This window comes from Streptomyces sp. NPDC026522, assembly GCF_055567555.1.
Window position 1 is genome coordinate 56,762 of sequence record NZ_JBVHQF010000002.1, and the last position, 55,828, is coordinate 112,589.

Annotated in this window: 55 protein-coding genes and 4 tRNA genes (1 of these 59 only partly in view); 50 read left to right on the plus strand and 9 right to left on the minus strand. The window is 69.1% G+C overall.

Annotation, left to right across the window (positions count from 1 at the left end; translation table 11 throughout):
* The 5 genes from ACZ4M3_RS04715 to ACZ4M3_RS04735 all read left to right on the plus strand — a co-directional run.
* Window positions 1-351: the end of an NADH-quinone oxidoreductase subunit 5 family protein gene (locus ACZ4M3_RS04715; RefSeq protein ID WP_467730239.1), read on the plus strand. 1,656 nt of this gene lie to the left of the window's left edge; only the last 351 of its 2,007 coding nucleotides appear in the window; its start codon lies off the left edge, out of view; its stop codon occupies window positions 349-351.
* 38 nt (window positions 352-389) lie between these two features.
* Window positions 390-1,943, plus strand: coding sequence for a complex I subunit 4 family protein (locus tag ACZ4M3_RS04720; RefSeq protein ID WP_467730797.1), 1,554 nt, complete (start codon window positions 390-392; stop codon window positions 1,941-1,943).
* A complete protein-coding gene (locus ACZ4M3_RS04725) occupies window positions 1,940-3,472 on the plus strand; it encodes an NADH-quinone oxidoreductase subunit N (RefSeq protein ID WP_467730241.1) in 1,533 nt (510 codons plus the stop codon). Before ACZ4M3_RS04720 ends, ACZ4M3_RS04725 begins: the two co-directional genes overlap by 4 nt.
* 217 nt (window positions 3,473-3,689) lie before the next feature.
* Window positions 3,690-4,553 (plus strand): zinc metalloprotease HtpX, encoded by an 864-nt coding sequence (htpX, locus tag ACZ4M3_RS04730; RefSeq protein ID WP_467730243.1) that lies wholly within the window; start codon window positions 3,690-3,692, stop codon window positions 4,551-4,553.
* Window positions 4,550-4,942, plus strand: a complete 393-nt coding sequence (locus tag ACZ4M3_RS04735) for a YccF domain-containing protein (protein ID WP_467730245.1) — start codon at window positions 4,550-4,552, stop codon at window positions 4,940-4,942. Before htpX ends, ACZ4M3_RS04735 begins: the two co-directional genes overlap by 4 nt.
* A gap of 231 nt (window positions 4,943-5,173) precedes the next feature.
* Here the strand turns inward: ACZ4M3_RS04735 and ACZ4M3_RS04740 are convergent, their stop codons facing one another.
* The 3 genes from ACZ4M3_RS04740 to ACZ4M3_RS04750 form a co-directional block, all read right to left on the minus strand.
* A complete protein-coding gene (locus ACZ4M3_RS04740) occupies window positions 5,174-6,478 on the minus strand; it encodes an APC family permease (RefSeq protein ID WP_467730246.1) in 1,305 nt (434 codons plus the stop codon).
* A gap of 18 nt (window positions 6,479-6,496) precedes the next feature.
* Window positions 6,497-7,930 (minus strand): SulP family inorganic anion transporter, encoded by a 1,434-nt coding sequence (locus tag ACZ4M3_RS04745; RefSeq protein ID WP_467730247.1) that lies wholly within the window; start codon window positions 7,928-7,930, stop codon window positions 6,497-6,499.
* A gap of 327 nt (window positions 7,931-8,257) precedes the next feature.
* Window positions 8,258-8,746 carry a YajQ family cyclic di-GMP-binding protein gene (locus ACZ4M3_RS04750; protein ID WP_329197449.1) on the minus strand — a complete coding sequence of 163 codons (489 nt, stop codon included), beginning with the start codon at window positions 8,744-8,746 and terminating at the stop codon, window positions 8,258-8,260.
* 200 nt (window positions 8,747-8,946) lie between these two features.
* Here ACZ4M3_RS04750 and ACZ4M3_RS04755 point away from each other — a divergent pair.
* Window positions 8,947-9,028: transfer RNA gene (locus ACZ4M3_RS04755), tRNA-Tyr, on the plus strand.
* A 102-nt stretch (window positions 9,029-9,130) separates the two neighbouring features.
* Here ACZ4M3_RS04755 and ACZ4M3_RS04760 read toward each other — a convergent pair.
* A complete protein-coding gene (locus ACZ4M3_RS04760; RefSeq protein WP_467730248.1) occupies window positions 9,131-9,640 on the minus strand; it encodes a hypothetical protein in 510 nt (169 codons plus the stop codon).
* Window positions 9,641-9,785: 145 nt separating this feature from the next.
* Between ACZ4M3_RS04760 and ACZ4M3_RS04765 the strand changes: the two genes are divergently transcribed.
* On the plus strand, window positions 9,786-10,184 hold the full coding sequence (locus ACZ4M3_RS04765; protein ID WP_467730249.1) for a DUF3574 domain-containing protein: 399 nt from the start codon (window positions 9,786-9,788) through the stop codon (window positions 10,182-10,184).
* Window positions 10,185-10,211: 27 nt separating this feature from the next.
* Here ACZ4M3_RS04765 and ACZ4M3_RS04770 read toward each other — a convergent pair whose 3' ends face one another.
* A complete protein-coding gene (locus ACZ4M3_RS04770; protein WP_467730250.1) occupies window positions 10,212-10,868 on the minus strand; it encodes an SDR family oxidoreductase in 657 nt (218 codons plus the stop codon).
* 75 nt (window positions 10,869-10,943) lie between these two features.
* Window positions 10,944-12,257 carry an amidohydrolase family protein gene (locus ACZ4M3_RS04775; protein ID WP_467730251.1) on the minus strand — a complete coding sequence of 438 codons (1,314 nt, stop codon included), beginning with the start codon at window positions 12,255-12,257 and terminating at the stop codon, window positions 10,944-10,946.
* A gap of 320 nt (window positions 12,258-12,577) precedes the next feature.
* Here ACZ4M3_RS04775 and ACZ4M3_RS04780 point away from each other — a divergent pair.
* From ACZ4M3_RS04780 to ACZ4M3_RS04825, 10 genes are all read left to right on the plus strand, one after another.
* Window positions 12,578-12,650: transfer RNA gene (locus ACZ4M3_RS04780), tRNA-Thr, on the plus strand.
* 48 nt (window positions 12,651-12,698) lie between these two features.
* Window positions 12,699-12,771 (plus strand) — tRNA-Met (locus ACZ4M3_RS04785).
* Between the two features lie 89 nt (window positions 12,772-12,860).
* Window positions 12,861-13,025: a 50S ribosomal protein L33 gene (gene rpmG, locus ACZ4M3_RS04790; protein WP_003956487.1), complete on the plus strand. Its 165-nt coding sequence runs from the start codon at window positions 12,861-12,863 to the stop codon at window positions 13,023-13,025.
* 225 nt (window positions 13,026-13,250) lie between these two features.
* Window positions 13,251-13,703, plus strand: a complete 453-nt coding sequence (locus tag ACZ4M3_RS04795) for an FAS1-like dehydratase domain-containing protein (RefSeq protein WP_467730252.1) — start codon at window positions 13,251-13,253, stop codon at window positions 13,701-13,703.
* A 1-nt stretch (window position 13,704) separates the two neighbouring features.
* A complete protein-coding gene (locus ACZ4M3_RS04800; RefSeq protein WP_467730253.1) occupies window positions 13,705-14,133 on the plus strand; it encodes a MaoC family dehydratase in 429 nt (142 codons plus the stop codon).
* Between the two features lie 790 nt (window positions 14,134-14,923).
* Window positions 14,924-15,301: a nuclear transport factor 2 family protein gene (locus ACZ4M3_RS04805; RefSeq protein WP_467730254.1), complete on the plus strand. Its 378-nt coding sequence runs from the start codon at window positions 14,924-14,926 to the stop codon at window positions 15,299-15,301.
* Between the two features lie 1,098 nt (window positions 15,302-16,399).
* A complete protein-coding gene (locus tag ACZ4M3_RS04810; protein ID WP_467730255.1) occupies window positions 16,400-17,008 on the plus strand; it encodes a TetR/AcrR family transcriptional regulator in 609 nt (202 codons plus the stop codon).
* Between the two features lie 228 nt (window positions 17,009-17,236).
* On the plus strand, window positions 17,237-18,634 hold the full coding sequence (locus ACZ4M3_RS04815; protein ID WP_467730798.1) for an MFS transporter: 1,398 nt from the start codon (window positions 17,237-17,239) through the stop codon (window positions 18,632-18,634).
* A gap of 26 nt (window positions 18,635-18,660) precedes the next feature.
* Complete coding sequence (locus tag ACZ4M3_RS04820) at window positions 18,661-19,761, plus strand: UDP-N-acetylmuramate dehydrogenase (protein ID WP_467730256.1); 1,101 nt, start codon at window positions 18,661-18,663, stop codon at window positions 19,759-19,761.
* A gap of 15 nt (window positions 19,762-19,776) precedes the next feature.
* Window positions 19,777-20,193: a hypothetical protein gene (locus ACZ4M3_RS04825; protein WP_467730257.1), complete on the plus strand. Its 417-nt coding sequence runs from the start codon at window positions 19,777-19,779 to the stop codon at window positions 20,191-20,193.
* Here ACZ4M3_RS04825 and ACZ4M3_RS04830 read toward each other — a convergent pair.
* Both ACZ4M3_RS04830 and ACZ4M3_RS04835 read right to left on the minus strand, forming a co-directional pair.
* Complete coding sequence (locus tag ACZ4M3_RS04830; protein WP_467730258.1) at window positions 20,183-21,202, minus strand: adenosine deaminase; 1,020 nt, start codon at window positions 21,200-21,202, stop codon at window positions 20,183-20,185. The genes ACZ4M3_RS04825 and ACZ4M3_RS04830 overlap by 11 nt on opposite strands.
* Window positions 21,203-21,472: 270 nt before the next feature.
* Window positions 21,473-22,699 (minus strand): pyridoxal phosphate-dependent aminotransferase, encoded by a 1,227-nt coding sequence (locus ACZ4M3_RS04835; protein ID WP_467730259.1) that lies wholly within the window; start codon window positions 22,697-22,699, stop codon window positions 21,473-21,475.
* Between the two features lie 202 nt (window positions 22,700-22,901).
* Between ACZ4M3_RS04835 and ACZ4M3_RS04840 the strand changes: the two genes are divergently transcribed.
* From ACZ4M3_RS04840 to ACZ4M3_RS04885, 10 genes are all read left to right on the plus strand, one after another.
* Window positions 22,902-22,974, plus strand: a tRNA-Trp gene (locus tag ACZ4M3_RS04840).
* Between the two features lie 105 nt (window positions 22,975-23,079).
* Entirely contained in the window at window positions 23,080-23,361 is a 282-nt protein-coding gene (gene secE / locus ACZ4M3_RS04845; RefSeq protein WP_030298162.1) for a preprotein translocase subunit SecE, read from the plus strand.
* Between the two features lie 84 nt (window positions 23,362-23,445).
* Window positions 23,446-24,414, plus strand: coding sequence for a transcription termination/antitermination protein NusG (gene nusG / locus ACZ4M3_RS04850; RefSeq protein WP_467730260.1), 969 nt, complete (start codon window positions 23,446-23,448; stop codon window positions 24,412-24,414).
* Between the two features lie 165 nt (window positions 24,415-24,579).
* Window positions 24,580-25,014, plus strand: a complete 435-nt coding sequence (gene rplK, locus ACZ4M3_RS04855; RefSeq protein ID WP_136213216.1) for a 50S ribosomal protein L11 — start codon at window positions 24,580-24,582, stop codon at window positions 25,012-25,014.
* An 88-nt stretch (window positions 25,015-25,102) separates the two neighbouring features.
* Window positions 25,103-25,831 (plus strand): 50S ribosomal protein L1, encoded by a 729-nt coding sequence (rplA, locus tag ACZ4M3_RS04860; protein WP_030154662.1) that lies wholly within the window; start codon window positions 25,103-25,105, stop codon window positions 25,829-25,831.
* 163 nt (window positions 25,832-25,994) lie between these two features.
* Entirely contained in the window at window positions 25,995-26,873 is an 879-nt protein-coding gene (locus tag ACZ4M3_RS04865) for an SCO4651 family lipoprotein (RefSeq protein WP_467730261.1), read from the plus strand.
* 274 nt (window positions 26,874-27,147) lie between these two features.
* On the plus strand, window positions 27,148-27,678 hold the full coding sequence (rplJ, locus tag ACZ4M3_RS04870) for a 50S ribosomal protein L10 (protein ID WP_030710304.1): 531 nt from the start codon (window positions 27,148-27,150) through the stop codon (window positions 27,676-27,678).
* 110 nt (window positions 27,679-27,788) lie between these two features.
* Window positions 27,789-28,172, plus strand: a complete 384-nt coding sequence (gene rplL, locus ACZ4M3_RS04875; RefSeq protein ID WP_361312448.1) for a 50S ribosomal protein L7/L12 — start codon at window positions 27,789-27,791, stop codon at window positions 28,170-28,172.
* Between the two features lie 608 nt (window positions 28,173-28,780).
* A complete protein-coding gene (rpoB, locus tag ACZ4M3_RS04880) occupies window positions 28,781-32,263 on the plus strand; it encodes a DNA-directed RNA polymerase subunit beta (RefSeq protein ID WP_329197481.1) in 3,483 nt (1,160 codons plus the stop codon).
* 97 nt (window positions 32,264-32,360) lie between these two features.
* Window positions 32,361-36,260 (plus strand): DNA-directed RNA polymerase subunit beta', encoded by a 3,900-nt coding sequence (locus ACZ4M3_RS04885; protein WP_136213219.1) that lies wholly within the window; start codon window positions 32,361-32,363, stop codon window positions 36,258-36,260.
* A gap of 101 nt (window positions 36,261-36,361) precedes the next feature.
* Here ACZ4M3_RS04885 and ACZ4M3_RS04890 read toward each other — a convergent pair whose 3' ends face one another.
* Window positions 36,362-38,815 carry a YfhO family protein gene (locus ACZ4M3_RS04890; RefSeq protein WP_467730799.1) on the minus strand — a complete coding sequence of 818 codons (2,454 nt, stop codon included), beginning with the start codon at window positions 38,813-38,815 and terminating at the stop codon, window positions 36,362-36,364.
* A gap of 444 nt (window positions 38,816-39,259) precedes the next feature.
* Here ACZ4M3_RS04890 and rpsL point away from each other — a divergent pair, with 444 nt between their 5' ends.
* The 23 genes from rpsL (at window position 39,260) to ACZ4M3_RS05005 (ending at window position 55,803) form a co-directional block, all read left to right on the plus strand.
* Window positions 39,260-39,631, plus strand: a complete 372-nt coding sequence (gene rpsL / locus ACZ4M3_RS04895) for a 30S ribosomal protein S12 (RefSeq protein ID WP_007265893.1) — start codon at window positions 39,260-39,262, stop codon at window positions 39,629-39,631.
* A gap of 2 nt (window positions 39,632-39,633) precedes the next feature.
* On the plus strand, window positions 39,634-40,104 hold the full coding sequence (gene rpsG / locus ACZ4M3_RS04900; RefSeq protein WP_007265894.1) for a 30S ribosomal protein S7: 471 nt from the start codon (window positions 39,634-39,636) through the stop codon (window positions 40,102-40,104).
* Between the two features lie 39 nt (window positions 40,105-40,143).
* Window positions 40,144-42,270 (plus strand): elongation factor G, encoded by a 2,127-nt coding sequence (gene fusA, locus ACZ4M3_RS04905; RefSeq protein ID WP_136213221.1) that lies wholly within the window; start codon window positions 40,144-40,146, stop codon window positions 42,268-42,270.
* 149 nt (window positions 42,271-42,419) lie between these two features.
* The gene (gene tuf, locus ACZ4M3_RS04910; protein ID WP_361312440.1) at window positions 42,420-43,613 is read left to right on the plus strand and encodes an elongation factor Tu; all 1,194 of its coding nucleotides are present in this window, start codon (window positions 42,420-42,422) and stop codon (window positions 43,611-43,613) included.
* 536 nt (window positions 43,614-44,149) lie between these two features.
* Window positions 44,150-44,839 (plus strand): glycosyltransferase family 2 protein, encoded by a 690-nt coding sequence (locus ACZ4M3_RS04915; RefSeq protein WP_467730262.1) that lies wholly within the window; start codon window positions 44,150-44,152, stop codon window positions 44,837-44,839.
* Complete coding sequence (locus ACZ4M3_RS04920) at window positions 44,836-45,264, plus strand: DUF2304 family protein (RefSeq protein WP_467730263.1); 429 nt, start codon at window positions 44,836-44,838, stop codon at window positions 45,262-45,264. The genes ACZ4M3_RS04915 and ACZ4M3_RS04920 overlap by 4 nt, the downstream gene beginning before the upstream one ends.
* Before the next feature lie 261 nt (window positions 45,265-45,525).
* Window positions 45,526-47,193, plus strand: coding sequence for a hypothetical protein (locus ACZ4M3_RS04925; protein ID WP_467730264.1), 1,668 nt, complete (start codon window positions 45,526-45,528; stop codon window positions 47,191-47,193).
* A 103-nt stretch (window positions 47,194-47,296) separates the two neighbouring features.
* On the plus strand, window positions 47,297-48,496 hold the full coding sequence (locus ACZ4M3_RS04930) for a hypothetical protein (protein ID WP_467730265.1): 1,200 nt from the start codon (window positions 47,297-47,299) through the stop codon (window positions 48,494-48,496).
* 461 nt (window positions 48,497-48,957) lie between these two features.
* Window positions 48,958-49,266: a 30S ribosomal protein S10 gene (rpsJ, locus tag ACZ4M3_RS04935; RefSeq protein WP_003948644.1), complete on the plus strand. Its 309-nt coding sequence runs from the start codon at window positions 48,958-48,960 to the stop codon at window positions 49,264-49,266.
* Window positions 49,267-49,280: 14 nt separating this feature from the next.
* Window positions 49,281-49,925 carry a 50S ribosomal protein L3 gene (rplC, locus tag ACZ4M3_RS04940; protein ID WP_007265899.1) on the plus strand — a complete coding sequence of 215 codons (645 nt, stop codon included), beginning with the start codon at window positions 49,281-49,283 and terminating at the stop codon, window positions 49,923-49,925.
* A 5-nt stretch (window positions 49,926-49,930) separates the two neighbouring features.
* A complete protein-coding gene (gene rplD / locus ACZ4M3_RS04945; protein ID WP_031152736.1) occupies window positions 49,931-50,581 on the plus strand; it encodes a 50S ribosomal protein L4 in 651 nt (216 codons plus the stop codon).
* Window positions 50,581-50,904 carry a 50S ribosomal protein L23 gene (gene rplW / locus ACZ4M3_RS04950; RefSeq protein ID WP_037792012.1) on the plus strand — a complete coding sequence of 108 codons (324 nt, stop codon included), beginning with the start codon at window positions 50,581-50,583 and terminating at the stop codon, window positions 50,902-50,904. Before rplD ends, rplW begins: the two co-directional genes overlap by 1 nt.
* Window positions 50,905-50,944: 40 nt before the next feature.
* Window positions 50,945-51,781 (plus strand): 50S ribosomal protein L2, encoded by an 837-nt coding sequence (rplB, locus tag ACZ4M3_RS04955; protein ID WP_136213227.1) that lies wholly within the window; start codon window positions 50,945-50,947, stop codon window positions 51,779-51,781.
* A 12-nt stretch (window positions 51,782-51,793) separates the two neighbouring features.
* Window positions 51,794-52,075 carry a 30S ribosomal protein S19 gene (gene rpsS, locus ACZ4M3_RS04960; protein WP_043230274.1) on the plus strand — a complete coding sequence of 94 codons (282 nt, stop codon included), beginning with the start codon at window positions 51,794-51,796 and terminating at the stop codon, window positions 52,073-52,075.
* 43 nt (window positions 52,076-52,118) lie between these two features.
* Window positions 52,119-52,466 (plus strand): 50S ribosomal protein L22, encoded by a 348-nt coding sequence (rplV, locus tag ACZ4M3_RS04965; RefSeq protein ID WP_136213228.1) that lies wholly within the window; start codon window positions 52,119-52,121, stop codon window positions 52,464-52,466.
* Entirely contained in the window at window positions 52,466-53,305 is an 840-nt protein-coding gene (rpsC, locus tag ACZ4M3_RS04970) for a 30S ribosomal protein S3 (RefSeq protein WP_007265905.1), read from the plus strand. The genes rplV and rpsC overlap by 1 nt, the downstream gene beginning before the upstream one ends.
* A gap of 5 nt (window positions 53,306-53,310) precedes the next feature.
* Window positions 53,311-53,730, plus strand: a complete 420-nt coding sequence (gene rplP, locus ACZ4M3_RS04975; protein WP_030026326.1) for a 50S ribosomal protein L16 — start codon at window positions 53,311-53,313, stop codon at window positions 53,728-53,730.
* Entirely contained in the window at window positions 53,730-53,954 is a 225-nt protein-coding gene (gene rpmC / locus ACZ4M3_RS04980; protein ID WP_008739703.1) for a 50S ribosomal protein L29, read from the plus strand. Before rplP ends, rpmC begins: the two co-directional genes overlap by 1 nt.
* Complete coding sequence (gene rpsQ, locus ACZ4M3_RS04985) at window positions 53,954-54,235, plus strand: 30S ribosomal protein S17 (RefSeq protein WP_053682619.1); 282 nt, start codon at window positions 53,954-53,956, stop codon at window positions 54,233-54,235. Before rpmC ends, rpsQ begins: the two co-directional genes overlap by 1 nt.
* A 131-nt stretch (window positions 54,236-54,366) precedes the next feature.
* The gene (gene rplN / locus ACZ4M3_RS04990; RefSeq protein ID WP_003956455.1) at window positions 54,367-54,735 is read left to right on the plus strand and encodes a 50S ribosomal protein L14; all 369 of its coding nucleotides are present in this window, start codon (window positions 54,367-54,369) and stop codon (window positions 54,733-54,735) included.
* 2 nt (window positions 54,736-54,737) lie between these two features.
* Entirely contained in the window at window positions 54,738-55,061 is a 324-nt protein-coding gene (gene rplX / locus ACZ4M3_RS04995; protein WP_136213229.1) for a 50S ribosomal protein L24, read from the plus strand.
* A complete protein-coding gene (gene rplE / locus ACZ4M3_RS05000) occupies window positions 55,061-55,612 on the plus strand; it encodes a 50S ribosomal protein L5 (RefSeq protein WP_030298216.1) in 552 nt (183 codons plus the stop codon). Before rplX ends, rplE begins: the two co-directional genes overlap by 1 nt.
* Window positions 55,613-55,617: 5 nt before the next feature.
* Window positions 55,618-55,803 (plus strand): type Z 30S ribosomal protein S14, encoded by a 186-nt coding sequence (locus ACZ4M3_RS05005; RefSeq protein ID WP_003956452.1) that lies wholly within the window; start codon window positions 55,618-55,620, stop codon window positions 55,801-55,803.
* Window positions 55,804-55,828 lie beyond the last annotated feature (25 nt).

Below are 55,828 nucleotides of genomic sequence, written 5' to 3' on the forward strand. Positions count from 1 at the left end.
GAGGTCACCCACGACCACCCCGTCGTGCCCGCCGGTCCCGCCCCCGACCCCGGCAAGGCCCTCCTCGGCCCGCTGCACCGCCACGCCGCCGACGGCTTCCACCTCGACGCCGTCTACGACCGGCTCTTCGTCCGACCCGTCCGCGGCGCCGCGAGCCTGGTCCGCTTCCTCGACCGCGAGGTGGTGGACACGTACGTCCGCGGCGCGGGCGCCGGCCCCCGGCTGCTCGGCGGCCTCGTACGCCGGGCCCAGAACGGCAACGTGCAGAGCTACCTGAGCGCCCTGCTCGCCGGCGCCGTGGTCCTGGCCATCGCCACCGCCGTCATCGCCAACGTCAACGCCGGATCGTGAGCCGTGAGCCAGCCGTGATTGATATCAGCCCGTCCGTGATGCAGTTCCTTCTGGCGTTCATCGTGGCCGCACCGCTCCTCGGCGCCGTCGCGGCCTTGCTGCCAGCCCCGCCCGGGCTCCGCGGAAAGAGCCCCGAACAGGCCGTGCTGCGCCACGGCGTGACCGTCACCGGCGTGATCCTCGCCGCGGCGATCGCCCTCGCCGTGGGCTTCGACCAGGACACCCCGTCCCGCTTCCAGGCGACGACGGACATCAGCTGGATCCAGGCGCTGAACATCCGGATCCACCTCGGCGTCGACGGCATCTCGCTCCCCCTCCTCCTGATGACCGCGCTGCTGTTCTTCCTGTGCGCGCTCTACAGCTACTTCAAGCTGCCCGACGGCCCCTCCCCGAAGGCGTTCGTCGCGCTGCTCCTGGTCCTCGAGTCCGGCACCCTCGCGACCTTCGCCGTCCTCGACCTGCTGCTGTTCTTCCTCGCCTTCGAGATGGTCCTCATCCCGATGTACTTCCTCATCGCCCGCTGGGGCGGTGCTCAGCGGCAGGCCGCCGCCTGGAAGTTCATCCTCTACACCCTCCTCGGGTCCGTGGTCATGCTGCTCGGTCTGCTGCTGATCGGACTGAACAGCGGCACTTTCGACATGGTGGCACTCGCCTCTGACAACGGCCGTGGACTGGGCCACACCACCCAGTTGCTGGCCGTACTCGCCATCGGCATCGGGCTCGCCGTGAAGACCCCGATGTGGCCGCTGCACAGCTGGCTGCCGGACGCCCACACCGCCGCGCCCACCGTCGGATCCGTCCTCCTGGCGGGCGTGCTGCTGAAGATGGGCACGTACGGGTTCGTGCGCATCCTGCTCCCGGTCACCCCCGAGGGCATGCACACCTTCGCCCCCTACCTCGGGGCGTTCGCCGCCGTCGGGATCGTCTACGGGTCCCTCGCCTGCCTCGCGCTGACCCGCAAGGGCAACAAGGGCGACCTCAAGCGCCTCATCGCGTACTCCTCCGTCGGGCACATGGGCTTCGTGCTCCTCGGCATCGCGTCCATGACCCCCACCGGCGTCAACGGCGCGCTCTTCGCCAACATCGCCCACGGCCTGATCACCGGCCTGCTCTTCTTCCTGGTCGGCGCGCTCAAGGACCGCTACGGCACCGCCGATCTCGACACCCTCGCCGGAGCCACCGGCGCCGCCCTCTACGGCCGCGCCCCCCGCCTCGGCGCACTGCTCGCCTTCGCCGCCGTCGCCTCCCTCGGGCTGCCCGGCCTGGCCGGCTTCTGGGGCGAGATGCTGGCCTTGTTCGGTGCGTTCGACCCGGCGGCGGGCCTGTCCCGCCCGGCCTTCCTCACCTACATGGCGGTCGGCGCCTTCGGCACCCTGCTCACCGCCGCATATCTTCTGATCGTCGTACGCCGGGTGTGCATGGGCGACCCGAAGCAGGGCCCCGAACTCTCCCTCGCCGACGTCCAGCGCTACGAACTCGCCGCCTGGACCCCGCTCGTCGCCCTCACCGTCCTCGCCGGCCTGTGGCCCGCCGTCCTCCTCGGCCTCACCGACCCGGCCGTCCAGCAGCTCCTCGCAGGAGGCAACTCATGACGGTCCTGTCCGTCGCGGCCGCCCCGGCCGGGCCCAGCCTCGTCCAGTCCGTCGACTGGCTTGCGATCGCACCCGTCCTGATCCCCGCCGCCGTCGCGCTCGTCGTACTGGTCGCCGACCTCTTCGTAGCGCAGAAGCACAAGCCGCTCCTCGGCTGGCTCGCCGTGGCCGGGCTCGCCGCCGCGACCGCCTCCCTGCTGCCGCTGCGCGCCGGCGACCGCGCCACCTTCTGCCTCACCGGCGATCCCGGCGCGTGCAGCTACACGGCCGACCACTTCGCGCTCGTCGTCCAGTTCCTCGTCCTGGCCGGCGCCCTCGTCACGGCGCTGCTGTCGGTCACCGCCGTCCACGAGACGCGCATGCCCGCGGGCGAATACTGGTTCCTGCTGCTCTCTTCCGCCGCCGGTGCCGCCCTGCTGCCCGCCGCCCGTGACCTCGCCACCCTGATCGTCGCCCTCGAAGTCGCCTCGCTGCCCGCCTTCGCCCTCGTCGGCATGCGCCGCGGCGACCCGCTCTCCTCCGAGGCCGCCCTCAAGTTCTTCCTCTCCTCCGTCACCGCGACGGCCGTCTCGCTGCTCGGCGTCAGCTTCGTCTACGCCGCCACCGGCACCCTGCACCTCACCCAGGTCGCCGACCGCCTCGGCGACGTCCCCGCACAGCTCGACACCCTCGCGATGGCCGGCGTCGCCCTCACCCTCGTCGGCTTCGCCTTCAAGACGGCGGCCGTCCCCTTCCACTTCTGGGTCCCGGACACCTACGTCGGCGCGCCCCTGCCCATCGCGGGCTACCTTTCCGTGATCGGCAAGGCCGTCGGCTTCACCGGCCTGATCCTCGTCACGGTCATCGCCTTCCCCGCGTACTCCGACGTCTGGGGCCCGGCGCTGGCGGTCCTCGCCGCCCTCACCATGACCGTCGGCAACGTCGCCGCCCTGCGCCAGAGTGCCGACCGCCCGAACAGCGCCGTACGGCTGCTCGCCTGGTCCTCCGTCGGGCAGGCCGGCTACCTGCTGGTGCCGATCGCCGCGGCCGCGTACGCCGAACGCGACCAGATCGGCTCCACCGTCGCGTACGCGCTCATGTACGGCGCCGTGAACCTGGGCGCCTTCTCCGTCGCCGCACTGGTGGCCCGTACGAAGCCGCTGCACCGGATCAGCGACTACCGCGGCCTGTACGCCGAGCGCCCCCTGGCCGCCCTGACGCTGGCGTTCTTCCTGCTCTGCCTGGCCGGGCTGCCGCCGGGCATCATCGGCCTGTTCGCCAAGGTCACCGTCTTCCGGTCGGCGGTCGACGCGGGCCTCGGATGGCTGGCCGTGGTCATGGCGGTCAATGTGGTCATCGCCCTGTACTACTACCTGCGGTGGACGGCGCTGCTCTTCCGCCCCCGGGCCACCGGGGACGCCCCCGCCGCGGCTCCCGCGCCCTGGCCGGTCACCGCCGCGATCGTCCTCACCGGGATCACCGCCCTGGTCCTCTCGGGAGCGCCGCAGCTGGTACTGCGCTTCGCGTCGGGCAGCCTGTTCCCGCAGTAGCCCCACGGCAGGCACCGCCGCGCTCGCCCGGACGGCGTAACGCCCCGGGCCGTCCCCGCCCACCCGCCCGCCCGGGCGGGCTGCGGGGACGCGGCCCGGGAACCTGGCGCGCCCACCTCGCGTTGACCAGGAAGGGAGGGTCCACTGGACCGGGAAGACCCTCCGTTCCACAGATCCTGGACGGGTTCCCCCTGCCGCACCATTTGGAGGGCGTACCGTGCACCGCCGGCACAACGGGCTGAAGACCGCCGTACTCCTCGGCGGGCTGTCGGCACTCATCATCGTCATCGGAAGTTTCTTCGGGCGGGGCGGCCTCATCGTCGCCGTCCTCATCGCGCTCGGGACGAACGCGTACGCGTACTGGAACAGCGACAAGCTGGCTCTACGCGCGATGCGCGCCCGGCCCGTCAGCGAGTTCGAGGCCCCCGCCCTCTACCGCATGGTGCGCGAACTCTCCACCTCCGCGCGCCAGCCGATGCCCCGGCTCTACATCTCGCCCACCGAAGCCCCCAACGCCTTCGCCACCGGCCGCAATCCGCGCAACGCCGCCGTGTGCTGCACCGAGGGCATCCTGCGGATCCTCGACGAGCGCGAGCTGCGCGGCGTCATCGGGCACGAGCTGAGCCACGTCTACAACCGGGACATCCTCATCTCCTCGGTCGCCGGAGCGCTCGCCTCCGTGATCATGTTCCTGGTGAACTTCGCCTGGCTGATCCCGGTCGGCCGCTCCAGTGACGACGAGGGGCCCGGCATCCTCGGCATGCTGCTGATCATGATCTTGGGCCCGCTGGCCGCCTCCGTGATCCAGCTCGCCATCAGCCGCTCGCGCGAGTACGAGGCCGACGCCTCCGGCGCCCAGCTGACCGGGGACCCGCTGGCCCTGGCCAGCGCCCTGCGCAAGCTCGACGCGGGCACCAAGCAGCTCCCGCTGCCGCCCGAGCCCCGGCTGGAGACGGCGAGCCACATGATGATCGCCAACCCCTTCCGCCCGGGCGAGGGACTGTCCAAGATGTTCTCGACGCACCCCCCGATGGCCGAGCGCATCGCCCGGCTCGAACAGATGGCAGGCCGGACCCAGTGAAGACCATCCTGAACGTCATTTGGCTCGTCCTCAGCGGCATCTGGCTGTTCCTGGGCTACTGCCTCGCGGGCCTGATCCTCTGCGTCACGATCATCGGCATCCCCTTCGGGATCGCCGCCTTCCGCATCGCGGTGTACGCGCTCTGGCCCTTCGGCTACACCACGGTCGAACGCCACGACGCGGGCGCCGCGTCCTGCGTGGGCAACGTGCTCTGGCTCGTCCTGGCCGGCTGGTGGCTGGCCATCGGCCACATCGTCACGGGCCTCGCCCTGTGCGTCACGATCATCGGCATCCCCTTCGGCATCGCCAACTTCAAGATGGTCCCGCTCTCCCTGCTCCCGCTGGGCCGCGAGATCGTCCCGACGGACGCCCCCTTCGCCTCCCGCTGACCGGTCCGCGCAGGTCAGGGCGATTGTCAGTGGGGTGGTCCACCATGAACACATGACCGAGACCGAGCAGTTGCCCCAGCAAGTCCGACCACGACGACCCCACTCCGCGCAGCCGCCCGGAAGGCCCTCGGCCGCCCCGCCGGGGACCGGTGCGCCGTCCCGCGGTGTCCGCATAGGCGGCCGCTGCCGGCCGCGGCCGCCGCCCCGGCGCGCCAGGCACCTGACCCGTCCTCACATGTCGTTCGTGCGCAGCCTGCGCACGACGTAGACCACCGCACCCAACGCCAGTACCGCCGCCCCCGCGACCGCCGAAGCGACGGGCAGCGCGCACGCGAGAACCACACAGCCGGCCAGCCCGACCACTGCCACGGCCCGGTCCTTGACACCTGAATCCAGAGTCCACGCAGAAGCGTTCGCGATCGCGTAGTAGACCAGCACTCCGAAGGAGGAGAAACCGATCGCACCCCGCAGATCCGTGGTGGCCGCGAGCAGCGTCACCACCGTGCCCACGGCGAGCTCCGCGCGGTGCGGCACCTGACGCCGGGGATGTACGGCGGCCAGCACACGTGGCAGATGGCCGTCCCGGGCCATCGCCAAGCCGGTGCGCGACACCCCGAGCACGAGGGCCAGCAGCGAGCCCAGCGCGGCCAGAGCCGCACCCGCCCGGACGACGGGGGCCAGTCCGGGCCACCCGGCCGCGCGCACCGCGTCGGCCAGCGGGGCCGTGGACCCCGCCAGCGCCGCGCCGCCGAGCACCGCCAGGACCGCCACCGCCACGGCGGCGTACACCAGGAGGGCGATGCCCAGCGCGATCGGCACGGCGCGCGGGATCGTCCGCTCCGGGTCACGCACCTCCTCGCCCAAGGTGGTGATCCGGGCGTAGCCGGCGAAAGCGAAGAACAGCAGCCCGGCGCCCTGCAACAGCCCGGCCGCCCCGCCCCACTGCCCGCCTGCCGGGCCGCCGCCCAGCCGGCCCGCATCCGCCGCGCCCGAAGTCAGACAGACGGCCACCACCACGGCCAGCACCACCAGCACCGCGGCCACGATTCCCCGGGCGATCCTGGCCGACTTCTGCACGCCGCCGTAGCTCGCGGCGGTCAGCGCCACCACCGCCGCGACGGCCACCGCATGCTGCTGCCCCGGCCACAGGTACGCCCCGACGGTCAGCGCCATCGCCGCGCAGGAGGCCGTCTTGCCGACGACGAAGCCCCAGCCGGCCAGGTAACCCCAGAACGGGCCGAGCCGCTCGCGCCCGTACACGTACGTGCCGCCGGAGGACGGGTAGCGGGCGGCGAGCCGCGCGGAGGAGCGGGCGTTGCAGTAGGCCACGACGGCCGCCAGTCCGAGGGCGGTCAGCAGCGCGCCGCCCGCCGGCCCGGCCGCGCGGGCGGCCGGGGCGAGCGCCGCGAAGATCCCGGCGCCGACCATCGCGCCCAGGCCCACCACGACGGCGTCGAAGACGCCGAGGGTGCGCCTCAGCCCCGTGCCCACCGGCCCACCGTCCGCCGGCCCACCGTCCACCGGCGAGTTGTCCATGGGCGGAGGCTAACCGCCCTACATGACGCCCCGGGGTCGGGGGAGCGGCGAGCGCTGCTTCTCCCATCCGTCGAGGGCGGTCAGACAGGCATGGTCCAGGTGCCGCAGCCCGCTGAGGTCGAGCCGCACCGACTGGCCCGGCGGCACGCCGTCCAGGGAGTCCAGCATCTTGGGCAGCCGCAGGAAGCTGGCGTTGCCCACCATCCGCACGCACAGCACGTCCCCTTCTGCCTCCCAGACCTCCTCGATGTGCACCTGGGAGGTCTCCCAGGCCGCCTTGGCGACGGCCAGTCCCAGGCCGACCAGTACGCCCTCGAAAAGGTTGGTGGCCACGATCGCGCCCGCCGTCGCCACCAGCACCAGCGCCTCGCCCCGATGGGTGCGCCACAGCGCGGCGACCGCCTTGGCCGGGAGCAGCTTCCAGCCCGCGTGCAACAGCACCCCGGCCAGTGCGGCCAGCGGCACCGCTTCCAGCGCTTGCGGAAAGACCACGGCGAACAGCAGGAGCCAGCCGCCGTGCAGCACCCTGGCCGCCCGGGTCCGCGCCCCGGCCTCCACGTTCGCGGCGCTGCGTACGATCACGGCCGTCATCGGCAGCGCGCCGAGCAGCCCGCAGGTCAGGTTCCCCACGCCCTGGGCCACCAGTTCCCGGTCGTAGTCGGTGCGGGGGCCGTCATGCATGCGGTCCACCGCGGCCGCACTGAAGAGGGTCTCGGCGGAGGCGATCAGCGCGATCGCCAGGACCGTCCCGAACGCCCCCACGGAGGCCAGCGCCCCGAGGTCTTCCCACCGGGGCGGCGACACCGCCCCCAGGACGCCCGTCACCCGCACCCGCTCGACCGGCAGCCGCAGCAGCGCGGCCACCGCGGTGGCCGCGGCGACCCCGACCAGGGCGCCGGGGAGCAGCCGCAGCCGGGCCGGCATCCGGCGCCACGCCACCAGGACGACGATGGTTCCGGCCCCGAGCGCCACGGCCGCCCAGTCGGCCTGCCCGCCCAGTGCGGCGGCCCCGGCCAGCTTCTCCAGGGTCTTCGCCGGCGCGGTCACACCGCTCAGGGCGTAGAGCTGCCCGGCGATCAGTACGAGCCCGATCCCGGCCAGCATCCCGTGCACCACGGCGACCGAGATCGCCCGGAACCACCGCCCGAGCCGCAGCATCCCCATGCCCAGTTGCGCCACCCCGGCGGCGGCCACCAGCGTCCCGAGCGCGGCCAGGCCGTACGTCTGCACCGCCTCGTACACGAGCACGGTCAGCCCCGCCGCCGGCCCGCTGACCTGGAGCGAGCTGCCACGGAACCAGCCGGTCACCAGCCCGCCGACGACCCCGGTCACCAGGCCCAGCTCGGCCGGCACGCCGGAGGCGACGGCCACGCCCACACACAGTGGCAGCGCGACCAGCGCGACGACGACGGACGCCCCGAAGTCTTCGCGGAATGTCTCGGCCCCAGGCATGCGAGAACCCCCTGTCACACGGTGACGAATGGCACTCAGCGTGACGGGCGCACGGCCCGGTGCCTAGTGACCACTGGGAGCCCCGGCGGAGCACGCGCCGCTCACGCCCGGCGCACCCCACCCGCGCGCCCACGCCCCGCCCGGGAGGGCAGACGCACGCGGGCGCGGGCGGGGTCCAGCGGCGGAGGGGCCGGGCGGCCTGGAAGTGCGCGTCCGGCACGGCGAAGGCGCAACGCGGGCAGCCGTCGAGGCGGTCCTCGGCGGCGTGCCCCCGTTGCGCCCTCGCCGTGCCCGGCTAACCGCGCTCGCGCAGGTCGCGGACCTCGATCAGCGGTAGTTCACGAACTGGATCGCGAAGTCCAGGTCCTTGCCCTTGAGGAGCGCCTGGACGGTCTGGAGGTCGTCGCGGCTCTTGGAGCTGACGCGCAGCTCCTCGCCCTGGACCTGCGCCTTGACGCCCTTGGGACCCTCGTCCCGGATGATCTTCGCGACCTTCTTGGCGTTCTCCTGGGAGATGCCTTCCTCGATCGTCGCGAAGATCTTGTACTCCTTGCCGGACAGCTGCGGCTCGCCGGCGTCCAGCGCCTTGAGCGAGATGCCGCGCTTGACCAGCTTGGTCTCGAAGACGTCGAGGATGGCCTTCACGCGCTCCTCGGAGTTCGCCTCCATGAGGATCTTCTCGCCGGACCAGGCGATCGACGCGCCCGTGCCCTTGAAGTCGTAGCGCTGCGAGAGTTCCTTGGCGGCCTGGTTGAGGGCGTTGTCGACCTCCTGCCGCTCGACCTTCGAGACGATGTCGAAACTGGAGTCGGCCATGTGCTGTGGCTCCTTGAAGTCGGCTGGCTGAGCCCCGTGGGGCCGCGGCCGGACATCCCCGGACCGCTCCGCAAAGCCTAGCCACCACGCCCCCGTGCGGTGCTGATCAATCCGGTGGCGGAGCACCCCCGGGCATCGGGTATTGTTTACGTCGTTGCCACGGAGCGCCGCCGCAAGGCGGAAAAACGGCAACGTCCCTTGGCGGTGTGCCCGAGTGGCCAAAGGGAGCAGACTGTAAATCTGCCGGCTCAGCCTACCCAGGTTCGAACCCTGGCGCCGCCACGCGAGTGAAACCCTCGCCCACTACGGAAACGTAGGGGGCGGGGGTTTCTTCGTACGCCCCCGGGCGGCGGGCGGCCACCAGCTGCCCCGCCCGGCCCACGGCTACCTCGCCGGCTCCGTCACCGTCAGGTGGTAGGTCGTGTCGACCCGGAAGCCGTTCGTCGTGGCGCCGTCGATCTCCAGCACGAACTGGCCCGGCGGCAGCGGGGTGAGGCCGCACCACAGCCCCCAGGCCACCCGCGGCCTCCCCCCGGCCAGGAAGGTCTTCGAGCCGAACTCGCTCACCGTCAGCGGGGTGCTGTTCAGCGCCGCCGACGCCCGCGCCACGCCCAGCGCCCACGGCTCGGTCACGAACGGCACCGCCCTGCGCTGGGTGTTCAGCACCGGGAAGAACACCGGCCGGCCCGCCGGAATGCTGCACCGCCGCACCACCCGGCCGCCGTACGAGCCCGCGAGGAACCAGACGTCGCCGGGCTGGCGCCACCCGGCGTTGTGCCCCGTCGTATCGGAGACGGGACTCTGCTCCTCCGGCGCCGACAGGGCCCACTTCCACCACCGGGCGGCGAGCCGGCCGCCCTCCGCCCCGTCCAAGCGCCACTCGCCGTCGCCCATGCCCACCCCGGTACCTCACACGGCCGCCCCCTGCGGCCGAACCGCAGTGACCCTATCGGGGGCCCCGGACGCAACGATCAACGCGTCCCGTCGTTCATGTGGCGTGAATTGGACATCGAATACACGTGGCAAGGTCGGCGGCGGGGTGCTCATCGCCCTGCTCGGCGCGGGCATCCCGGCGCTGGTCGGAGCAGCCCTGCACCCCCATGTCGGAGAGCCGTACCAGGAGACCCGGCTCTACTTCGGCACCGCGCGGCCCGTCGGCCAGGACCCGGTCGGCGAAGCGGAGTTCAACCGCTTCATCGACCGCGAGGTGACCCCCGCGTTCCCCGAGGGGCTCACCGTCCAGGACGCACACGGCCAGTGGCGCGGCAAGGACGGGACCATCGTCCACGAGACGTCCTACGAAGTGGTGCTGCTCTACCCGCAGAAGGAGGCCGACGACCGCAGCGCGCGCATCGAGCGGATCCGCCAGGCCTACGAGCGCCAGTACGAGCAGGACTCCGTCGGCCGCTCCGACGACGAGGTCACCGCGCAGTTCTAGCCCCCGCCCCCCGGCGCCCGCCCCCGGTCAGTTGCCCGCCACGTCCTTGACGGCCACCGCGACCGGGGTGGAGCCGGACACGAGTTCCAGCGTCAGCCCCGCCGTCGCCGGAGTCTCCACCAGCTCAGCCAGCACCGCCGCCACGTCGTCGCGCGGGACCGACCCCCGCCCCGTGTGCGCCTCCAGCCGGACCAGCCCGGTACCGGCGCTGTCGGTCAGCGCGCCGGGGCGCAGCACCGTCCACTCCAGGCCGAGGCGGGTCCGCAGGTGGTCGTCGGCCTCCCCTTTGGCGCGCAGGTAGTAGTCGAACACCTCCTCGCCCTCGTGACGGGCGTCCGCGCCCATCGACGAGACCATCAGGAAGCGCCGTACGCGCGCGCGTTCGGCCGCGTCAGCGAAGAGCACCGCCGCCGCCCGGTCCACCGTGTCCTTGCGCTCGATGCCGCTGCCGGGACCGGCACCGGCCGCGAACACCGCCGCGTACGCGCCCTGGAGGATCCCCGCCACGTGCTCCACCGTGGCCGACTCCAGATCGCACAGCACCGGTTCGGCGCCCGCTTCCCGCAGGTCGTCGCCCTGCTCCGGGTCACGGATGATGCCCGCGACCTCGTACCCGCGCGCGGAGAGCAGCCGCTCCAGCCGCAGCGCGATCTGACCGTGTCCACCCGCGATGACGATGCGCATGTCCCGACCGTACGACGAGCCGGGCCCGCCCGCCCGCGAACGGGCGGCGAACGGCCGGTGCCGGTTCGGTACCGCTCAGGGCCCCGGCTCCGTACGCCCCTGCCGGGGCAGGTCCAGGGCCACCGCCACCGCCGAGTCGCAGTACTCCCGTACGGCACTCGTACGGGCTACCACCCGCCCCCGGTGGATCACGATGCGGCTGTACGCCAGGGACAGCACCCCCGCGATGCGGTCACCGCGTACGGCGAGCAGCTCCGCCGGGAAGCCGGCCGCCACCCGGACCTCCGGGAGGCCCATCGCCTGCCGGGCGGCGGCGCTGACCGCGTCGTACGCCTCAGCCGGCCGCAGGCCGCCCTGGGAGGCCAGCAGGTACGCGGCTTCGAGCGGGTCGCCGCGGCCGACGGGGTTCCCCGCGTCCCGCAGCGCCCCGCTCCCCGCCGCGACCCGGACGCCGGCGGTACGCAGGAGGCGTACGGGCGCGGTGCGCAGCCCCCGGCGCTCCAAGGCGGCGCAGTCGCCCTGCGGGAGGCAGATCACCCCGATCCCGGCCGCTGCCAGCTCGTCGGCGACGCGGCTCGCCACGTCCAGCGGGAGCCGCGACAGGCCGCCGCAGGGGCCGATGGTCACGCCGGGACGCAGGCCGGCGGCCATCGCCGCGAGCCGGGCGAGGCGCCCGGGATCGTCACCGTCCGTGTGCAGGTCGACGGGGCAGCCCTGCTCGCCGGCCAGTTCCAGGACGGCTTCGAGATAGCCGGCCGGGTCGGGGTCCAGGTCCGGGCAGCCGCCGATCACCGAGGCGCCCATCTTGACGGCGTCGCGCAGCAGGGCGCGCCCGTCCGCCCCGGCGACACCGGTCAGCAGCCGGGGGACGGCGACCGCGGTCAGGTCGGCGAGGCCGCGCAGCGAGCGGCGGGCCTGGAGCACGCCCTCCATGGGGCCGAGCCCCCGGGCGTCGCCGATCCGTACGTGGGACCGCACGGCCGTGGCGCCGTGGCCGAGCTGGAGCAGGGCGGCCTCGGTGGCCCGGCGCTGGACCTCGTCGGAGGCGTACGAGACCGGCCCCGCACGGTCCGCCGTCAGGGCGGTGTCACCGTGGGCATGCGGTTCGGCGGGGGCGGGGAGCAGCAGGTAGCCGCTCAGGTCGACCCGGGAGAGGGCGGGGATGGGCAGGCTGCCGGGGGCGCCCACCGCCTGGATCCGGCCGCCGCGCAGCCGGACGTCGACGGTGCGGCCGTCGGTGAGGCGGGCCCCGGCGAGCAGCAGCGTGGCGGTCTCGGCGCCCCCGGTGGCCGGCCTCCCGGCGCCGCCCCGGGCGGGCCCGTAACCGCCGCCGTCACCCCGGCCACCGCGCGGAGGAGGGGAGGGCTGCTGCGGCTGGCTGTCGGACATCGCGCTCCTGCGGTGGCTCGGGCGGTTCCTGGGCCACGGCTCGCGGCCCGCGGCCCAAGATCACGCAGCGTGTTCAGAGCCTAGGGCGCGGGGGTGTCCGGTTCGCGGAGGAGCGCAATAGTCGTACCGGTGAGCCGCGTACGGCAGCTGCGCGGCACGGGGCCACGTGACCTCGGACACAATCTCCGCGAATGCCTGGGGAAAACGGGTCGGACGTGACTCGCGAGCCGACCGGGAATCGGCGCCGGAGCGCCTCCGAGCCCGGGCGCCCCAAAGGATTTGGGCGATCGGCGGGCAACCGTGTAATGTCTTCATCGCTCGCCCCAATAGCTCAGTCGGTAGAGCGTCTCCATGGTAAGGAGAAGGTCTGCGGTTCGATTCCGCATTGGGGCTCTGGTGAGAGAGGTTCCCCACCCTCGGGTGGGGAGTCGATCACATCAAAGCGGCGTAGCTCAGTCGGTAGAGCAAGCGGCTCATAATCGCTGTGTCACCGGTTCAAGTCCGGTCGCCGCTACACACAGTAGCCGATTGCGGGGTCGGTCTCCCGGTCGGCTACTCTTGTATGCGTTCATCCGTCCCAATTGTCCGTCAAGGAGCACTCACGTGGCTGCCACCGACGTCCGCCCGAAGATCACGCTGGCCTGCGTGGAGTGCAAGGAGCGGAACTACATCACCAAGAAGAACCGGCGTAACAACCCGGACCGTCTTGAGATGAAGAAGCACTGCCCGCGCTGCAACTCGCACACCGCGCACCGCGAGACCCGCTAAGCCTTAGCGAGTCTCGAATACAGGCACCGTCACGAGGTCGTCCCCTTCATTGGGGGGCGGCCTCGTGTCGTTTCCGCACGGGCTGGGTGAGGTGCCGGGCCGGTACGGCGGATGCCAGTGACAGATGATGGACTGATCGACGCGGGACGTCCGTCGTCGGACCGCGCCCGACGGCGCCCGACGGCGCCCGAGACTTCCGCGTCCCCCAACAGGAGGTAGTGAGCCATGGCCCTCGACCAGACCTTCGTGGGGCGGAGCTACCCGCCCACCGATCCGTACGAGGTCGGCCGGGAGAAGATCCGCGAATTCGCGGTAGCGGTGGGTGACGAAAATCCCGTCTACACCGACCCGGAGGCCGCGAAGGCGTTCGGTCACCCGGATGTGATCGCGCCGCCGACTTTTGTGTTCGCCATCACGTTCAAGGCGGCGGGCCAGGTCGTCCAGGACCCGCAGCTGGGGCTGGACTACAGCCGCGTCGTGCACGGCGACCAGAAGTTCGCGTACGTCCGCCCGGTGCGGGCGGGGGACCGGCTGTCGGTGACGTCCACGATCGAGGCCGTGAAGTCGATGGCGGGCAACGACATCATCGACATCCGCGGTGAAGTGCACGACGAATCCGGCGAGCACGTGGTGACGGCGTGGACCAAGCTCGTGTCCCGCGCCCCTGAGGAGGCCTGAGATGACCGCGCAGATCCAGTACGCCGACGTCGAGGTCGGCACCGAGCTGCCGGCGGGCTCCTTTCCCGTGACGCGCGCCACCCTCGTGCGGTACGCGGGCGCTTCGGGTGACTTCAACCCGATCCACTGGAACGAGAAGTTCGCCAAGGAGGTCGGGCTGCCGGACGTGATCGCGCACGGCATGTTCACCATGGCCGAGGCGATCCGGGTGGTCACCGACTGGGTGGGCGACCCGGGTGCGGTCGTCGAGTACGGGGTCAGGTTCATCAAGCCGGTGGTCGTCCCGAACGACGAGCGGGGCGCACGGATCGAGGTCACGGCGAAGGTCGCCGCCAAGCTGGACGACAACCGGGTCCGCGTGGACCTCACGGCGACGAGCGCGGACCAGAAGGTCCTGGGCATGTCCCGCGCGGTGGTCCGGCTGGGGTAGGGGGCCCCGTTGGGCGGGGGTGGTGGGGTGCTGGGGGTCCGGGGGCGGGGTCCGCTCGGGCGGTGTTGGTGGGGTGCTGGGGGTCCGGGTGCGGGGTGCACTCGGGCGGTGTCGGTGGGGTGCTGGGGGTTTCCCGTCAGTCCACTGTCCTTTCGTGTCGTGCCGGCCCGTCAAGGGCGCTCCTCCTCGTTCCTCGTCGTCGCGTCGCTGCGCGATGGCCTTCGGCCACCCTTGACTGTCCGTCCCGCCCCGAAAAGCCAAAGACTGCCGGGAAGCCCCCGAAGAACGGCCGGGCTCTTCGGGTTCCAGGTGCGGGCTCCTCAGCGACCTTGATCCGGGCCTTGGAAGAGCCCCCTTTCATGGGCCCCGCCATGCCAGCCTCACCGGGGGCCGCCACCCGAGGGCACTGGGCCCCGCCCAATTCAGCCTCGTGGGGGGACCTCCCAGCGGTAGCTGGGGGAGACTGAGGCGTGGGGCCGGGGGCGGAGCCCCAGGAAGCCCCGAGCGCAGCGAGGGGGCCCACCCACGGCGCCGCAGATCGCTACGCGGCTTCTCCTGTCACGGCGCCTGCGGCCCGCCAGGGGCTGGGCATAGGCCGCCACCGATCGCTACACAGCTGACCTCATCTGGCGTCGATCAGCCCGTCATCGGCTGGGGAGTAAGCCGCCCAAACGGTCATCAACGCCTCCCCGAGGGCGGGCGCGGGCTGAAAGGGGACGACCAGGGCCACTTGACGTGCTCTGGTGTCGGTCAGATCGGCGGTCGCGGCTAGCTGGACGAAAATGGTCGGATGAGCGATGCAGACGATGTAGGGGCGGCGATCGCGGGTGAGTTGCGGTTGATGGACCCCAACGTGCGCACGTCGCGGGCACTCGCAGGTCGGCTCCTTGACCCGGAGTTCGTTGAGGTCGGCGCCTCGGGTAGGCGCTGGACGTATGACGAAATGGTGGCGGCGCTGCCCGAGATGGATGGGGCGGCAGCAGACGGGCCGCGCTACGAGCCGACGGAGATGACCGGTGTCGTGCTGGCTCCCGGGCTGGTGCATCTCACTTATACGACCGTGATCGACGGGCAGCGGGCGCGGCGCAGTTCGCTGTGGCGCAGGCATGACGACGTGTGGCGCATGTACTACCACCAGGCGACCCCCGTACCGCCCGGGACCAGGTAACACCAGACATCTCGGGGGGTCGTGACGCATGGAATGGTCGCCACCGGTCCCCAATGACGACCTCTTCGACGTCAGGGCACGTCAGATGCCGTTGGTCCCCCGCGTTCGCCCTCGGGGAGCTGCTGGTGACGATTTGGCGCCTTGTGTCCAACCAATGACGACCTCTTCGACACCAGAGCACGTCAGATGCCCCTTGCCCACCCCCTTTCCGCCTGCGGGCGCCCTCCGGAAGACCTTGGTCATGGTTCGGGCGGCTTACTCCCCAGCCGATAACGGGCTGATCGACGCCAGATGAGGTCAGCTGTGTAGCGATCGGTGGCGGCCTATGCCCAGCCCCTGGCGGGCCGCAGGCGCCGTGACGGGAGGGGCGCGTAGCGATCTGCGGCGCCGTGGGTGGGCCCCCTCGCTGCGCTCGGGGCTTCCTGGGGCTCCGCCCCAGGCCCCTCGCCTCAGTCTCCCCCAGCTACCGCTGGGAGGCCCCCCCCACGAGGCTGAATTGGGCGGGGCCCAGTGCCCTCGGGTGGCCCCCGGTGAGGCTGGCATGGCGGGGCCCATGGAAAGAGGCTGTTCAGGGGCTTCGGTCCACGATCACTGAGGAGCCCGCACCTGGAACCCGAAGAGCCCGGCCGTTCTTCGGGGGCTTCCCGGCAGTCTTTGGCTTTTCGGGGCGGGACGGACAGTCAAGGGTGGCCGAAGGCCATCGCGCAGCGACGCGACGAAGGAGCGCCCTTGACGGGCCGGCCCGACACGAAAGGACAGTGGACTGACGGGAAACCCCCAGGAGCTCAGCGCCGCCGTCCGAGGGGACTCCGTCCCCTGGGCTCCCAGGAGCTCAGCGCCGCCGTCCGAGGGGACTCCGTCCCCTGGGCTCCCAGGAGCTCACCACCGCCGTCCGAGGGGACTCCGTCCCCTGGACTCCCAGGACCTCACCACCCCCGTCCGAGGGGACTCCGTCCCCGGACCCCCAGCACCCCACCACCCCCGTCCGAGGGCACCCCGCCCCGGACCCCCCGCGCCCACAACCCCGCCCAGCGGCACCCCGCCACGCCCCGACCCTCCCCCTTGCCAAGTTAGTGATTGAGCACTAACTTCATTCCCATGGCAAGGATGAGCGCAGAAGAACGACGCGAGAGCGTCATCCGGGCGGCGATGCTCGAGTTCGCCCGGGGTGGGTACTACGGCACCTCCACCGAGGTGATCGCCAAGCGCGTCGGTGTTTCGCAGCCCTACCTCTTCCGGCTCTTCCCCAACAAGCAGGCGATCTTCGTCGCCGCCGTCGCCCGCTGTACCGAGGACATCCGGCTCGTCTTCGAAGAAGCCGCGAAGGGGCGTACCAGTGAGGAGGCCCTCCACTCCATGGGGGACGCCTACCTGAAGCTGATCGCCGAGCACCCCGACAAGTTGCAGATGCAGCTCCAGGCGAGCCTCACCGTCGCCGCCGCAGAGGCCGCCGGGGAGGCGGAGTTCGGGGAGATGGTGCGGGCAGGCTGGATGAGGCTGTGGGACACCGTCCATCTCGCGCTCGGGGCCGACATCAAGGAGACCACCGACTTCATGGCGCACGGGATGCTCATCAACACCCTCACCGCCCTCGGCTTCCAGCCCGGCCACCGGGTGTGGGAGGGGTGCTACCCCGCCGACAAGGGGGCGGTGGCGGCGGTCGGGGAAGCGGCGCGTGAAGGTGAGGGCGGCGAGGGGGGCTCGTAGGCCCGTGGTGCGCGGTTGCCTTGCGGCATCCACGCCGCACCCTCCCGCAGCTCTGTTTAATCAGTGAAGTTAGTCAGCAATAACTAACGTCGTCTCTCAGGGGGATACATGAAGGACCAGGCACCCACACCGGCACCCGCACCCACACCGGCACCCACACCCGCACCCCCACCCGCCCTCAGCCGCTCCGCCGTCTGGGCCCTCGTCATCACCGGCGCCGCCAGCTTCATGGCCGCCCTCGACAACCTCGTCGTCACCACCGCCCTCCCCGCCATCCGCGCGGACCTCGGCGGCAAGCTCGAAGACCTGGAGTGGACGGTGAACGCCTACACGCTCACCTTCGCCGTCCTCCTCATGTTCGGCTCCGCCCTCGGCGACCGGTTCGGCCGGCGGCGCCTCTTCATCGGCGGGCTGTCCCTCTTCACCGTCGCCTCCGCCGCGGCCGCCCTCTCGCCCGGCATCGACCAGCTCATCGCCGCCCGGGCCGTCCAGGGCGTCGGCGCCGCCGTCATGATGCCGCTCACGCTCACCCTGCTCACCGCCGCCGTGCCCGCCGCCCGCCGGGGCATGGCCCTCGGGATCTACGGAGCCGTCACCGGCCTCGCCGTCGCCAGCGGCCCCCTCATCGGCGGCAGCCTCACCGAGCACGTCTCCTGGCAGTGGATCTTCTGGATCAACGTCCCGATAGGCCTGGCCCTGGTCCCGCTCGCCCGCCTCCGCCTCGCCGAGTCCACCGCCCCCGACGCCCGGCTCGACGTCCCCGGCACCCTCCTCATCAGTGGTGGCCTCTTCGGGATCGTCTACGCCCTGGTCAACGCCAACGCCAAGGGCTGGACCAGCACCCCCGTGCTGACCGGCCTGGTCCTCGGCGCCGGCCTCGTCGGCGGCTTCATCCGGCACGGCTCCGGCAACCCACACGCCATGCTCCCCATGCGCCTCTTCCGTAACCGCGGGTTCCTCGGCATCAACCTCGCCGGCCTCCTCATGTTCCTCGGCATGTTCGGGTCGATCTTCCTGCTGAGCCAGTTCCTCCAGGGCGTCGCCGGCTACTCGCCCACCGAGGCCGGACTGCGCATGCTGCCCTGGACCGGAATGCCGATGATCGTCGCGCCGATCGCCGGGATCCTGTCCGACCGGATCGGCAGCCGCCCGGTGGTCACCGCCGGGCTCGCCTTCCAGGCGATCGGGCTCGGCTGGTTCGCGGTGATCCTGAGCGCGGACGTCTCCTACGCCGCCCAGCTGCCCGCCCTCGTCCTCAGCGGCATCGGCATGGCGCTGTACTTCGCCCCCGCCTCCAACGCGCTGATGTCCACCGTCCCGCCCGCCGACCAGGGCAAGGCCTCCGGCACCAACAACGCCCTCCGTGAGGTCGGCGGCGCCCTCGGGGTCGCGGTCCTGGCCTCCGTGTTCTCCGCCCAGGGCGGCTACGAGACCCCGCAGGCCTTCACGGACGGCACCGTGCCCGCGCTGTGGATCGGCGCCGGGGCCGTGGCCCTCGCCGCCGCGCTCGCCCTGCTGCTGCCCCGCAAGGCGAAGACCCCGCCGACCGCGACCGCGACCGCAACCGCGACCGCGACCGCCCCCGCCACCGCCACCGACGCGCACAAGGTGCCCGCCGCGAGCTGAACCGCACCCCCGCCGAGTCACGGTCCGTGCCCCGCAAGGATGCGAGGGGTGCGGACCGTACTCTTGTCCCCGTGCAGGAACTCCACGACGCCCCCCTCGCCCCGCTGACCACCTTCCGGCTCGGCGGCCCCGCCGCCCGGCTGGTCACCGCGACCACCGACGCCGAGGTCGTCGACGCCGTCCGCGCCGCGGACGCCGCCGGCACCCCGCTGCTCGTCATCGGCGGCGGCAGCAACCTCGTCATCGGCGACCAGGGCTTCCCCGGCACCGCCCTGCGCATCGCCACCACCGGCTTCCACCTCGACGGGACCCGGCTGGAGCTCGCCGCGGGCGAGAACTGGAGCGACGCGGTCGCCCGCACCGTCGACGCCGGGCTCGCCGGGATCGAGTGCCTCGCCGGGATCCCCGGCTCCGCCGGTGCCACGCCGATCCAGAACGTCGGGGCGTACGGCCAGGAGGTCTGCGACACCATCACCGAGGTCGTCGCGTACGACCGCACCAGCGGCGAAACGGTCACCCTCAGCGCCGCCGAGTGCGACTTCCGGTACCGCAACAGCACCTTCAAGGACCAGCCCGACCGCTACGTCGTCCTGCGCGTCCGCTTCGCCCTGGAAGACGCCGGCGGGCTCTCCGCCCCCATCAAGTACCCCGAGACCGCCCGCGCCCTCGGCGTGGAGGCCGGTGACCGCGTCCCGGCCGCCGCCGCCCGCGAGACCGTACTGCGCCTGCGCGCCGGGAAGGGCATGGTCCTCGACCCCGCCGACCACGACACCTGGTCCGCCGGCTCCTTCTTCCACAACCCGATCCTGACCGACGAGGCCTACGCCGCCTTCCTGGCCCGCGTCCAGGACCGCCTCGGCGCCGGCACCGCCCCGCCCGCGTACCCCGCCGGCGAGGGCCGTACGAAGACCAGCGCGGCCTGGCTGATCGACAAGGCCGGCTTCACCAAGGGGTACGGAACCGGCCCCGCGCGCATCTCCACCAAGCACACCCTCGCCCTCACCAACCGGGGCGAGGCCACCACCGAGGACCTCCTCGCCCTGGCCCGTGAGGTCGTCGCGGGCGTCCACGAGGCCTTCGGCGTCACCCTGGTCAACGAACCGGTGACGGTCGGCGTCAGCATCTGAGGGGTACCGGTCGCCATGCGATGTCCCCTGCACGGGGCCGGTACGGACCCCACCCGGCTGGTGGGCCGCGCGATCAAGGCGGTCGTCGCTTCCTGGCACGTCTACGAGGGCGAACGCTCGGAGGCGCCGCTCGACGTCTGGCTGCTCGACAGCGAGGGCGAGTCCACCCGCATCACCACCGGCTCAGACCAGTGCCTCATCGTCGAGTCCGAGACCCCGCACCAGCCGTACGACATGGGGGAGTGGGGCCGGATCGAGGTCGGTGAGGACCTCGGCGACCACCCCTTCCTGCGCCACCTCGGCGAGACCGTCGCCACCGTCGCCGAGTACGCCGCGCCCGAGACCGGCCGCACCCACCTGGAGATCGGCTTCGCCGACGGCGACCGGGTGCGGGCCGACTGCTACGAGGGGGACCTGCGGCTCACCCGGTGAGCCAGTGGTCGATCCCGTCCAGCAGCTTGCCCTGCACCTCCTTGGGCGCCGCGGAACCGCGCACCGACTGGCGCGCCAGCTCGGCCAGTTCCTCGTCCGTGAAGGCGTGGTGGCGGCGGGCGATCTCGTACTGGGCCGCGAGCCGGGACCCGAACAGCAGCGGGTCGTCCGCGCCCAGCGCCATCGGCACCCCCGCCTCGAAGAGCGTGCGCAGCGGCACGTCCTCGGGCCGTTCGTACACGCCGAGGGCCACGTTGGAGGCGGGGCAGACCTCGCAGGTGATCTGCCGGTCCGCGAGCCGCTTGAGCAGCCGGGGGTCCTCGGCCGCCCGGACGCCGTGCCCGACGCGGACGGCGTGCAGGTCGTCGAGGCAGTCGCGCACGGAGGCCGGGCCGGTCAGCTCGCCGCCGTGCGGGGCGGCGAGCAGGCCGCCCTCACGGGCGATGGCGAAGGCCCGGTCGAAGTCGCGGGCCATGCCGCGGCGCTCGTCGTTGGACAGCCCGAAGCCGACGACACCGCGGTCGGCGTAGCGGACGGCGAGGCGGGCGAGGGTGCGGGCGTCGAGGGGGTGCTTCATGCGGTTGGCGGCGATAACGACGCGGATTCCGAGGCCGGTGTCGCGGGAGGCGGCGTCGACGGCGTCGAGGATGATCTCGACGGCCGGGATCATGCCGCCGAGCAGGGGAGCGTAGGAGGTGGGGTCGACCTGGATCTCCAGCCAGCCCGCGCCGTCCCGGACGTCCTCCTCGGCGGCCTCGCGGACCAGGCGGTGGATGTCGTCGGGCTCGCGGAGGCAGGAGCGGGCGGCGTCGTAGAGCCGCTGGAAGCGGAACCAGCCGCGCTCGTCGGTGGCGCGCAGCTTGGGCGGCTCGCCGGTGGTCAGGGCGTCGGGCAGGCGCACGCCGTACTTGTCGGCGAGCTCCAGCAGGGTGGAGGGCCGCATCGACCCGGTGAAGTGCAGGTGCAGGTGGGCTTTCGGCAGAAGCGTGAGATCGCGTACGTGCTCCATCCGGTGATCCTGCCGTACCGCTGCGCTCGGCGGGAGGGGGTTTTGCCGATCGGGGGCTTGCTCGAACGCCCGGGCGGGCCGGTTTGCGCTGCGCGGGGGCCTACCCGGGCTCCGCCCGGGCCCGCGTCTCAAGCGCCGGCGGGGTTTGGTTTCGCTCGGCCCGGGCCCGCGCCTCAAGCGTCGGCGGGGCTGGTTCTCCCGGACACGACTGAGCGGTGGCGCCCGGGGAGGGCGTCACCGCTCAGGGTGGACCAAGGGGCGGCCGCAGGCTCAGGCCTTGGCCTCCGCCAGCAGGTTCTGGATCCGGGTCACGCCCTCCACCAGGTCCTCGTCGCCCAGGGCGTACGAGAGGCGCAGGTAACCCGGGGTGCCGAAGGCCTCGCCGGGAACGACCGCGACCTCGGCCTCGTCCAGGATCAGGGCCGCGAGCTCGACCGAGGTCTGCGGGCGCTTGCCGCGGATCTCCTTGCCGAGCAGCTCCTTGACCGAGGGGTACGCGTAGAACGCGCCCTCGGGGGTCGGGCAGAGGACGCCGTCGATCTCGTTCAGCATCTTGACCATGGTCTGGCGGCGACGGTCGAACGCCTTGCGCATCTCCGCGACCGCGTCCAGGTTGCCCGAGACGGCGGCCAGCGCGGCGACCTGCGCCACGTTGGAGACGTTGGAGGTGGCGTGCGACTGAAGGTTGGTCGCGGCCTTGATGACGTCCTTCGGGGCGATGACCCAACCCACCCGCCAGCCGGTCATCGCGTACGTCTTGGCGACGCCGTTCACGACGATGCACTTGTCGCGCAGGGCCGGGACCAGCACCGGGAGCGAGGTGAACTTCGCGTCGCCGTAGACCAGGTGCTCGTAGATCTCGTCCGTCAGCACCCACAGGCCGTGCTCCGCCGCCCACTCGCCGATGGCGCGGGCGTCGTCCTCGCTGTAGACGGCGCCGGTCGGGTTCGAGGGGGAGACGAACAGGACGACCTTGGTGCGCTCGGTGCGCGCGGCCTCCAGCTGCTCGACGGAGACCCGGTAGCCGGTGGTCTCGTCGGCGACGACCTCCACCGGGACACCGCCCGCGAGGCGGATCGACTCCGGGTACGTGGTCCAGTACGGGGCCGGGACGATGACCTCGTCGCCCGGGTCGAGGATCGCGGCGAACGCCTCGTAGATGGCCTGCTTGCCGCCGTTGGTCACCAGGACCTGGGAGGCGTCGACCTCGTAGCCGGAGTCGCGCAGCGTCTTGGCCGCGATCGCGGTCTTGAGCTCGGGCAGGCCGCCGGCCGGCGTGTAGCGGTGGTACTTCGGGTTGCGGCAGGCCTCGACCGCCGCCTCGACGATGTAGTCCGGGGTCGGGAAGTCGGGCTCGCCCGCGCCGAAGCCGATCACCGGACGCCCGGCGGCCTTGAGGGCCTTGGCCTTGGCGTCGACGGCGAGGGTGGCGGACTCGGAGATTGCGCCGATGCGGGCGGACACCCGGCGCTCGGAGGAAGGCGTTGCAGAGGTCATACGGCAATCGTCCCAGACGGCAAACAGCGGCCGCACACCGTTTCACTGAGCGGACGGAGAAGATCCGGATGCCGCCCCGGCGGCTTCTGTTCGACGTCAGGGCCCGGACCACGTACACTCACCTGTCGTTGGTCCTCACCGGCCGCCCCAGAGCGTGAGCACTCCGTGCACCCGCTCGGATGCGGTAGGTTGGGGAACGCAAAGGGTCGTAGCTCAATTGGTAGAGCACTGGTCTCCAAAACCAGCGGTTGGGGGTTCGAGTCCCTCCGGCCCTGCTCCACACTCCTTCTCGGACGTGTGCGCAGGTACGTACTTCGATGCAACGCCGTGCGGCGCAACCGGGCGCGGCTACGGCCACGACCCGGATTCAGGTGAGAGACGTGACGGACGCCCTGGGCTCCATCGACATGCCTGACGCCGAGGACGACACCCGCGAGAAGAAGGCCCGCAAGGGCGGCAAGCGCGGCAAGAAGGGTCCTCTGGGCCGGCTCGCGCTGTTCTACCGCCAGATCGTCGCGGAACTCCGCAAGGTTGTCTGGCCGACTCGCAACCAGCTCACGACGTACACCACTGTGGTGATTGTCTTCGTCGTCATCATGATCGGTCTGGTGACCGTGATTGACTATGGGTTCCAGGAAGCCATCAAGTTCGTCTTCGGCTGATCCCCGCGGAGGGCGGCGCCTTGATGGGTGCCGCCCGTTTTCGCATGTTCGACCACCTTTTGTATCCAGGAAGAAGCAGCCACCGTGTCTGACCCGAACCTGAACGCGAGCCACGACTCCGTCGAGTCCGTCGAGGACGAGCTCGACATCGTCGAGGCGGCGGACGCGGACCTCGATGAGGCCGAGGCCGCCGACGCCGAAGCGGGTGCCGCTGCCGAGGAAGCCGCGATGAACGTCGAGTCCGCCGACGAGTCCGACGAGGTCTCCGCCGACGCCGACGACGCGGCCGATGCCGACGCCGACGTTGAAGCTGCCGACGCCGCCGAGGTCGAGTCCGAGGACGACGAGTCCGACGACGCCGCTGCCGACGATGACGACGCCGTGGAAGCCGTGGAGGACGCCGCCGAGGCCGGGGCCGAAGAGCCCGCCGAGCCGGTCGACCCCATCGAGGCGCTGCGCGAGGAGCTCCGCCGGCTGCCCGGCGAGTGGTACGTGATCCACACCTACGCGGGCTACGAGAAGCGCGTGAAGGCCAACCTGGAGCAGCGCGCCGTCTCGCTGAACGTCGAGGAGTTCATCTACCAGGCCGAGGTGCCCGAGGAAGAGATCGTCCAGATCAAGAACGGCGAGCGCAAGAACGTCCGGCAGAACAAGCTGCCCGGTTACGTTCTCGTCCGCATGGATCTGACGAACGAGTCCTGGGGCGTCGTCCGCAACACCCCGGGCGTCACCGGCTTCGTCGGCAACGCCTACGACCCGTACCCGCTGACCCTGGACGAGATCGTCAAGATGCTCGCCCCGGAGGCGCAGGAGAAGGCCGCCAAGGCCGCCGCGGAAGAGGCCGGCCTGCCCGCGCCCGCCGTCAAGCGCCAGATCGAGGTCCTCGACTTCGAGGTCGGCGACTCGGTCACCGTCACCGACGGCCCGTTCGCGACGCTCCAGGCGACGATCAACGAGATCAACCCGGACTCGAAGAAGGTCAAGGGCCTCGTCGAGATCTTCGGTCGCGAGACTCCGGTCGAGCTGAGCTTCGACCAGATCCAGAAGAACTGATCTTCTGGTTCCACGCTTCCGAACAGGTCAGAACGCCCCGTAAAGGGCGGTCTGACCTGCTCGGTTTTCAGCCCCGCACCGATACCCGTTATCGTGGTGCGGTATGCCTCCATCCGGATGACCGGATTGGCGGCGAAAAACTCTCACTAGGACCCGGAGAGAGCAATGCCTCCCAAGAAGAAGAAGGTCACGGGGCTTATCAAGCTCCAGATCAAGGCCGGTGCGGCCAACCCGGCTCCGCCGGTCGGCCCCGCGCTCGGTCAGCACGGCGTCAACATCATGGAGTTCTGCAAGGCCTACAACGCCGCGACCGAGTCGCAGCGTGGCATGGTCGTGCCGGTGGAGATCACGGTCTACGAGGACCGCTCCTTCACCTTCATCACCAAGACGCCGCCGGCCGCGCGCCTCATCCTGAAGAGCGCGGGCATCGAGAAGGGCTCGGGCGAGCCGCACAAGACCAAGGTCGCGAAGCTCACGCGTGACCAGGTCCGCGAGATCGCCACGATCAAGCTTCCCGACCTGAACGCCAACGACCTCGACGCCGCCGAGAAGATCATCGCCGGCACCGCCCGTTCCATGGGCATCACGGTCGAAGGCTGATTCAGCCACCCCCAGTTCCACCAGTGGTAGGGCCAAGCGCTGGCCCGCACCACGACTCCATGCCTGAAGCCGAAATACAGGAGCAGAAGTGAAGCGCAGCAAGACTCTCCGCGCTGCGGACGCCAAGGTCGACCGGGAGAAGCTGTACGCCCCGCTCGAGGCCGTCCGTCTCGCCAAGGAGACCTCCACGACCAAGTTCGACGCCACCGTCGAGGTCGCCTTCCGCCTGGGTGTCGACCCGCGCAAGGCCGACCAGATGGTCCGCGGCACCGTGAACCTCCCGCACGGCACCGGTAAGACCGCCCGGGTCCTGGTCTTCGCGACCGGTGACCGTGCTGCGGCCGCGGAAGCCGCCGGCGCCGACATCGTCGGCGACGACGAGCTGATCAACGAGATCGCCAAGGGCAACCGCCTGAACGAGTTCGACGCCGTTGTCGCCACGCCGGACCTCATGGGCAAGGTCGGCCGCCTCGGCCGCGTGCTCGGTCCCCGTGGCCTGATGCCGAACCCGAAGACCGGCACCGTCACCATGGACGTCGCCAAGGCTGTCACCGAGATCAAGGGTGGCAAGATCGAGTTCCGTGTCGACAAGCACTCGAACCTGCACTTCATCATCGGCAAGGTCTCCTTCACCGATGAGCAGCTGGTCGAGAACTACGGCGCCGCGCTGGACGAGATCCTCCGTCTGAAGCCGTCCGCCGCCAAGGGCCGCTACGTCAAGAAGGCCGCCCTCAGCACCACGATGGGCCCCGGCATCCAGCTGGACTCCAACCGCACCCGGAACCTCCTCGTCGAGGAAGACCCGGCTGCTGTCTGACCGGTCCGGGCCTGACTCCGGTCACGGCCGGCCGAGTGGCTGAACGGGCCCCCCGCTCCCTCCCCGGGAGCGGGGGGCCCGTTTCCGTATATCCGTGCGACCGATGTCCGTACCACCCAGTAGGGTTCCTGCTGTTCTGCAGCAAACAGGGGTGGGGATTTCCATGAACGCGTACCACAAGAAGACCGCCGTCGCCGTCGCGGCGGCCGTACTGCTCGCCGGCGGGGCCACCGCCTGCGAGGGCGGGAAGAAGAACGGCGCCGCCGCTCCGGCGACGAGCGCGTCGAGTGCCTCGGGCGCGGCCGGCGGGCAGAAGCCGGTGCAGGCGGAGCCGGCCGCCTTCCTGGAGCAGGTGAAGAAGGGCTCCGAGGAGATCACCTCGCTGCGCTACACCATGTCCGGGAGCGTGGCCGGCCAGCAGCTTTCCGGTGACGTGGCCATGCGCCTCAAGCCCGAGGTGGCCATGTCGATGAAGATGGCCTCCCCGGGGGCCGAGGGCGGCACCGTCGACCTGCGCCTCATCGGCAACGTGATGTACATGGGCAGCGAGGGCAAGTACCTCAAGTTCGACCTCAAGAGCGCGAGCCCGGACGCGGCGGCCCAGCTGGACGCGCTCGGCAAGGCCGGTCAGAGCGGTGAGAACCCGGGCGACCGGGCGAACCAGCTGAGCGGGGCCAAGGACCTGAAGTCGCTCGGCGAGGAGACCGTCGACGGGCAGAAGACCACGCACCTGACCGGCACGCTCAGCCTGGAGCAGCTGAAGGCCACCGCGGCCACGGCCACCCCGGAGGCCAAGGATCGCCAGGAGAAGACCATCAAGCAGCTCCAGGACCAGGGCGTCCAGAGCATGGTGATGGACATGTGGATCGACGCCACGAACCACACCAAGCAGGTGCGCACCCAGGCTCAGACCGCCAGGGGCCCGATGGACGTCACGGTCAAGTTCCTCGACTACAACCAGCCGGTCGAGATCACGGCGCCCCCGGCCGACCAGGTCGTGGACCTCGCCCAGATGACGAAGGACGGCGGCGCGCAGGGCTGAGTCCCGGCGCCGTGGGGCCGGCCAGGGGCGATTTGCCTCGGGTCGCGTGCTTCACGTACAGTTCCCGAGAAGCCAAAGACCGCTGGTCGTTGTCGTGCCCGTAAGGGTGCGGTGGCCGAAGGATCCGCTGGATGCGGACGACCCGCGTAGGTGACTGAGGAAAGTTCCCGAGTTTCACGATTCGGTTGAGCTACGCCCTGGCGCCTGCGCCGGGGCGTTTTGTATGCAGCCCCTTCTGAGCGGTCCTCATCACCCGGAAGGAGGCCGACGCTCTATGGCAAGGCCCGACAAGGCTGCCGCGGTAGCCGAGCTCACGGACCAGTTCCAGAGCTCGAACGCCGCCGTGCTGACCGAGTACCGGGGTCTCACCGTCGCGCAGCTCAAGACGCTGCGTCGTTCGCTCGGTGAGAACGCCCAGTACGCCGTGGTGAAGAACACGCTGACCAAGATTGCGGCCAACCAGGCCGGGATCACCGCGCTGGACGAGCACTTCGCTGGTCCGACCGCGGTCGCCTTCATCACCGGTGACCCGGTGGAGTCGGCGAAGAGCCTGCGTGACTTCGCCAAGGACAACCCGAACCTCATCATCAAGGCGGGTGTCCTTGATGGTAAGGCGCTCACCGCCGATGAGATCAAGAAGCTTGCGGACCTCGAGTCCCGCGAGGTTCTGCTCAGCAAGCTGGCCGGCGCGTTCAAGGGCAAGCAGTCCCAGGCTGCCTCGCTCTTCCAGGCGCTGCCGTCGAAGTTCGTCCGCACCGCGGAAGCGCTTCGCGTCAAGCTCGCCGAGCAGGGCGGTGCCGAGTAATTCGGCTCGCGCACTGATCCACGCCGCCTAGTGCGTGGGTCGTAGCGGGCCGTTACGCCCGCCTCTATATACATCCGGCACCTGCCGAATTAGTGGAAGGATCGCCCATCATGGCGAAGCTCTCTCAGGACGACCTCCTCGCCCAGTTCGAGGAGATGACCCTCATCGAGCTCTCCGAGTTCGTGAAGGCCTTCGAGGAGAAGTTCGACGTCACCGCCGCCGCGGCCGTCGCCGTCGCCGGCCCCGCCGGCCCGGGTGCCCCCGCCGAGGCCGAGGAGGAGAAGGACGAGTTCGACGTCATCCTCACCGGTGCGGGCGACAAGAAGATCCAGGTCATCAAGGTCGTGCGCGAGCTGACCTCCCTGGGTCTGAAGGAGGCCAAGGACCTCGTCGACGGCACCCCGAAGCCGGTCCTCGAGAAGGTCAACAAGGAGGCCGCTGACAAGGCCGCCGAGTCCCTCAAGGCTGCCGGCGCGGCTGTCGAGGTCAAGTAACACCTCTGAGGTCCTCAGGGGCCTCTTCAAAGGGCGGTCACCCGTAAGGGTGGTCGCCCTTTGGCGTACCCGGAGTGCCTGATTTGCCCTGCTCTCGTTGAGGAGTAGGGTGATCTTCGTTGCCTCGGAGCAGGGTCCGGAGATGATCCGCTCGGAGCAGGGGGCCTTGACGAACGGGCGGCGGCGCGCAATTCTCAGACCCGTCGTGGGAGACCGCCCGACCGCTTCCGAGCCCCGAGGGTACGGATCGGCGATCCGAGGCATGGATCGACTACGAAGAGGGCAGTACTGATACGCGCTCTGTGTACGAGCGCGGCAGAGTTGGACGCAGTGTTGGTTGAACACGGTGTTGGTTGATCGAGTGGGGAAGGCCTGTTGCCGGTTTCCGGAAACCTGGTCTGGACATCAGTGAGCCAAGTGGCTACACTGACCCTTTGCGCTGCCTGTTAGCTGCCCCCTGCCCGTCGCCAGGGGCATGCCCACGCTCGAGCACACCTGACTGATCCGCCCTGACCTGGTCTTTCGCACCAGATTCAAAGCGTCCGTCGTCTGTGTCGGCTGGGACCGGTACGCGCGTAGTGAGTCCGAGCCCTCGGAAGGACCCCCTCTTGGCCGCCTCGCGCAACGCCTCGACCAATACGAACAACGGTGCCAGCACCGCCCCGCTGCGCATCTCCTTTGCAAAGATCAAGGAGCCCCTCGAGGTTCCGAACCTCCTGGCGCTGCAGACCGAGAGCTTTGACTGGCTGCTCGGCAACGCCGCCTGGAAGGCTCGCGTCGAGTCGGCTCTCGAGAGTGGACAGGACGTCCCCACCAAGTCCGGTCTTGAAGAGATCTTCGAGGAGATCTCGCCGATCGAGGACTTCTCCGGGTCGATGTCGCTGACTTTCCGCGACCACCGTTTCGAGCCGGCGAAGAACTCGGTCGACGAGTGCAAGGAGCGCGACTTCACGTACGCGGCGCCGCTCTTCGTTACCGCCGAGTTCACGAACAACGAGACCGGAGAGATCAAGTCTCAGACGGTCTTCATGGGCGACTTCCCGCTCATGACCAACAAGGGCACCTTCGTCATCAACGGCACCGAGCGTGTCGTGGTGTCGCAGCTCGTCCGTTCCCCCGGTGTCTACTTCGACTCCTCCATCGACAAGACGTCCGACAAGGACATCTTCTCCGCCAAGATCATCCCGTCCCGGGGTGCCTGGCTGGAGATGGAGGTCGACAAGCGCGACATGGTCGGTGTCCGCATCGACCGCAAGCGCAAGCAGTCCGTCACCGTCCTCCTCAAGGCTCTCGGCTGGACCACCGAGCAGATCCTCGAAGAGTTCGGCGAGTACGAGTCCATGCGCGCCACCCTGGAGAAGGACCACACCCAGGGCCAGGACGACGCGCTGCTCGACATCTACCGCAAGCTGCGCCCGGGCGAGCCGCCGACGCGCGAGGCCGCTCAGACGCTGCTCGAGAACCTCTACTTCAACCCGAAGCGCTACGACCTCGCGAAGGTCGGCCGCTACAAGGTGAACAAGAAGCTCGGCGCCGACGAGCCGCTGGACGCCGGTGTGCTCACCACCGACGACATCATCGCGACGATCAAGTACCTCGTGAAGCTCCACGCGGGCGAGACCGAGACCACCGGTGAGTCGGGCCGTTCGATCGTCGTCGAGACCGACGACATCGACCACTTCGGCAACCGTCGTCTGCGCAACGTCGGCGAGCTCATCCAGAACCAGGTCCGTACGGGTCTGGCCCGGATGGAGCGCGTCGTGCGCGAGCGCATGACGACCCAGGACGTCGAGGCGATCACGCCGCAGACCCTGATCAACATCCGGCCGGTCGTCGCCTCCATCAAGGAGTTCTTCGGCACCAGCCAGCTGTCGCAGTTCATGGACCAGAACAACCCGCTGTCGGGCCTGACCCACAAGCGCCGCCTGTCGGCGCTGGGCCCCGGTGGTCTGTCCCGTGAGCGGGCCGGCTTCGAGGTCCGAGACGTCCACCCGTCGCACTACGGCCGCATGTGCCCGATCGAGACCCCCGAAGGCCCGAACATCGGTCTGATCGGCTCGCTCGCGTCCTACGGCCGCGTCAACGCGTTCGGTTTCGTCGAGACCCCGTACCGCAAGGTCGTCGACGGCGTCGTCACCGACGAGGTCGACTACCTGACCGCCGACGAGGAAGACCGCTTCGTCATCGCCCAGGCCAACGCCGGCCTGAACGACGAGATGCGCTTCACCGAGAACCGCGTCCTGGTCCGCCGTCGTGGCGGCGAGATCGACTACATCGCCGGCGACGACGTCGACTACATGGACGTCTCCCCGCGCCAGATGGTGTCCGTCGCGACCGCGATGATCCCCTTCCTGGAGCACGACGACGCCAACCGCGCCCTCATGGGCGCGAACATGATGCGCCAGGCCGTTCCGCTCATCAAGGCGGAGGCGCCGCTCGTCGGCACCGGCATGGAGTACCGCTGCGCCGTCGACGCCGGTGACTCGATCAAGGCGGAGAAGGACGGTGTCGTCCAGGAGGTCTCGGCCGACTACATCACCGTCGCCAACGACGACGGCACGTACACCACGTACCGCGTCGCGAAGTTCTCCCGCTCGAACCAGGGCACCTCGGTCAACCAGAAGGTCATCGTCAACGAGGGCGACCGGATCGTCGAGGCCCAGGTCCTCGCCGACGGCCCGGCCACCGAAGAGGGCGAAATGGCCCTCGGCAAGAACCTGCTCGTCGCGTTCATGCCGTGGGAAGGCCACAACTACGAGGACGCGATCATCCTGTCGCAGCGCCTCGTACAGGACGACGTCCTCTCCTCGATCCACATCGAGGAGCACGAGGTCGACGCCCGTGACACCAAGCTGGGCCCCGAGGAGATCACCCGGGACATCCCGAACGTCTCCGAAGAGGTCCTGGCCGACCTCGACGAGCGCGGCATCATCCGCATCGGTGCGGACGTCGTCGCCGGCGACATCCTGGTCGGCAAGGTCACGCCCAAGGGTGAGACCGAGCTGACCCCGGAGGAGCGCCTGCTCCGCGCGATCTTCGGTGAGAAGGCCCGCGAGGTGCGTGACACCTCGCTCAAGGTCCCGCACGGTGAGATCGGCAAGGTCATCGGTGTCCGCGTCTTCGACCGCGAGGAGGGCGACGAGCTTCCCCCGGGCGTGAACCAGCTGGTCCGCGTCTACGTCGCCCAGAAGCGCAAGATCACCGACGGCGACAAGCTCGCCGGCCGTCACGGCAACAAGGGTGTCATCTCCAAGATCCTTCCGATCGAGGACATGCCCTTCCTTGAGGACGGCACGCCGGTCGACATCATCCTGAACCCGCTGGGTGTCCCGTCCCGAATGAACCCGGGACAGGTCCTGGAGATCCACCTCGGCTGGCTCGCCAGCCGCGGCTGGGACGTCTCCGGCCTCGCGGAGGAGTGGGCCGAGCGCCTCAAGGCGATCGGCGCCGACCGCGTCGAGCCCGGCACCAACGTCGCCACCCCGGTGTTCGACGGTGCCCGCGAGGACGAGCTGGCCGGCCTGTTCGAGCACACCATCCCGAACCGCGACGGCGACCGTCTGGTCCTGCCGTCCGGCAAGGCGCGTCTGTTCGACGGCCGCTCCGGCGAGCCGTTCCCGGACCCGATCTCGGTCGGGTACATGTACATCCTCAAGCTGCACCACCTGGTCGACGACAAGCTCCACGCCCGGTCGACCGGTCCGTACTCGATGATCACGCAGCAGCCGCTGGGTGGTAAGGCGCAGTTCGGTGGCCAGCGCTTCGGTGAGATGGAGGTGTGGGCGCTGGAGGCTTATGGCGCCGCTTACGCCCTCCAGGAGCTGCTGACCATCAAGTCCGACGACGTCACCGGCCGCGTGAAGGTCTACGAGGCCATCGTCAAGGGCGAGAACATCCCCGAGCCGGGCATTCCCGAGTCCTTCAAGGTGCTCATCAAGGAAATGCAGTCGCTCTGCCTCAACGTGGAGGTGCTGTCCTCGGACGGCATGTCCATCGAGATGCGCGACACCGACGAGGACGTCTTCCGCGCGGCGGAGGAGCTCGGTATCGACCTGTCCCGGCGTGAGCCGAGCAGCGTCGAAGAGGTCTGACGGGCCTGACGGGGGGCTCGCTCAAGAGCCCCCCGTCATCCCCGGGACCGTTCAGACCATGATTGAGACTCGACCCCGAAAGAGGGATTGACGCACAGTGCTCGACGTCAACTTCTTCGACGAGCTGCGGATCGGCCTTGCCACCGCGGACGACATCCGAACCTGGTCGCACGGCGAGGTCAAGAAGCCGGAGACCATCAACTACCGCACCCTCAAGCCCGAGAAGGACGGACTCTTCTGCGAGAAGATCTTCGGTCCGACCCGGGACTGGGAGTGCTACTGCGGCAAGTACAAGCGTGTCCGCTTCAAGGGCATCATCTGTGAGCGCTGTGGCGTCGAGGTCACGCGCGCCAAGGTGCGTCGTGAGCGGATGGGCCACATCGAGCTTGCCGCTCCCGTCACCCACATCTGGTACTTCAAGGGCGTCCCGTCGCGCCTGGGCTACCTGCTGGACCTCGCGCCGAAGGACCTCGAAAAGGTCATCTACTTCGCCGCGTACATGATCACGTTCGTGGACGACGAGCGCCGCACCCGCGACCTCCCGTCGCTGGAGGCCCACGTCTCCGTCGAGCGCCAGCAGATCGAGAACCGCCGTGACGCGGACCTCGAGGGCCGGGCCAAGAAGCTCGAGACCGACCTGGCCGAGCTGGAGGCCGAGGGCGCGAAGGCCGACGTGCGCCGCAAGGTGCGCGAAGGCGCCGAGCGCGAGATGAAGCAGCTGCGCGACCGTGCGCAGCGCGAGATCGACCGTCTGGACGAGGTCTGGTCCCGCTTCAAGAACCTCAAGGTCCAGGACCTCGAAGGCGACGAGCTGCTCTACCGCGAGCTGCGCGACCGCTTCGGTACCTACTTCGACGGTTCGATGGGTGCCGCGGCGCTGCAGAAGCGCCTGGAGTCCTTCGACCTGGAGGAGGAGGCCGAGCGCCTCCGCGAGATCATCCGTACCGGCAAGGGCCAGAAGAAGACCCGTGCGCTCAAGCGCCTCAAGGTCGTCTCCGCGTTCCTGCAGACCAGCAACAGCCCCAAGGGCATGGTGCTCGACTGCGTGCCGGTGATCCCGCCGGACCTGCGTCCGATGGTGCAGCTGGACGGTGGCCGCTTCGCGACCTCCGACCTGAACGACCTGTACCGCCGCGTGATCAACCGCAACAACCGTCTGAAGCGCCTTCTCGACCTCGGTGCCCCCGAGATCATCGTGAACAACGAGAAGCGGATGCTCCAGGAGGCGGTCGACGCCCTCTTCGACAACGGCCGTCGTGGTCGCCCGGTGACGGGCCCCGGCAACCGTCCGCTGAAGTCCCTGAGCGACATGCTCAAGGGCAAGCAGGGCCGATTCCGTCAGAACCTCCTCGGCAAGCGCGTGGACTACTCCGCGCGTTCCGTGATCGTCGTCGGTCCGCAGCTGAAGCTGCACCAGTGCGGTCTGCCCAAGGCCATGGCGCTGGAACTCTTCAAGCCGTTCGTGATGAAGCGCCTGGTGGACCTGAACCACGCGCAGAACATCAAGTCGGCGAAGCGCATGGTCGAGCGCGGCCGTACGGTCGTCTACGACGTGCTCGAAGAGGTCATCGCCGAGCACCCGGTGCTGCTGAACCGTGCGCCCACGCTGCACCGTCTCGGCATCCAGGCCTTCGAGCCCCAGCTGGTCGAAGGCAAGGCCATCCAGATCCACCCGCTCGTCTGCACCGCGTTCAACGCGGACTTCGACGGTGACCAGATGGCCGTGCACCTGCCGCTCTCCGCGGAGGCGCAGGCCGAGGCCCGCATCCTGATGCTGTCCTCGAACAACATCCTCAAGCCGGCCGACGGCCGTCCGGTCACGATGCCGACCCAGGACATGGTCCTCGGTCTGTTCTTCCTGACCACCGACGGTGAGCTGCGTGACACCAAGGGCGAGGGCCGCGCGTTCGGCTCCACGGCTGAGGCGATCATGGCGTTCGACGCCGGCGAGCTCGCGCTCCAGTCGCAGGTCGACATCCGCTTCCCGGTGGGCACCATCCCGCCGCGCGGCTGGGTGCCGCCGGTCGCCGAGGAGGGTGAGCAGGAGTTCCAGCCGGGCGACAGCTTCCGTCTGAAGACGACCCTGGGCCGCGCGCTCTTCAACGAGCTGCTGCCCGAGGACTACCCGTTCGTCGACTACTCGGTGGGCAAGAAGCAGCTCTCCGAGATCGTCAACGACCTGGCGGAGCGCTACCCCAAGGTCATCGTGGCGGCGACGCTCGACAACCTCAAGGCGGCCGGTTTCCACTGGGCGACCCGTTCGGGCGTCACCGTGGCCATCTCCGACGTCGTCGTGCCCGAGGCCAAGAAGGCCATCGTCGCGGGCTACGAGGCGATGGACGAGAAGGTCCAGAAGCAGTACGAGCGCGGTCTGATCACCAAGGACGAGCGCACGCAGGAGCTCATCGCGATCTGGACCAAGGCGACCAACGAGGTTGCCGAGGCGATGAACGCGAACTTCCCCAAGACGAACCCCATCTTCATGATGGTTGACTCGGGTGCCCGAGGAAACATGATGCAGATGCGACAGATCGCCGGTATGCGTGGTCTGGTGTCGAACGCGAAGAACGAGACCATCCCGCGTCCGATCAAGGCGTCCTTCCGTGAGGGCCTCACCGTTCTGGAGTACTTCATCTCCACGCACGGTGCCCGTAAGGGTCTGGCGGACACCGCCCTGCGTACCGCCGACTCGGGTTACCTCACCCGTCGTCTGGTGGACGTCTCGCAGGACGTCATCATCCGCGAGGAGGACTGCGGCACCGAGCGCGGCCTCAAGCTCAAGATCGGTGTCAAGGACGAGGCCGGCGTACTGCGCAAGGCCGACGACGTCGAGACCTCCGTGTACGCCCGCATGCTGGCCGAGGACGTCGTCATCGACGGCAAGGTCATCGCGCCGGCCAACGTGGACCTCGGTGACGTGCTCATCGACGCCCTCATCGCGAACGGCGTCGAGGAGGTCAAGACCCGCTCGGTCCTGACCTGCGAGTCCGCGGTCGGCACCTGTGCCTTCTGCTACGGCCGCTCGCTGGCCACCGGCAAGCTGGTCGACATCGGTGAGGCGGTCGGCATCATCGCCGCGCAGTCCATCGGTGAGCCCGGTACCCAGCTGACGATGCGTACCTTCCACACCGGTGGTGTGGCCGGTGACGACATCACGCAGGGTCTGCCGCGTGTCGTCGAGCTCTTCGAGGCCCGTACCCCGAAGGGTGTCGCCCCGATCTCCGAGGCCGCCGGCCGCGTGCGGATCGAGGAGACCGAGAAGACGAAGAAGATCGTCATCACGCCCGACGACGGCAGCGAGGAGACGGCGTTCCCGATCTCCAAGCGCGCCAAGGTCATCGTGCACGAGGGCGACCACGTCGAGGTGGGCCAGAAGCTCACCATGGGTGCCACCAACCCGCACGACGTGCTGCGCATCCTCGGCCAGCGTGCCGTCCAGGTCCACCTGGTCGGCGAAGTCCAGAAGGTCTACAACTCGCAGGGCGTGTCGATCCACGACAAGCACATCGAGATCATCATCCGGCAGATGCTGCGCCGCGTGACGATCATCGAGTCCGGCGACGCGGAGCTCCTGCCGGGCGAGCTGGTCGAGCGGTCGAAGTTCGAGACCGAGAACCGTCGTGTGGTCACCGAGGGCGGTCACCCCGCCTCCGGCCGTCCGCAGCTGATGGGTATCACCAAGGCCTCGCTGGCGACGGAATCCTGGCTGTCGGCCGCCTCCTTCCAGGAGACGACCCGAGTCCTGACGGATGCGGCGATCAACGCCAAGTCCGACAGCCTCATCGGCCTCAAGGAGAACGTCATCATCGGTAAGCTCATCCCGGCCGGTACGGGTCTGTCCCGCTACCGCAACATCCGGGTCGAGCCGACCGAGGAAGCCAAGGCAGCGATGTACTCGGCCGTCGGCTACGACGACATCGACTACTCGCCCTTCGGCACCGGCTCCGGCCAGGCTGTCCCGCTGGAGGACTACGACTACGGCCCGTACAACGGCTAAGGGTCCGGTACGTCGAAGCCCCCCGCTGCTCCGAGAGGAGCGGCGGGGGGCTTCTTCGTGTTCCGGGGCCCGGGGGTCGCCCGGGCCCCCGGGAGCGGGCCTCAGGCGCGGCGGCGGCGGGTGGCGACCGTGACCGAGGTGAGGGCCAGGAGGGCGAGGGTGGCGGCGGCGAGGCCCGGGGTGAGGCCCCTGGGGGTGAAGGTGCAGGAGACCTTCGTGGTGCCGGGGGCCACGGGGACGGAGACCAGGCCGTGGAAGGGGCGGAGCGGGGCGGAGCACTGCCAGCCCGGGACGGCGGTCATCGCGAAGACCGCCGTGCCCGTTGCGCCCTGGGGGAGGGTGGCCTCGATGGTGTGTCCGGCCGCGGTGACCTTCGCCGCGCCGGTGGCGGTGAGGCGGCGCACCGCGGCGTCGAGCGCGGCGCGGTCCAGGCAGCCGATGGGATGGGCGCCGGCCGTGGCGTTCGCGGTGCGGGTGGCGACCGCGACGTCCAGCCGGCCCGAGGCGGGGACCGTACCGAGCGGGACGACCCCGCTCATCCGGTCTTCCAGCGGGCGGGAGCCGGAGGTGCCCTGGGAGAGGGTGCCGTAGAGCTCGGGCGAGTACCAGTAGGCCTCGGAGCCGGGCGTGCACTGGGCCGCGTACGTCTGGGCGGTGGCGCTGCCGCCCCGGGTGACCTGCGGGACCTGGTAGACGCTCGCGCCCAGGACGTTCTCCTGGCGGGCGTAGACGCTGTCGGCCGGGTTGGGGGAGGTGTAGGAGCCGTGGCGCAGCGTCACGAGGGGCGGGGCCGGGAACTTCGTCGCGGTCCAGCTGTTCTTCGCGGCGCCCGGCCGTACCCGCGCCCCGATCGAGAAGATCGCGTCGAGCACCGGGTTGTCGGCGCCGAAGAAGGTCCGGCCGTCGTTCTTGAAGCCGTATCCCAGGGGCTGCAAGGCCTGGTACGTGGCCTCGGGGAGGTAGCTGCTGTAGTACTGCGGTCCCTCCGCGCGCAGGGCCAGGGCGTCGTTGTACGAGGTCTGCGGCGCGCCCGAGTCGGTCCGGTAGGCGGGCCAGCCGTCGACCGCCCGGACGGCGTCGAAGTGGCGGCTGATCGACTCGTTGGAGGTGGCGGCCGGCGCCGCCCAGCGTTCGCGGGCCCGCCGGGTGTCCGCGTTGAGCGCGGCGGCGGCGGATTCGGCGAAGACCACGCCGACCATCAGCACGGCCGCGACCGGGATCAGGTAGCGGCGCTCGCGCCCCAGGGCCAGCAGGACCAGTGCGAGCAGCGACAGGGCGCCGCCGCCGAGCACGGCCGGCCACGTCCAGCCGCCGAAGTCGTTGGTGTGGCGCAGTACGAAGGTGGCGGCCACCAGCAGGGCGGCCGACAGCGCGAGGTGCAGCGGGCGCGGCCGGTGGGCGAGCGCCAGCCAGGCGGCGATCACCACCATGCCACTGAACACGAAGGCCTCGCGGTACGGGTTGCCGTTGGGCACCGCCAGGCCGTGCCACACGTACTGGGTCGGCGGGAACTGGAACGAGGCCAGCACCAGCAGCGTCGCCGCCGCCCACACCAGGCGGGTCCGGCGCGCGATCGCGGTGTTGAACAGGAACGCGCCTGCCAGGATCAGCCCCAGCGAGGCCACGTACAGCCGCGGCCGGCCGCCCCACAGGTGGGTGGCGGGAAGCATCCCGGCGAGCAGGATCTCGATCCGGACCGGTTCGAAGGAGCCGGCCCGGGTGGGCTGCGCGGCGCCGCTGGACAGGAAGGACGGCAGGAGCAGCGGCAGGGTGAGGAGGATGCCCGTCACGGTGGCCGTGGCCGCCCGCCACACGGCGCGCAGCCGCTCGGCGCCGGTCATCTCCCGGGTGGCCAGCCGGACGGCCAGGAGCACGCAGGCGGCCATCGTGGCCATCATCGCGGTGTAGAAGTTCCCGAACCAGGCGAGCGCGACGAACAGTGCGACCCCGGGCCAGCGGCGCTGCTCCAGGCACCACTCGACGGCGATGCCCAGCAGCGGCAGGGCGACCAGCCCCCACAGCCACATCGGGATGTACGAGGCGTCGCTGAGCGCCCACCCGCACAGCCCGTACGTCGCTCCGAGCACCCCGCGCTGCCACCAGGGGCCGGGGTGCAGCTTGCCGAGGTACACCGTCATCACGGCGGCCGCGGTGCCCATCGTCAGGGGGGTGACGACGAAGACCGCGAGGTCGACGTGGGCCCGGGGGACGAGGACCGCCAGCCAGGAGAACGGGTTGCCGAGGTAGGTGTAGTAGTCGGACAGGAACTGCTGCCCGAAGCCGCCGCGCCAGCTGAACAGCAGGTCACCGGCGGCCTGCCCGTGCACCAGGTCCCACAGGGCGCGGTGGAAGGGCACGTACTGGTTGGCCTGGTCGTTGAGGGCGCGGCCGGTGTTCCCGAAGGGGTAGGTGCCGCGGGCCACCCAGGCGGTACAGAACGCGCCCGCGGTGACGAGGAAGGCGAGCAGGGGGCCGCGCAGGCGGGCCAGACGGCGGCGGGCCGCGGTCGGCCGCCGCCGGGCGGGAGCTTCCTGCGTGGTGGGCTCCGAGGCCACGGTTCCCAATGCGCTGCTCCCTGCTGATCGACTTCGCCGGGTGGCGGTTTGTCCGGCTCGTCAGTCTAGGGCGGTGCGGGGAGCGCGGATCCACGTACCACATGCGCTCGGGTTCCGCACATCCGCGCCGGTGCAGGAGGGCCGCCCGGGCCCGGATCCCGTGCCGCGTCTGGCCTGCGCCTCTGTGGGGGCGGCGGGGCCGCGGCGGCTGCCGGGCCTTTGTTTTGACCGGAGTGGATGGGATGGGTACGCTCAGACCTTGTGCCTGGGGTGTGCCTGGGCTCCCGTGCGTGTCCATCACCCGCATAAGAGCCCGTACAAGCCACCGCGATCCATGTGATCTCCGTTTGCGCGGAGCTCCACCGGATCCGACACACCCGACCGCGTGGGTCGGCAACGTTCCAGGTTAGCTTCACTACACGGCACACAGAAACCGGAGAAGTAGTGCCTACGATCCAGCAGCTGGTCCGTAAGGGCCGGCAGGACAAGGTCGAGAAGACAAAGACCCCCGCGCTCGAGGCTTCGCCCCAGCGTCGCGGCGTCTGCACGCGTGTGTTCACGACCACCCCGAAGAAGCCGAACTCGGCGCTCCGTAAGGTCGCGCGTGTGCGTCTGACCTCCGGCATCGAGGTCACCGCTTACATTCCGGGTGAGGGACACAACCTGCAGGAGCACTCGATCGTGCTCGTGCGTGGTGGCCGTGTGAAGGACCTGCCGGGTGTTCGTTACAAGATCATCCGCGGTGCGCTTGACACCCAGGCTGTCAAGAACCGCAAGCAGGCCCGCAGCCGCTACGGCGCCAAGAAGGAGAAGTAAGAATGCCTCGTAAGGGCCCCGCCCCGAAGCGCCCGGTCATCATCGACCCGGTCTACGCATCTCCTCTGGTGACGTCGCTCATCAACAAGATCCTCCTGAACGGCAAGCGCTCCACCGCCGAGCGCATCGTCTACGGCGCCATGGAAGGCCTCCGCGAGAAGACCGGCAACGACCCGGTCATCACGCTGAAGCGCGCGCTGGAGAACGTCAAGCCGTCCCTCGAGGTCAAGTCCCGCCGTGTCGGTGGCGCGACCTACCAGGTTCCGGTCGAGGTCAAGCCGGGTCGCCAGTCGACCCTCGCGCTGCGCTGGCTCGTGGGTTACTCCCGCGCCCGCCGCGAGAAGACCATGACCGAGCGCCTCATGAACGAGCTGCTCGACGCCTCCAACGGTCTTGGCGCTGCCGTCAAGAAGCGCGAGGACACGCACAAGATGGCCGAGTCCAACAAGGCCTTCGCGCACTACCGCTGGTAGTCCCACCCCACATCGAGACCGAGAGAAGACCGAAGCCTTATGGCTACCACTTCGCTTGACCTGGCCAAGGTCCGCAACATCGGGATCATGGCCCACATCGACGCGGGCAAGACGACCACCACCGAGCGCATCCTGTTCTACACCGGTGTGTCGTACAAGATCGGTGAGGTCCACGACGGCGCCGCCACGATGGACTGGATGGAGCAGGAGCAGGAGCGTGGTATCACCATCACGTCTGCCGCGACGACCTGCCACTGGCCTCTTGACGAGGTCGACCACACCATCAACATCATCGACACCCCGGGTCACGTCGACTTCACCGTAGAGGTGGAGCGTTCGCTCCGCGTCCTCGACGGTGCCGTCACCGTCTTCGACGGTGTCGCCGGTGTGGAGCCGCAGTCCGAGACGGTCTGGCGCCAGGCCGACCGTTACGGCGTGCCGCGCATCTGCTTCGTCAACAAGCTGGACCGTACCGGCGCCGAGTTCCACCGCTGCGTGGACATGATCGTGGACCGCCTCGGCGCGACCCCGATCGTCATGCAGCTGCCCATCGGCTCCGAGATGGACTTCCAGGGCGTTGTCGACCTCGTCCGCATGAAGGCTCTTGTGTGGTCCGCCGAGGCCTCCAAGGGCGAGATGTACGACGTCGTCGACATCCCCGCCTCGCACACCGAGGCCGCCGAGGAATGGCGCGCCAAGCTGGTCGAGACGGTCGCCGAGAACGACGAGCAGATGATGGAACTGTTCCTGGAGGGCACCGAGCCCACCGAGGAGCAGCTCTACGCCGCCGTCCGTCGTATCACCATCGCGTCCGGCAAGGGCGGCGACACCACCGTCACCCCCGTGTTCTGCGGCACCGCGTTCAAGAACAAGGGCGTCCAGCCCCTGCTCGACGCCGTCGTGCGCTACCTGCCTTCCCCCCTGGACGTCGAGGCCATCGAGGGCCACGACGTCAAGGACGCGGAGGTCGTGGTCAAGCGCAAGCCGGCCGACTCCGAGCCGCTGTCGGCCCTCGCGTTCAAGATCGCGAGCGACCCGCACCTCGGCAAGCTCACCTTCGTCCGGATCTACTCCGGTCGCCTGGAGGCCGGCACCGCGGTGCTGAACTCCGTCAAGGGCAAGAAGGAGCGCATCGGCAAGATCTACCGCATGCACGCGAACAAGCGTGAGGAGATCGAGTCGGTGGGCGCCGGTGACATCGTCGCCGTCATGGGCCTGAAGCAGACCACCACCGGTGAGACGCTGTGCGACGAGAAGGCCCCGGTCATCCTGGAGTCCATGGACTTCCCGGCCCCGGTCATCCAGGTCGCGATCGAGCCCAAGTCCAAGGGTGACCAGGAGAAGCTGGGTGTTGCCATCCAGCGTCTCGCGGAGGAGGACCCCTCCTTCCAGGTTCACTCGGACGAGGAGACCGGCCAGACCATCATCGGTGGTATGGGCGAGCTTCACCTCGACATCCTCGTCGACCGCATGCGTCGCGAGTTCAAGGTCGAGGCGAACGTCGGCAAGCCGCAGGTGGCCTACCGCGAGACGATCCGCAAGTCCGTCGAGCGTCACGACTACACCCACAAGAAGCAGACCGGTGGTACCGGTCAGTTCGCCAAGGTGCAGATCGCGATCGAGCCCATCGAGGGCGGCGAGGCGGCTTACGAGTTCGTCAACAAGGTCACCGGTGGACGTATCCCGCGTGAGTACATCCCGTCGGTGGACGCCGGTGCCCAGGAAGCCATGAAGTTCGGCATCCTCGCCGGCTACGAGATGACTGGCGTCCGCGTCATTCTTCTCGACGGTGGTTACCACGAGGTCGACTCCTCCGAACTCGCGTTCAAGATCGCCGGTTCGCAGGCCTTCAAGGAGGCCGCGCGCAAGGCTTCTCCCGTGCTCCTTGAGCCGATGATGGCCGTTGAGGTCACCACGCCCGAGGACTACATGGGTGAGGTCATCGGCGACATCAACTCTCGTCGTGGCCAGATCCAGGCCATGGACGAGCGTCACGGTGCTCGCATCGTGAAGGGCCTCGTGCCGCTTTCGGAGATGTTCGGCTACGTCGGAGACCTCCGCAGCAAGACCTCGGGTCGCGCCAGCTACTCGATGCAGTTCGACTCCTACGCCGAGGTTCCCCGGAACGTCGCTGAGGAGATCATCGCGAAGGCCAAGGGCGAGTAACTCTTCGGAGTCCACGCTTTAGGCTTGTCACCGGTACCTCTGGGGCAACAGGAGCAACCCGCACCCGTTGCCCCGGGGACCGGCATCCCAGCAAAGATCACCTGGCGCCGATCTGTAAGGCGTACAGAACCACTCTCAGGAGGACCCCCGTGGCGAAGGCGAAGTTCGAGCGGACTAAGCCGCACGTCAACATCGGCACCATCGGTCACATTGACCACGGTAAGACGACCCTCACGGCCGCCATTACCAAGGTGCTGCACGACAAGTACCCGGACCTGAACGCGGCTTCGGCCTTCGATCAGATCGACAAGGCTCCTGAGGAGCGCCAGCGCGGTATCACCATCTCGATCGCGCACGTCGAGTACCAGACCGAGGCGCGTCACTACGCCCACGTCGACTGCCCGGGTCACGCGGACTACATCAAGAACATGATCACCGGTGCCGCGCAGATGGACGGTGCCATCCTCGTGGTCGCCGCCACCGACGGCCCGATGCCGCAGACCAAGGAGCACGTGCTCCTGGCCCGCCAGGTCGGCGTTCCGTACATCGTCGTCGCCCTGAACAAGGCCGACATGGTGGACGACGAGGAGATCCTGGAGCTCGTCGAGCTCGAGGTCCGTGAGCTGCTCTCCGAGTACGACTTCCCGGGCGACGACCTGCCGGTCGTCCAGGTCTCCGCGCTGAAGGCGCTCGAGGGCGACAAGGAGTGGGGTGACAAGCTCCTCGGCCTGATGGACGCCGTGGACGAGGCCATCCCGACCCCGCCGCGCGACACCGACAAGCCCTTCCTGATGCCCGTCGAGGACGTCTTCACGATCACCGGTCGCGGTACGGTCGTCACCGGCCGTATCGAGCGTGGTGTCCTGAAGGTCAACGAGACCGTCGACATCATCGGTATCAAGGAAGAGAAGACCACCACCACGGTCACCGGTATCGAGATGTTCCGCAAGCTCCTCGACGAGGGCCAGGCCGGTGAGAACGTCGGTCTGCTCCTCCGTGGCATCAAGCGCGAGGACGTCGAGCGCGGCCAGGTCATCATCAAGCCCGGTTCGGTCACGCCGCACACCGAGTTCGAGGCCGCCGCGTACATCCTGTCGAAGGACGAGGGTGGCCGTCACACCCCGTTCTTCAACAACTACCGCCCGCAGTTCTACTTCCGTACCACGGACGTGACGGGCGTTGTGACCCTGCCTGAGGGCACCGAGATGGTCATGCCCGGTGACAACACCGACATGACGGTCTCCCTCATCCAGCCGGTCGCGATGGAAGAGGGCCTGAAGTTCGCCATCCGTGAGGGTGGTCGTACGGTGGGCGCCGGCCAGGTCACCAAGATCACGAAGTAATTCGTGCTCTGACCTGGTAGCTCGCGCGAGCGGGCACCACGTTTGACAGAGGGGCCCTTTCCCCACCGCTTCGGCGGTGGAGAAAGGGCCCCTCGTCGTCTTCTGCTTGCTCCAGGCCTTGCTGCCCGGCGGCGTCACCGCGGCTGCGCGGCGGGGGTGCCGGCGACGGTGCTCGCGCCCTGGCTGATCGAGGTGCTTTTGCAACACCCTGGAGCCGGTGCGCGACCGCTTAGACTTCCTCCTGTTGTCCGCGGACACCGTCGTACCGCGGTCCTGGGTGGGCATCACCCCGTTGCCGGGTGAGGTGGCAGTGGCCGCGATCGTGGCCTACTCTCTCGGTTCCGTCGTCACCGTGCTCGCTATGCTGGCAGCCCTGAGGCTGGAGGCCTCGGAGCGGCCGCGGCCGTCACCGAAGAGCCCGGGCAGACGGCCGACACGGGCAGCGTGGGCGTGGGCGGCATGGAAATGACCATCTCGCCCACGACGTCACACCGATCACCGAGCACTCGTTTGTGCCACATTCCGCTGGAGCTACCGTGTCCCAATACGACGATGTCTGGCTGGTGATACCGGCCTATAACGAGGGCCAGGTGATCGCCGATGTGGTCGAGGGAGCCCGTAAGACGTTTCCGAACATCGTCGTCGTCGACGACGGCAGCACCGACGACTCGGCCAAGCACATAGCCACGACTGGTGCCCACTTGGTCCGCCATCCGGTCAACCTCGGCCAGGGGGCGGCCCTGCAGACCGGCCTCACCTACGCGCTCGCCCAGCCCGACGCCCGGTACTTCGCCACCTTCGACGCGGACGGCCAGCACCAGACCAAGGACGTCGAGACGATGGTCGCGGTGCTGCGTCGCGACGAGGCCGACGTGGTCCTCGGCTCCCGCTTCATCGAGCAGAACGGCCAAGTGCCGTGGATCAAGCAGGTGGTGCTCCGTACGGCCGCCGCGGTGAGCCCCACCGCCCGCAAGCTGAAGCTCACCGACGCGCACAACGGCCTGCGGGTGCTGGGGCGCCAGGCCGCCGAGCAGTTGAACATCACCATGAACGGCATGGCCCACGCGTCTGAGCTCGTCGGCTACCTGGCCGGTTCGGGGCTGCGGGTCACCGAGGTCCCGGTGGACATCCTCTACACCGATTACTCACGCGCCAAGGGTCAGTCCCTGATCAACGGCGTCAACATCCTTTTTGACATTTCGCTGCGGGAGCGTGGGCGTCGATGAAGTACTTCTGGATCCAGCTGCTGCTGATCGTCGGTTCGGTGTCCATGGCGCTGGTGTTCATACGGACTTGGGGCCAGGCGAAGAACCGGGCCTGGAAGCGCATCGCCTTCTCGGTGTTCGTCGTCGTCAACGTCTACGCGGTGCTCCGCCCGACCGACGTGACCTGGCTCGCGCAGCAGCTCGGCGTCGGCCGCGGCACCGACCTGGTGCTCTACGTGATGGTGCTCGCGATGGGCTTCCTCACCCTCAACACCTTCCTGCGCTTCCGCTCGCTGGAGAAGAAGATCACCGATCTCGCGCGGACCGTGGCCATCAACGAGGGCGTCCGGCACAACGAAGAGCGCCTCGGGCAGAACGTCGTCCCACCGGCGACGGCGCCCGTCGACGCGGACGCCGAAGTCGACGCGGACTCGGTGAATGCCTGAAGCTGCGTGACCGTTCCGCCGTGAAGGCCGCACATCGTGAGGGCGCGCGCATGCCGGCGAAGCACGTCTCATCTCCGGTCAGTGCCGAGCGCGCCCGTTCAGGAAACCGATCAGAATAGGAAGTGCCCAGGGGTGCAGTCGGCAAGTGAAACGAAGGACACGCCACACGTGTCCCTTCCCGAGTCGACCGCCGGTCCGGTCAGGACCGAGCGGCTGCTTGCGAGAGGGCGGTCCGTTGCCCTCCGGCCGTGGTTCTGGCCCGTGGCCCTGGTCGCCGGCTACCTCGGACAGGTGCTGTTCCGGCTTTCCCTGGTGCTGCACAACAGCTACCCCTCGGTCCATGCCGACGAGGCCTCGTACCTCGTCCTGGCCCGTGTCCTGGCAGGCCACCCGACGACGGAGATGCCGGTCGGTTCGGTGATCCCCGGCGGATACCCGCTGCTGATCTCGCCGGCCCTGCGTCTCGCAGACGACCCGTACACCGCATACCACCTCGTCATGGGCCTCAACACGCTGCTCAACGCGATGGTCTTCCCCTTGGTCTTCGTCGCGTTGCGGCGGCTGGACGTCCCCAAGGGGTTGTCGTTCCTAATCGCCACCGCGGCAGCGCTCATGCCGCCGGTGGTCTTCTACTCCGAGTTCGTCATGTCTGACACGGTGCTGCCCGCGGTGCTGCTCGCCTGGCTGATCACCATGCACGGCTGGCTCAGCGAGGGGGACACTCGGCGCCGGGTCCGGTTCGGCGCGGGAACCGGGCTCGCGGCCGGCTTCGCCATGGCCGTGCACGACCGCGGCGGGGTGGTCGTGGCCCTCACCGCCCTCGTGCTGCTGGGCGCGCTGGTCTTCAAGTGGGCGCCGCTGAAGTCGACGCTGGCCGCCTGGGGCGGTCTCGCCGTCTCCGTGGCCGGTGCCAAGCTGCTGTCTACCTGGCTGGAGGCCCAGTTCGCGGACACACCACCGAGCTCGGTGGGCACCCAGGTCATCGACAACCTGATCAAGCCCGAGTTGCTGCGGACCACCGTGACCCGCACGGTCGGCCAGCTCTGGTACTTCTCGACCTCGTCCTGGGGCTTCGGCGCGCTCGCCATCGCGCTGTGCGTCTTCGCGGTGTTCAGCTCGAGCTTCCCGCGCGCTGCCCGGGTGGTCTCGTTCGTCATGGTCGCGCTTCTGTGCGGCATCGCGCTCGCCGCGGCCGCCGGTCTGCCGCCCGACACCCGCATCGACAACTGGATCTACGCCCGCTACCTGGCTCCGCTCGTCCCGGTGTTCTTCCTGGTGGGTGTCACCGTCCTGTACCGGGCGCGGATCAACGGGCTGTTCAAGCTGGTGCTGGGCGCGGTGCTGTTCGTCGTGGTCACCGCCGAGTTCGTGATCCAGGTGGTCGGCAAAGGCCTCCGCGAGGCCATCCTCCAGTGGGGAATGCCTGACGCGCTGTTCCTCGCCTCGGAGTGGTCGAAGCTCCACATGTGGCGGACGCTCGCCGGAGCCCTGTTGGTGCTCGGCGCATGCGTGATGCTCCGGGTCGCCGGCGGACGCAGGGTGATGTGGGCCGTCGTCGTGTCGCTGGCTCTGTTCGGCGCGTACGCGACGACCGCGGTCACCTCGAACGTGGCCGAGCCTTTTGCGCAGGTCCGCAAGCCGCTCGCCACAGGCTTCAGCAAGGCCTCGGGGCTGGAGCCCGGCGAGAACCTGGTCATGGACCAGGACGTCGACTGGGGCCTGCGGATGGCCCAGTCGTACATGGTCTACCACGGGCGGGTTTGGACGCGCGACCTGCAAAAGGGCGAGCAGATCCCGGCCAAGGCGGACGCGGCGGTGCTCCCCCTGAAGGACGGCAAGCCGCAGGACACCTGGTCCAAGGCCCCGGAGGGGTGGCGCGTCGTCAAGGTGGACAAGCGGCACGGGTGGGTGCTCTGGCGACACCGCTGAGGTGCTCTCCGCGCGGACTTGAGGGGTCACTGCCCGTGGAGGGGCCGGTCGGAGGATGTGAGAGGCTCCGCAGCGCATGGTGTGCACATATCAAGGTGGGGTTATGGGGAGCAACGACGGCGCCGGTGGGTCCGGGGTCTCCGACGAGGAGTGGGCGCGGTTCGTGCGGGACGCCGAGGCCGGGGTGGGGGAGGCCCCGGCAGAGCCGTCGGCGCGGGCGCGGATGGTGACCGAGCGGCTGCGGCGGGAGGACGCCGAGCGGGCTGCCCGGGAGACGGGGTGGAAGGGGCGAAAGGCCCGCAAGGCCCGGCAGGCCGCCGAGCCCGTCGGGTGGCGGACCGGGCCGGCCTGGCAGGAGCTGGAGGGCCGCGGGAAGGGCAAGCGGCGGCTCAAGGCCACCGCCGCCGTCGTCTTCATCGCCGCCCTCGCGCTGATATCCGTACGGCCGGAGCTGGTCATAGACCGGCTCACGGGCAAGACGGCGGGCCGGGAGGAGGCCGCGAACGCCGGCCCGCTGGCCGCGGAGACGGCGCGCCCCTCGGCCGCGCCCTCGCAGGAGTACCCCGACCGGCCGACCCTCCGCGACCCCTTCCGCGGCTCACCGGCCTTGCAGTGGGCGGACGGCGCCGCCGGTATCGAGCTGCCCGAGGCGAAGCCCGTGGGCGGGATGTCCAAGGAGCAGGTGGCGGACGCGATCGCGAAGACCGGCCGGCTGCTGGCTGTGGCCAATCTGGAGCCCGCCACCCTGCGCGGTGAGCGCCCGCAGGCGGCGCTGGACCTGCTGGACCCGGTCCAGGACGACGGCCGGGGCCTGTTGGAAAAGGCCCTCGCCCGGCCTTCCAAGGACGCCGACCCGTTGTGGCTGTTCAGCCGTTTCGATCCGGCGCAGGTGCGGGTCCACGGTGACGTGGTCAAGACCCGCGGGCGCATGTGGTTCGACAGCAACCGCGCCGGTGAGGTGCTGGTGCACTCCGACTACACCTTCGTGTACCCGCTGGTGCAGGCGCGGGCCGGCGCGGACGAGGTGGCGCGCACGATCGTGCGGCGCGAGCTCACCGTGGCTCTGGCCGACCCCGCGCGGGTGGAGGCGACTCCCGGCAAGCTGCAGATCGTGAGCTGGTCCGAATCGGCGGGCAACGACGACTGCTCCCGGGACGGCGAAGGCTATCTGCACCCGATGTTCACGACCGACCAGCGGACGCGACCCTCATCGGGAGCAACGGGCCCGGTTACCGATCCGTATGACCGCAGCAAGGATGTGGCGGCGCTGCCGAAGGAGTGCGGGACGGTCTCCCGCTCCTGACCCGGGCCCCGTAAGGGCTCCCCGTCGCGCGGCGGGTTTGACGTGTCCGCGCGGCGGGGTATTGTTCTGCGCCCGATTGGCGCAGTACGTGTCTCATGTGGCAGACTACTCAAGTTGCTCGGTTGAGTGCCGATGCTGCGCGCCTCCCGCCGGGAGGACCGGAAGCGAGTCCCACAGTACTCGTCGTCCCTATCTGTCCCTCGGGGCAGCAATGGGGGCGGACGTACGGGAATCTTCTGGGAAGTGTCAGCACGGGGCCCACCAGGCACCCGGTGGGTGTTTCTCCCCCGAAGCGCGGTCCTGGGACCGCACCCCCTTGGACGAGGGAATTTCCGTATGGGAATTTTCTGTAGAGGGAGTGCGACACGCCCGACCGCGTGGGTCGGAGGGAAACGGTGGAGGGATCCACAGCCAGCCGGGAGCCAGAGCGTTTCCACAACAGACAGGACTACGGAGTAGCCATGGCGGGACAGAAGATCCGCATCCGGCTCAAGGCCTACGACCACGAGGTCATCGACTCCTCGGCGAAGAAGATCGTCGAGACGGTGACGCGCACTGGTGCGTCGGTCGCGGGCCCGGTGCCGCTGCCCACTGAGAAGAACGTGTACTGCGTCATCAAGTCGCCGCACAAGTACAAGGACTCGCGCGAGCACTTCGAGATGCGCACGCACAAGCGCCTGATCGACATCCTCGACCCGACTCCCAAGACCGTTGACTCGCTGATGCGCCTGGACCTTCCGGCCGGCGTTGACATCGAGATCAAGCTCTGAGAGGCGTCGAGAAGATGGCAAAGCAGATCAAGGGCGTCCTGGGCGAGAAGCTCGGCATGACCCAGGTCTGGGACGAGAACAACCGTGTCGTCCCGGTGACCGTGGTCAAGGCCGGACCCTGCGTCGTTACCCAGGTCCGTACGAACGACATCGACGGCTACGAGTCGGTCCAGATCGCCTTCGGCGAGATCGACCCGCGCAAGGTGAACAAGCCCCTCAAGGGCCACTTCGCCAAGGCCGACGTGACCCCCCGCCGCCACCTGGTGGAGCTCCGCACCTCCGACGCCAGCGAGTACACGCTCGGCCAGGAGATCACTGCTGAGGTGTTCGAGTCCGGCGTCAAGGTTGACGTCACGGGCAACAGCAAGGGCAAGGGCTTCGCCGGTGTCATGAAGCGGCACAACTTCCGGGGCCTCGGCGCCGGTCACGGTGTGCAGCGCAAGCACCGCTCCCCCGGTTCGATCGGTGGCTGCGCCACCCCTGGGCGTGTCTTCAAGGGCATGCGCATGGCTGGTCGTATGGGCAACGAGCGCGTCACCACCCAGAACCTGACCATCCACGCGGTAGACGCGGAGAAGGGTCTGCTCCTCATCAAGGGCGCAGTCCCCGGTCCGAACGGCGGCCTCGTCCTGGTCCGTACCGCGGCCAAGGGGGCTTGAGGTTAATGAGCACCATTGACATCCTTTCGCCGGCAGGCGACAAGGCCGGTACCGTCGAGCTCCCCGCGGAGATCTTCGACGCGAAGACCAGCGTTCCGCTGATCCACCAGGTCGTCGTCGCACAGCTGGCCGCTGCCCGTCAGGGCACGCACAAGACCAAGACCCGTGGCGAAGTCCGTGGTGGTGGCCGCAAGCCGTACCGCCAGAAGGGCACCGGCCGCGCGCGTCAGGGTTCCACCCGCGCTCCGCAGTTCGCCGGCGGTGGCGTCGTCCACGGCCCGCAGCCGCGTGACTACTCGCAGCGGACCCCGAAGAAGATGAAGGTCGCCGCCCTCCGCGGTGCCCTGTCGGACCGTGCGCGTCACTCCCGCATCCACGTCGTCACCGGCGTGGTCGAGGGTGCCGCCTCCACGAAGGCCGCCAAGACGCTGTTCGGCAAGATCTCGGAGCGCAAGAACCTGCTCCTGGTCGTCGAGCGCGCCGACGAGGCCGCGTGGCTGTCCGCCCGCAACCTGCCCCAGGTTCACATCCTGGAGCCGGGCCAGCTGAACACGTACGACGTGATCGTCTCTGACGACGTGGTCTTCACCCAGGCCGCGCTCGAGTCCTTCGTGTCTGGCCCCAAGGCCGACGAGACCGAAGGGAGCGACGCCTGATGTCCGAGGCGACCGTTACCAGCAAGACCTTCACTGACCCGCGCGACCTGCTGATCAAGCCGGTTGTCTCGGAGAAGAGCTACGCGCTGCTGGACGAGAACAAGTACACGTTCATCGTCGCGCCTGGCGCCAACAAGACCCAGATCAAGCAGGCCGTCGAGGCGGTCTTCTCGGTCAAGGTCACCGGGGTCAACACGATCAACCGTCAGGGTAAGCGCAAGCGCACCAAGACCGGTTTCGGCAAGCGCGCCAACACCAAGCGCGCCATCGTGACCCTCGCTGAGGGCGACCGAATCGACATCTTCGGCGGCCAGGCCTCCTAACGGAGTCCTGAGTCGTCCGGAATCGGACGAGGACTGAGAAATGGGTATCCGCAAGTACAAGCCGACGACCCCGGGCCGTCGTGGCTCCAGCGTCGCCGACTTTGTCGAGATCACGCGGTCCACGCCGGAGAAGTCGCTGGTTCGCCCGCTGCACAGCAAGGGCGGCCGTAACAACACCGGTCGGATCACTGTTCGCCACCAGGGTGGTGGACACAAGCGCGCCTACCGCGTGATCGACTTCCGTCGTCACGACAAGGACGGCGTGCCGGCCAAGGTCGCGCACATCGAGTACGACCCCAACCGCACCGCGCGCATCGCGCTGCTGCACTACGCCGACGGCGAGAAGCGCTACATCATCGCGCCGCGCGGTCTGCAGCAGGGTGACCGGATTGAGAACGGCCCGACGGCCGACATCAAGCCCGGCAACAACCTGGCGCTGCGCAACATCCCGGTCGGTACGACCATCCACGCGATCGAGCTGCGTCCCGGCGGCGGTGCGAAGTTCGCCCGTTCCGCGGGTGCGTCCGTGCAGCTGCTGGCGAAGGAGGGCACCATGGCCCACCTCCGCATGCCGTCCGGTGAGATCCGTCTCGTCGACGCGCGCTGCCGCGCCACGGTCGGCGAGGTCGGCAACGCCGAGCAGTCGAACATCAACTGGGGCAAGGCCGGCCGCATGCGCTGGAAGGGCGTTCGCCCGTCCGTCCGCGGTGTCGCGATGAACCCGGTTGACCACCCGCACGGTGGTGGTGAGGGCAAGACCAGCGGTGGTCGCCACCCGGTCTCCCCGTGGGGTCAGAAGGAGGGTCGTACTCGCTCGCCGAAGAAGGCTTCGAGCAAGTACATCGTCCGCCGCCGCAAGACGAACAAGAAGCGCTAGGAGCGGGTTTAGATGCCGCGCAGTCTCAAGAAGGGACCCTTCGTCGACGGACACCTCATCAAGAAGGTGGACGCTCAGAACGAAGCTGGTACCAAGAACGTCATCAAGACCTGGTCCCGTCGCTCGATGATCATCCCGGCCATGCTGGGTCACACCATCGCGGTGCACAACGGCAAGACCCACGTCCCGGTGTTCGTCACCGAGTCGATGGTCGGCCACAAGCTCGGCGAGTTCTCGCCGACTCGCACCTTCCGCGGCCACGTCAAGGACGACCGGAAGTCGAAGCGCCGCTAAAGGCGGGGTGGTTACGACTATGACTTACACCGAAGGGACAACCATGGAAGCCAGGGCCCAGGCGCGGTACATCCGCGTCACGCCCATGAAGGCCCGCCGCGTGGTGGACCTTATCCGTGGCATGGATGCCACGGAGGCTCAGGCGGTCCTGCGTTTCGCCCCGCAGGCCGCGAGCGTGCCGGTCGGCAAGGTGCTGGACAGCGCCATTGCCAACGCCGCACACAACTACAACCACCCGGACGCTTCTTCGCTGTTCATCAGCGAGGCGTTCGTGGACGAGGGTCCGACCCTGAAGCGGTTCCGTCCGCGTGCCCAGGGCCGTGCCTACCGGATCCGCAAGCGGACCAGCCACATCACCGTGGTCGTCAGCAGCAAGGAAGGTTCCCGGTAATGGGCCAGAAGGTAAACCCGCACGGGTTCCGGCTCGGCATCACCACCGACTTCAAGTCGCGTTGGTACGCCGACAAGCTGTACAAGGACTACGTCAAGGAAGACGTCGCCATCCGTCGGATGATGACGTCCGGCATGGAGCGCGCCGGCATCTCGAAGGTTGAGATCGAGCGCACCCGTGACCGCGTGCGTGTGGACATCCACACCGCTCGTCCGGGCATCGTCATCGGCCGCCGTGGCGCCGAGGCCGACCGCATCCGCGGTGACCTCGAGAAGCTCACGGGCAAGCAGGTCCAGCTGAACATCCTCGAGGTCAAGAACCCCGAGCTCGACGCTCAGCTGGTTGCCCAGGCCGTTGCCGAGCAGCTCTCCTCCCGCGTCTCCTTCCGTCGTGCCATGCGCAAGAGCATGCAGGGCACGATGAAGGCCGGCGCCAAGGGCATCAAGATCCAGTGTGGCGGCCGTCTCGGCGGCGCCGAGATGTCCCGCTCCGAGTTCTACCGCGAGGGTCGTGTGCCGCTGCACACGCTGCGCGCGAACGTGGACTACGGCTTCTTCGAGGCCAAGACCACCTTCGGCCGTATCGGTGTGAAGGTCTGGATCTACAAGGGCGACGTCAAGAACATCGCCGAGGTTCGCGCCGAGAACGCTGCGGCCCGTGCGGGTAACCGCCCGGCCCGTGGTGCCGGCGCTGGCGACCGTCCCGCCGGCCGTGGTGGCCGTGGTGGCGAGCGCGGCGGCCGTGGTGGCCGCAAGCCGCAGCAGGCTGCTGGTGCCGAGGCCCCCAAGGCCGACGCTCCCGCCGCCGCTCCGGCCGAGAGCACCGGAACGGAGGCCTGACCGACATGCTGATCCCTCGTAGGGTCAAGCACCGCAAGCAGCACCACCCGAAGCGCCGCGGTATGGCCAAGGGCGGTACTGAGGTCTCGTTCGGCGAGTACGGCATCCAGGCGCTGACCCCGGCGTACGTGACGAACCGCCAGATCGAGGCGGCTCGTATCGCGATGACCCGCCACATCAAGCGTGGTGGCAAGGTCTGGATCAACATCTACCCGGACCGTCCGCTGACGAAGAAGCCCGCCGAGACCCGCATGGGTTCCGGTAAGGGTTCTCCCGAGTGGTGGATCGCGAACGTGCACCCGGGCCGGGTCATGTTCGAGCTGTCCTACCCGAACGAGAAGATTGCTCGTGAGGCGCTCACCCGCGCTGCTCACAAGCTTCCGATGAAGTGCCGGATTGTTCGGCGCGAGGCAGGTGAGTCGTGATGGCGACGGGAACCAAGGCGTCCGAGCTGCGTGAGCTCGGCAACGAGGAGCTCGTTGGCAAGCTGCGCGAGGCCAAGGAAGAGCTGTTCAAGCTGCGCTTCCAGGCTGCCACGGGCCAGCTGGAGAACAACGGCCGGCTCAAGTCCGTCCGTAAGGACATCGCCCGGATCTACACCCTGATGCACGAGCGCGAGCTCGGCATCGAGACGGTGGAGAGCGCCTGATGAGCGAGAAGAATGTGACTGAGACCCAGGACCGCGGCTTCCGCAAGACCCGTGAGGGTCTCGTCGTCAGCGACAAGATGGACAAGACCGTCGTCGTCGCCGTCGAGGACCGCGTGAAGCACGCCCTGTACGGCAAGGTCATCCGCCGTACGAACAAGCTCAAGGCTCACGACGAGCAGAACGCTGCCGGCGTCGGCGACCGCGTCCTCATCATGGAGACGCGTCCGCTGTCGGCGAGCAAGCGCTGGCGCATCGTCGAGATCCTCGAGAAGGCCAAGTAAGGAACCTCGCGCAAGCGAGTTCCGCCAGACATAGCCTGGGGGGTTTCCCTCAGGTCAGTTCCGCCAGGCTCGGCGAGGGGCTCCGGTAACGGACCCCTCGCCGGGAACCGGCAGACAATCAGGAGATAGACGTGATCCAGCAGGAGTCGCGACTGCGTGTCGCCGACAACACTGGTGCCAAGGAAATCCTTTGCATCCGTGTTCTCGGTGGCTCCGGTCGCCGCTACGCGGGCATCGGTGACGTCATCGTTGCCACCGTCAAGGACGCGATCCCCGGTGGCAACGTGAAGAAGGGTGACGTCGTCAAGGCGGTCATCGTTCGCACCGTCAAGGAGCGCCGCCGCCAGGACGGCTCGTACATCCGCTTCGACGAGAACGCCGCTGTCATTCTCAAGAACGACGGCGACCCTCGCGGCACCCGTATCTTCGGCCCCGTGGGCCGTGAGCTGCGCGAGAAGAAGTTCATGAAGATCATCTCGCTCGCGCCGGAGGTGCTGTAAGCATGAAGATCAAGAAGGGCGACCTGGTCCAGGTCATCACCGGTAAGGACAAGGGCAAGCAGGGCAAGGTCATCGCGGCCATGCCCAGCGAGAACCGCGTCCTCGTCGAGGGTGTCAACCGGGTCAAGAAGCACACGAAGGCCGGTCAGACCGCTGGTGGTTCGCAGACCGGTGGCATCGTGATCACCGAGGCGCCGGTCCACGTCAGCAACGTTCAGCTGGTCGTGGAGAAGGACGGCCAGAAGGTCGTCACCCGCGTCGGCTACCGCTTCGACGACGAGGGCAACAAGATCCGCGTTGCCAAGCGGACGGGTGAGGACATCTGATGGCTACCACTCCGCGTCTCAAGACGAAGTACCGCGAGGACATCGCGGGCAAGCTGCGTGAGGAGTTCTCCTACGAGAACGTCATGCAGATCCCCGGCCTCGTGAAGATCGTGGTCAACATGGGTGTGGGCGACGCCGCCCGCGACTCCAAGCTGATCGACGGCGCCATCCGCGACCTGACGACGATCACCGGTCAGAAGCCGGCCGTCACGAAGGCCCGCAAGTCCATCGCGCAGTTCAAGCTGCGTGAGGGTCAGCCGATCGGCTGCCACGTCACCCTCCGTGGTGACCGCATGTGGGAGTTCCTGGACCGTACGCTGTCGCTCGCGCTGCCGCGTATCCGTGACTTCCGTGGTCTGTCGCCGAAGCAGTTCGACGGCCGTGGCAACTACACCTTCGGTCTCACGGAGCAGGTCATGTTCCACGAGATCGACCAGGACAAGATCGACCGTACCCGGGGTATGGACATCACCGTGGTCACCACGGCGACCAACGACGACGAGGGCCGTGCCCTCCTTCGTCACCTCGGCTTCCCCTTCAAGGAGGCGTAAGCGAGATGGCGAAGAAGGCTCTCATCGCGAAGGCTGCCCGCAAGCCCAAGTTCGGTGTGCGTGCGTACACCCGCTGCCAGCGCTGCGGTCGCCCCCACTCCGTGTACCGCAAGTTCGGCCTGTGCCGCGTCTGCCTTCGTGAGATGGCTCACCGTGGCGAGCTGCCGGGCGTGACCAAGAGCTCCTGGTAATTCCGCAGGTCCGCAAGGACTTGGG

What these genes read in the sequence shown, in the direction of transcription:
- ACZ4M3_RS04720 (WP_467730797.1), top strand. Translation starts at nt 390, where the DNA reads ATGCAGTTCCTTCTGGCGTTCATCGTGGCCGCACCGCTCCTCGGCGCC.
- ACZ4M3_RS04725 (WP_467730241.1), top strand. Translation starts at nt 1,940, where the DNA reads ATGACGGTCCTGTCCGTCGCGGCCGCCCCGGCCGGGCCCAGCCTCGTC.
- ACZ4M3_RS04740 (WP_467730246.1), bottom strand. Translation starts at nt 6,478, where the DNA reads ATGGACAACTCGCCGGTGGACGGTGGGCCGGCGGACGGTGGGCCGGTG.
- ACZ4M3_RS04745 (WP_467730247.1), bottom strand. Translation starts at nt 7,930, where the DNA reads ATGCCTGGGGCCGAGACATTCCGCGAAGACTTCGGGGCGTCCGTCGTC.
- ACZ4M3_RS04750 (WP_329197449.1), bottom strand. Translation starts at nt 8,746, where the DNA reads ATGGCCGACTCCAGTTTCGACATCGTCTCGAAGGTCGAGCGGCAGGAG.
- ACZ4M3_RS04760 (WP_467730248.1), bottom strand. Translation starts at nt 9,640, where the DNA reads ATGGGCGACGGCGAGTGGCGCTTGGACGGGGCGGAGGGCGGCCGGCTC.
- ACZ4M3_RS04770 (WP_467730250.1), bottom strand. Translation starts at nt 10,868, where the DNA reads ATGCGCATCGTCATCGCGGGTGGACACGGTCAGATCGCGCTGCGGCTG.
- ACZ4M3_RS04775 (WP_467730251.1), bottom strand. Translation starts at nt 12,257, where the DNA reads ATGTCCGACAGCCAGCCGCAGCAGCCCTCCCCTCCTCCGCGCGGTGGC.
- ACZ4M3_RS04795 (WP_467730252.1), top strand. Translation starts at nt 13,251, where the DNA reads ATGGCCCTCGACCAGACCTTCGTGGGGCGGAGCTACCCGCCCACCGAT.
- ACZ4M3_RS04800 (WP_467730253.1), top strand. Translation starts at nt 13,705, where the DNA reads ATGACCGCGCAGATCCAGTACGCCGACGTCGAGGTCGGCACCGAGCTG.
- ACZ4M3_RS04805 (WP_467730254.1), top strand. Translation starts at nt 14,924, where the DNA reads ATGAGCGATGCAGACGATGTAGGGGCGGCGATCGCGGGTGAGTTGCGG.
- ACZ4M3_RS04810 (WP_467730255.1), top strand. Translation starts at nt 16,400, where the DNA reads ATGGCAAGGATGAGCGCAGAAGAACGACGCGAGAGCGTCATCCGGGCG.
- ACZ4M3_RS04815 (WP_467730798.1), top strand. Translation starts at nt 17,237, where the DNA reads ATGGCCGCCCTCGACAACCTCGTCGTCACCACCGCCCTCCCCGCCATC.
- ACZ4M3_RS04825 (WP_467730257.1), top strand. Translation starts at nt 19,777, where the DNA reads ATGCGATGTCCCCTGCACGGGGCCGGTACGGACCCCACCCGGCTGGTG.
- ACZ4M3_RS04830 (WP_467730258.1), bottom strand. Translation starts at nt 21,202, where the DNA reads ATGGAGCACGTACGCGATCTCACGCTTCTGCCGAAAGCCCACCTGCAC.
- ACZ4M3_RS04835 (WP_467730259.1), bottom strand. Translation starts at nt 22,699, where the DNA reads ATGACCTCTGCAACGCCTTCCTCCGAGCGCCGGGTGTCCGCCCGCATC.
- rplK (WP_136213216.1), top strand. Translation starts at nt 24,580, where the DNA reads ATGCCTCCCAAGAAGAAGAAGGTCACGGGGCTTATCAAGCTCCAGATC.
- ACZ4M3_RS04865 (WP_467730261.1), top strand. Translation starts at nt 25,995, where the DNA reads ATGAACGCGTACCACAAGAAGACCGCCGTCGCCGTCGCGGCGGCCGTA.
- rplJ (WP_030710304.1), top strand. Translation starts at nt 27,148, where the DNA reads ATGGCAAGGCCCGACAAGGCTGCCGCGGTAGCCGAGCTCACGGACCAG.
- rplL (WP_361312448.1), top strand. Translation starts at nt 27,789, where the DNA reads ATGGCGAAGCTCTCTCAGGACGACCTCCTCGCCCAGTTCGAGGAGATG.
- rpsG (WP_007265894.1), top strand. Translation starts at nt 39,634, where the DNA reads ATGCCTCGTAAGGGCCCCGCCCCGAAGCGCCCGGTCATCATCGACCCG.
- fusA (WP_136213221.1), top strand. Translation starts at nt 40,144, where the DNA reads ATGGCTACCACTTCGCTTGACCTGGCCAAGGTCCGCAACATCGGGATC.
- ACZ4M3_RS04920 (WP_467730263.1), top strand. Translation starts at nt 44,836, where the DNA reads ATGAAGTACTTCTGGATCCAGCTGCTGCTGATCGTCGGTTCGGTGTCC.
- ACZ4M3_RS04930 (WP_467730265.1), top strand. Translation starts at nt 47,297, where the DNA reads ATGGGGAGCAACGACGGCGCCGGTGGGTCCGGGGTCTCCGACGAGGAG.
- rpsJ (WP_003948644.1), top strand. Translation starts at nt 48,958, where the DNA reads ATGGCGGGACAGAAGATCCGCATCCGGCTCAAGGCCTACGACCACGAG.
- rplC (WP_007265899.1), top strand. Translation starts at nt 49,281, where the DNA reads ATGGCAAAGCAGATCAAGGGCGTCCTGGGCGAGAAGCTCGGCATGACC.
- rplD (WP_031152736.1), top strand. Translation starts at nt 49,931, where the DNA reads ATGAGCACCATTGACATCCTTTCGCCGGCAGGCGACAAGGCCGGTACC.
- rplW (WP_037792012.1), top strand. Translation starts at nt 50,581, where the DNA reads ATGTCCGAGGCGACCGTTACCAGCAAGACCTTCACTGACCCGCGCGAC.
- rplB (WP_136213227.1), top strand. Translation starts at nt 50,945, where the DNA reads ATGGGTATCCGCAAGTACAAGCCGACGACCCCGGGCCGTCGTGGCTCC.
- rpsS (WP_043230274.1), top strand. Translation starts at nt 51,794, where the DNA reads ATGCCGCGCAGTCTCAAGAAGGGACCCTTCGTCGACGGACACCTCATC.
- rplV (WP_136213228.1), top strand. Translation starts at nt 52,119, where the DNA reads ATGGAAGCCAGGGCCCAGGCGCGGTACATCCGCGTCACGCCCATGAAG.
- rpsC (WP_007265905.1), top strand. Translation starts at nt 52,466, where the DNA reads ATGGGCCAGAAGGTAAACCCGCACGGGTTCCGGCTCGGCATCACCACC.
- rplP (WP_030026326.1), top strand. Translation starts at nt 53,311, where the DNA reads ATGCTGATCCCTCGTAGGGTCAAGCACCGCAAGCAGCACCACCCGAAG.
- rpmC (WP_008739703.1), top strand. Translation starts at nt 53,730, where the DNA reads ATGGCGACGGGAACCAAGGCGTCCGAGCTGCGTGAGCTCGGCAACGAG.
- rpsQ (WP_053682619.1), top strand. Translation starts at nt 53,954, where the DNA reads ATGAGCGAGAAGAATGTGACTGAGACCCAGGACCGCGGCTTCCGCAAG.
- rplX (WP_136213229.1), top strand. Translation starts at nt 54,738, where the DNA reads ATGAAGATCAAGAAGGGCGACCTGGTCCAGGTCATCACCGGTAAGGAC.
- rplE (WP_030298216.1), top strand. Translation starts at nt 55,061, where the DNA reads ATGGCTACCACTCCGCGTCTCAAGACGAAGTACCGCGAGGACATCGCG.
- ACZ4M3_RS05005 (WP_003956452.1), top strand. Translation starts at nt 55,618, where the DNA reads ATGGCGAAGAAGGCTCTCATCGCGAAGGCTGCCCGCAAGCCCAAGTTC.